This is a genomic window from Polaribacter sp. Hel1_33_78 (assembly GCF_900106075.1).
Taxonomy (GTDB): Bacteria; Bacteroidota; Bacteroidia; order Flavobacteriales; family Flavobacteriaceae; genus Polaribacter.
On sequence record NZ_LT629794.1, the window covers coordinates 2,294,113 to 2,351,783 of the forward strand.

Below are 57,671 nucleotides of genomic sequence, written 5' to 3' on the forward strand. Positions count from 1 at the left end.
TTGCGACTGAATCAAATGGTATAAGAATTACTAAGGTTAACGCTGATTTAAATGGGAAATTAATAAATAAATTCAAAATAAAGGGCTTACCACAATTTATTCTAATGAAAAATGGGGAAGAAATAAAAAGGCATGCAGGAGCAATGACAATTTTTGAATTGACTAAATTTTGTGATGAAAGCAAATAAAAAACTACATATAACGCAGTATATAAAACATAGCTAATAAGAGCTATATCGGAAGGTTTACACGTATTTGAGTAGACCTCCAAATTTTTAAATTTGGCTTATAGAATTCAAAAAATAGAAACAAAACATAAAAATTTGGCCCGTGTATAACCCGAAAGCTTCGTGCTTCTAAATCGCCTACTTTTCATATACTAAACGTTGTATGCCATTTGAGAGCAACCTTATTGGAAATTAAGCAACATAGAATTATAATTATCTTGAACTGTTTGAATAATTAAAGTCTTATCCGAATTCAAGCCTTCGATATCATCTATTTCATTAAATTCTCGCATATTGGAATTTCCCCACAAACTGAATTCAATAATTATTGGAGTTAAACGAATCCCTTTTTCCGTTAGCAAATAAATATTTTCTTTTTTGTTATCTGGCACTTTCGTTTTGAAAATCAGTTTATACGATTCTAACAATTTTAATCGTGCAGATAAAATACTTGGTGCAATCTTTTCATCTGAATCAGAAATTTCCTTGAAAGTCTTTTTGTGCTTAACAAGCATATCTCTAATGATTAACAAAGACCATTTATCACCTATTACATCTAATGCAGATGAAATTGGACAGCCAGAGCGAAATTCTTTTTTCATTTTTTACAAACTATTACTATTAATTCGATAGTAATTATTATTTTTGCTTTCAATTCCATAGCAAAAATACAAAAATTAAATAGAAATTATGTTAGCAGGACATTTTACCACGGCATTAATAGCAAAACAAAAATTCCCAAAAGGAACGTTACTTTATTTTTTAATTATATCCCAATTACAAGATTTTTTATGGTTTACCTTTCACTATTTAGGGCTTGAACTAACCAATCCTAGTGATGCCTTTGATGCTACTTTAAGTAATATGGCAGTAGATATGTTATACAGTCACGATTTGTTACCACAATTATTTTGGTTGGCGATTGTTTTCTTACTTGGAAAATTTCTATTCAAAAGCACCAAAATTGGCTTAATAAGTGTCGCTTTGGTGTCAATCCATTTTGTTTTAGATTTCTTTTCAGGTCATATGCATCATATTTTTGGGGCAAATACCATGGAAGCTGGTCTTGGATTGTATGCATCTAATCCTTATTTAGCCATTTTAATAGAAGCTTTATTTAGTTTTGGTGCTATGTGGTATTTCTTTAGAGAAGAAGCAAAAAAAGGAATTATTAGAACTACAAAAAATAGAATTGCAATTATTTCTGTTTTCGCTTATGGAATTATTTTTATGCTACTAATTGCTACAAAATCTTTTAGAGAGTTATTTGGTATTCCAGAATTTGATTTAGGATTTAATACCAATATGCCTACGCTCATTTTTACATACGGAGCAATGCTTTATTGCTTGAATTATTGTACGCCGAAGTTTACGCTTGACAAAAAACAATAAGGGAATGATTGAAGGAACATTAAATTTTATTAAGGAATTGAAAATTAGGAACGAATCCTTGTTTTATTTTGGTTTGTTCTGCTTATCTCTTTCAATAATATTTATCTTTTTAACCAAACTTACAACTACCCAAGTTCATGGAGTAAACGCTTGGTTTAAGCCGTTAAAATTTGCTATTTCAATAGGTTTATTTGCTTGGACAATGGCTTGGTATTGTCATTATTTGTCAAATTTTAATGTAACACCTTTCAATTGGACAGTAATCATTTTATTTGGTTTTGAACTTACTTATATTGCTTTTCAAGCCTCTAAAGGACAATTATCACACTTCAACTTTGACACACCACTTTATTCTATATTATATTCGTTAATGGGTTTGGCGGCCGTAATCGTTACACTCTATTCGGCTTATATTGGCTTCCTCTTTTTTACACAGTCCTTTCCAAATTTACCAAGTCATTTTATTTGGGCAATTCGTTTAGGAATCTTGATTTTTGTTATTTTTTCATTTGAAGGCGCTTTAATGAGCTCTCAGATGAGTCATAGCGTTGGTGCAATAAATGATAACTCAAATTGGTGGATTATAGGTTGGAGCAAAACTGTAGGTGATTTAAGAGTTTCGCACTTTATTGGAATGCACGCTTTACAGCTACTTCCATTGCTTTCTTTTTATCTCTTTAAAAATACAAAAGCCACTATCATTATTTCATTGCTTTACGCAGTTCTTGCTACCACAACATTAGTTCAAGCTTTAAATGGAAAACCAATTTTTACGCAAAACAAACAAAAGGAATCGAAATAAAAACAGCATGCAACAATGTATATAAAACATAGCTAATAAGAACTAAATCGAAAGGTTTACAACTATTTTAGTAGACCTCCAAATTTTTAAATTTGGCTTATAGAATTGAAAAATAGAAACAAAATATAAAAATTCGGCCCGTGTATAATCTGAATACAAGTACTTTTTTACACGCTTCGTTTCATATACGGAGACGTTGCACACCATTTTGACAGTCCTAATCCTGAATAAGTAATGTTAAACGAGAATAATTATTCAAAACACTTAAAATTAAATAAATTTATCTAATGATTATGAAAAATTCAATAAGCCTTTTAAAAAAAAATATCCAATTTACTTTAGCTATATTGTTACTCTTTTTTAGCTGTTCAGATGATTCGTCAAATGATACAAATACCATAGTTTCTGATACAAATACCATAGTTTCGTTAAAATCTGAATTCGCTTCAAACCTGAACAAAATCATAGAAGGTAAGCAAATAAGTTTTACAGAAAAATCTGAAGGCGAGCCAACGAGTTGGAGTTGGACTTTTGAAGGAGGTACCCCAGCAACATCTAATGAAAAAAATCCTGTAATATCGTATAGTGAACAGGGTACTTTTAAAGTATCTCTTGCTGTCTCTAAAGACGATGCTAGTGAAACTATAGAAAAAGAAAATTTGATCGATGTATTAGCTTTATTTGACGAAAATGAAGTGCCAGAAACGCAATTGTGTAAACTTGATAAAATATTTACAAATGATTATGTAGATATAGGCTTCCCTAATAATGGGCCATCATCATCACTAGGACAAGTTAATATTCAAGTATTATTTGTAGACTTCCCTGACGCTGTCGCTTCTCAAACAACAACTTCTATTTTTAATTTATTAGAAAATATTAATACTGAATTCTACGAAGAGATGTCCTACGGTAAAATGGAAATAAACCTACTGCCATACCGTTCTTGGTTAAGACTTAGTTCGGTTTCGTCACAATATGCTGAAAGTCTAAATTCTTCTTCTGGACATCTTTCATTTATTCAAGAAGCGGTTGATTTGGCAGATGACCAAGTTGATTTTAGCGATACAGATATTGTGTTAGTAATGTCCAATCCTGATGCTTCCGAAATTGAATATGGCCCAACTTTTGGATCCCTAAATGATAGTTTCGCTATAAATGCAGATGGAAATAGTATTCTAACTGGAATTACTTCTGGATTCGATTTTAATTATTGGGGAGGTATTTGGCTTGCACATGAAATGGGACACTCTTTAGGGCTACTTGACTTATACCCTTACAGTAACTCTAATAATCACAGATACGTTGGTGGTTTTGGAGTTATGGGAATACAATCAGGAAAAGCACCAGGCTTTTTTGCATATGAAAGATGGTTACTAGGCTGGATTGATGATTCACAAATTTATTGCCATTCAGAGGGATCGATAACTATAGAAATACAAGAGTTAGCTACTGAAGGAGGAATAAAGGCATTATCAGTGCCTCTAAACTCAAACAGAGCTATTTTAATCGAGAGTAGAAAAAAGAAGGGTTTCGACTCTTCTATGCGAAAAGAAGGAGCGCTAGTTTATGTTATTGATACTTCTGTACCAAGAGGTCAAGGTCCTTTAAGGATTTTACAAAATTCTAATACTGGCAGCATGAAAGAAAATGCACCTATGATAGCTGGAGATATTTACACTTACCAAGGAGTCACAATAGAAGTTATAGAATCTAAATCATCTAGTGACATAATCCAAGTTACAATACAATAATAACGGATATTTACTCTAGAAAAATAGTTGGTTATGATGTTAGTGATAGATTAAAACTTAAAGGAAGTGTTAGAGCACTTAATAAAGCGATTTACCAAGCTAAAAATATTAATGGGCTAACACATCATTCAGACATAGGAATAAAGTATTGTAGCAATGTTTGCACACAAATACTTAAAAGAAAAAAGATAGATATTAGTATAGCGGAAGAAAATCATTGTTACGAAAACGCAATGGCAGAAGGTGTAAATGGCATCTTAAAAGATAAATTTTATCTCGATCAAACTTTTGATAGCGTGGATAACGCTAAAAGAACTGCAAAAAAAGCAATTAATTTATACAACGAAATAAGATTACACTTATATTTAGCCTTTAAAACACCTAATATGGTATATAAATTATCAGCCTAAATTCAATTTTAAACTGTAGCCATATTTCAGGACTAGACATTACTGAAAACTAGACTAATTTTTAAAAAAACTAAAAACTAACCATTTAGAGAGAATTAAAATGAGATTACTAAAAAATATATTTTTTGTATTCATATTTGTTATTGTTGGTTTATATCTTGGAGGCAAGCACGGTATTTACTTAACAGAAAACAATATCGTAGATTTGGGCGCAACGGCAGGAAATCTCTTGTATCCTCTTTTCTGGTTAATAATGGCTGTAGTTGGTGGTATACTATCTGGTCTCACTGGTCTCATAATAGTTATTATTCTTTCAAGATTCCACAAACCAAACAAGGATAAAAGACTCAATAATAATTACAAAAAGGGTGCAGAATTTAAACCATGGGGAATGGAACAGAATCAATTCTGTATGCTACTGCACCTATCGCAATTCGCAAGTCTCTTAATTCCACTAGCTGGTATTGTATTGCCTATTGCAATGTGGGCTTCAAATAAAGGCCAAAGTGAATTAGTTGACAAACAGGGTAAGAATATCTTGAATTGGTTAATTAGTTGCTTGATATACTTAGTAATTAGCTCAATTCTTTCATTTATTCTAATTGGAATACCCTTGCTAATTATTTTAGGAATTTGCTCTTTAATATTTACAATTACTGGAGCCATAAAAGCAAATGACGGCAGTGTTTATACATACCCGTTAACAATGACTTTTATTAGATAGGTTCTGTTTATCAGAAAAACTATATACCTAAAGAAATAAAAAGTAGTGAAACTTATTTGTTGAAATACAGAAAGAATCATTAAAATTTTGTGTATCAATTGAATCAAAAAGTCTCATGAATAACACATACACCCAACAAAGTATAAAATTTATAACATATTTAAAGAAAAATTGTAAAACCAAAACAACCAACTAACATTTGTACTAGGCTGAAAAACCTCCGGGTTTTAAGCCGCACAAATCTTATACAAAACAGGTTATATTTAAGCAACAAATGAAAATAAAATTAATTCTCACCATTTTCTTATCGCTTATTACCATTTTAGGAAAAGCACAATCTAGATATAACATAATCTATGAAAAACAATTAGGACAAAATTTTGCCGGAGAAAATATTAATGCAGGTTTTCATTTACTCGATTATGCAGACTCATTGTTCATGCCGAAAAAAATTATTAAAACTGAAAATAATTTCGCTAAAGTTATCAACCCTCTTTTTCGTTTTAGCAAACTATTTTTTACCAATTATCTAATAACTGATTTTGCGATGACGATGAATCATGAAAGATTTGGTCATGGATACAGAATGCTCGAGGCAGGCGGTTCAATTGATGAAATTGTGTACAATATGCCACCACCTTTCACCAATAAATTCTCTTTTATACGTTTGAAATATCCGTCTAATTTTACAAATCAGCAGGGTTTAATGATAAATTTAGGTGGTTCTGAAACTAATCTTATCCTTTCAGATATAATGAGAAAAAATATTTTATTGGATGAGAAGTTCAATTATAATTTTGGCCTTGCCTATCTTTATGGAAGCAATGATATGCCGGGCTACACAGCCTTTGTTACCAATCCAGGTGCTGACCCTATACAATATAGGCAAAACATAAATCAGCTATATGGTGGTGAACCACTTACCCGTGAAAAGATGCGTGCCTATTCGTTCATTGCACTATTGACCGATCCTATGAATTTTTATGCCCTGAAATCTGTCTTTTATGATTATATCATCAAAGGAAGACATAGCTCTAAAGTAGGTATGATAAAACTAAGCAAAAGACTTAAATATTTGCCTAGGTTTAGATTTGAATACACACCATATGGGCCTGAATTGGTTTATCAGAATTACCTTAAGTTAGATTCTAAATTAATGCTGTTTAGTTTTAGTCATTCAGACGCTGCGTTGCCTAATTCATGGCGATTCACTGCTAATATTTGGAATTTAAAATCGTCCGATTATCTTTCATTTAACCTATCAGGACAAATCTGGAACCAACCTAATATTGAGTTTTATCAGAATGATAAACTTATAGCATCTGAGGGCTTTGGAGGTCAATTTATATCTACTGTTAATTATGATATTAGCAAAGACAAAAACCTCTATGGATTTACATTTCAAGCGGGCTATAAATCAACAGGATACGCTATTGGAGAACAATTAAATAAGGGATGGATAATGAGAGGAGGTTTAACTTTTAAATTAGGAAATTAAAGCCTGTAGATAACAATATGTATAGTGCATAGCACCCCCCGGGATGTAAGGGTAACATACACTAAACCTCCTCTGTAATTTTGACGCAACTTTGGATCTACAAGAAAAGACATTCAATTATGAATACAAAACTTATTTTATTTCTAACATTAATTTTTCTACTTTTTAGTTGTAATACAGACGATGAAAACGCTGTTACTTATCCAGAAACTGTAGAGTTAGCTTATGATTTTCAAAATGACAATCAATCTTGGGAAGGTGACTTCGCGAATTATCCTTTGGGTGAAGAGATTTTTTATGAATTAAGCTACGAACTCTCCAATTCACCAACACCTTTAAACACAAACTCAGGAGCACTAAAACAATCAGGAAATAATCATTCTGACGATTTATTTATGTTTTTTAGAAGACAAATAAATGGACTTAAGCCGAATACCGATTATAGAGTTCCTTATGAAATTGAGTTTGCCAGTGATGTTGCAGGTGGACAAGTTGGGGTTGGAGGAAGTCCAGGAGAAAGTGTTACAATTAAAGCAGGTGCTGTAATAACAAAACCCGAAAAAGTCAATCAATCAGGATTTTATCAAATGAATATGGACAAAAACAATAAAGCAAATAGTGGTTTTGAAACCTATCTAATTTCAGATGCAACTGCTACATTTGACCGAATTGGAATTAACGGAGAAAAGTATAATTCTGAAACTATACATTTGACAACACTTGATAATTTAAATGAGGAATTTACAACTGTTTGGAATTCTGAAAAATTAATGAGTGAAATATAAATAACGACATACAACAATCTTTATAGTTAATGGCTGTTATAGACAATTATAATTACAAATAATTTCAACCCAAAGCCTATTTTCACGCCTAGGCGTGAAGTGATTTTTAAATAACTTCTTTAGTTTGGTTGGCAAAAAAAACCGGATCATAGCAATCTGTTAGCAAACAAAAAATAATATCAGAAAATGAAAATTAATACTTTACTTATCTTAATTGTTTTATCTCCTATTACATCTATTGCTCAATCTATAGATTTTCAAGAAGATACAACCGTAAACAACTTATATGATTCCAGGCAAGGCTCTTGTGCCATGGCTGATATCGACAATGACGGTGACCTTGACTTAATAATCACAGGTGCCGATGCTCAATTGACTAACCGCAAGACCACATTATACAGCAATGACGGTCTTGGGAATTTTACCGAAATAATTGGAACTGGACTTTCTAATTGGTCGGAAGGAGGAAAAATAGCTTTTGCGGATGTTGATGGAGATACTGACCAAGATTTGCTGATTACCGGAAGAGATGGTAGTGCAAATTATTATGTCCATTTTTACTTGAATGACGGAAGCGGTAATTTCACACCAGATACCACCCAACCTTTTGAACCATCTATAGGGGGCAATCTTGAATTTGCGGATATAGATAATGATGGAGACTTGGATTTATTTATGACTGGCCGTGACAACAACAATTTGATATTTTCAAAACTTTACCAAAATGATGGCACAGGAGGGTTCTCTGAAATGACATCCACTCCTTTTCTTTCTGAAGGAGGTTCAGCCTCTGCTTTTTTTGACATGGATAATGATAATGATCTGGATCTTATTCTAGCAGGAAAGAATAACAGCAATCAAAAAAAGACAACGCTGTATGAAAATGATGGGGCAGGCAATTTTAGTTTGGTAAGCAACACACCTTTTGAAAATGTTGATTTTGCTGCCATTGCTATAGATGACTCCGATAACGATAGTGATTTAGATGTACTCATAAACGGAGAGAATGATTCTGGTGTGCCTATTTGTCAACTATATTTAAATGACGGTACCGGTGCATTCAATCTTCTAGTTGGAACACCTTTTATTCAAACAGCTTTAGGTACTGTCGACTTTGCTGATTTTGACAATGATAATGATATGGATGTCTTGGTAACTGGCTCGGTAGGAGGGCAAACATTTGCAGCTCATATTTATGAAAATCAAGGTATGAACAACTTTAGCTTAGTGGATACACTGGAAACACTTTATTTATCCTCAACAGCCCTTGGAGATATTGACAATGACAATGATCTAGATGCAATTATCATTGGAATTGCTCAGTTATCTGCTGATATATACAAGCCAAGAGTTTACGAGAATATGCTCACAACTCTTTCAACTGAAAAATACAACTGATAGTTATAGAGAAAATATATTACTATACCCTAATCCTTCTTCAGGAATCTTAAATATCCAGACCAACCACACATTTACTCCATCGATCAAAATATATAATTTAATTGGTGAGTTGGTCTTTTCTGAGGACAATTTGAGCCCAAATAGCCAAATTTCATTAAATCAACCACCAGGAATATATATGATAGTTGTTAAAACCAACCGTTCAACTTCTGCATCAAAGTTGATTTTAAAATAAAAACGATTTGCTAACAAAACCTAAACTGCATTGAAACGCAGTTTAGCCAAACCTTTCTCTGTAATTTTGACACATCCATTTTAAATATTGTGCATCTACAAGAAAAAACATTCAATTATGAACACAAAACTTATTTTATTTCTAACATTAATTTTTCTACTTTTTAATTGTAATAAAGAAAATGAAAACGTTATTACTTATCCAGAAACTTTAGAGTTAACTTATGATTTTCAAAATGACAACCAATCTTGGGAAGGTGACTTCGCAGATTATCCTGTAGGTGAAGAGAGTTTTTATGAATTAAGCTACGAACTCTCTAATTTACCAACACCTTTAAACACAAACTCAGGAGCACTTAAACAATCAGGAAATAATCATTCTGACGATTTATTTATGTTTATTAGAAGACAAATAAATGGACTTAAGCCGAATACCGATTATAGAGTTTCTTATGAAATTGAGTTTGCCAGTGATGTTGCAGATGAACAAGTTGGGGTTGGAGGATCTCCAGGAGAGGGTGTTACAATTAAAGCAGGTGCTGTAATAACAAAACCCGAAAAAGTCAATCAATCAGGATTTTATCAAATGAATATTGACAAAAACAATCAAGCAAATAGTGGTTCAGATATGGTTATTATCGGAGATTTTTCTAATGATACTAATCAAAATGAATATACTCTGAAAAACTTAGTGGCTAATGATATTCTTACAGTTTCCACAAATGGTTCAGGTGAATTATGTTTAGTGATTGGCACTGATTCTGGTTTTGAAGCTACTACAACCATCTATTATAATTTGATTAAAGTGAAATTAGAAAAACAATAAACTACAGAGAACAATGGCTATAAGTAATTGCTTTTATTCGCATACTTCTGAAAATCCTCGCGAATTTTCTATTCGGTTTATATTTGCTAAATTAGGTGCTTAAACCACGTAAAAAACCATAAACCAATTCATTGTGCATAATTATGACCCGTACTGAAATATGGCTATAGAATTCTAAAAATTAAAATATTAATCAAAAAACATAAATGAACAAGTCAAAAACATTCGATTATTTTAATAAGGTTGCGAATACTTGGTTAGAAGATTTAGAAGAGAAAAATGAAGAAGATATATTAATAAACCCTTTTGAAGGATCTTGGTCTATATCAGAACTATATGATCACATAATAAAAGTTGCTAGAACCTATCAAATACCAAATTTTAAAAAAAGTGTAACAACTGAAGTAGAAAGAAAGAAAAGAAAAAACATAAAAGGACTTGTTATTTTTAATGTAGGAATAAAAAAAATTAATATGAAAATTAAAATGGAGAACTTTCCAAAACCATTAGTAAAAGATTTTACACCTATAAAACAAAACAAGACTGAATTGATTAAAGATTTTAAACAATTTATAAATGAAGTAAATAGCCTAAAGGAGACTTTGTTGAAAAGTAAAAGGAAAAATAAACATTATCATCTAATGTTCGGAGATATTAATACGAAAGACTGGTTTACACTAATTGCATTTCATATGGCTCATCACGAAAAGCAAAAGAAAAAAATAAACGAGTTTTTAAAATCTAGATAAATGAATTATTAATTATGCACAAGCCCGTGTATTAAAAATTACTAAATTAGTGCTTAAACAAAGTTGGTTGCGGTTTTTGTAAACAAACATGTTGTATGCAATGCCGAAAAATAAACCTGTAATAAATGAAAATGAGTCAGTTTTGGATTAGAGTTTTAGGAGTTTTTGGAATATTAGGTGGATTGATTTTATTAGCTGGAGATATGCTTTTGTATTATGACCCAGTCAATATGAGTTTAAAGCAGAATATGGGAAATGCTTCTGACTTTAGAATTATTGCAAGTGGAGTTTGTGCGCTGTTTGCAGCTTGGTTTTATATGCTTGGATTAGGTCAAGTTTATTATGCATTTAAAACAACAAAACCAATTTTCAGAAATGGTACGTTGATTTCTTTCGGAAGTATCTTAATATCATATGGAATCGTTCACGGAGCATTCCTTGCTATTGCGACAACTGCAAAATTAGCGACTGAACATAGTCTTGACATAAATGAGGCTGTTTTACTGTCTGAAAAAACAAACGAAATTTTGAGATTATTCGTATATCCATTGTTCGGAATTTTATCCATTCTATTTATTAGTCAGGTATGGAAAAGAAAAACATTATATCCAAGATGGATTATCCTTTTTTTTCCACTTATTCCATTTTTGATTGAGGATTTAGTTACGAAGTATTTACAAAACGACATTTGGATTATAATAAAAGGAGGTTATTTAAACATCATTTTGGTTATCTTTTTTACAGCATCGACAATTGCATTATGGAATATCAAAAAATCCGAAATAATTAGTGAATAAAGCACAACATACAACACCGTATATAATTTATTTGCTGGCTTCATGCCTACTTTCAAAAGTCCTCGCGGACTTTCTTGGTCGCTAATTATTTACTAAATTAGTTGCTAGAAACACGCAACGAGATCATACACCAATACTTTAGCCATAATTAGAAATGACGAACATTAAACTTAAAATTACAGTAATCGGATTCTTATTTTTATTCCTTAATCTATTTGGACAAAAAACTGAATTAGGATATAAAACAAAGAATTATACAGTCTATTCAGAAGATAAAGACGAATATATTCTAAAAATAACTTTTCCCAGGAATTATAATTCTGACAAAGAATATAAAACGCTTTATTATTTAGATGCTTATTGGCTTGCAGAAATTACTCTTGGTTCTTATACTATATTGGATTTATGTAATTATGTGGAAGATGTTGTTTTTGTTGGTATTTCATTAAACGGCACTCAAAAAGATTGGCATAAGCAAAGAGATATGGATTTTACTCCTTCGCAATTTAGAAATCTTGGACTTTTAGAAGATTTAAAAAAAATCAATCCAGATAATAACATTAAAATTACTGTCAAAACTGGAAGTGGAAATCAACTCGGAAAAGAAAGTACTGGAGGTGCAAATTTATTTTTAGCTTTTTTAGAGAATCAAGTAATTGAATTTGTAGAAAAAGAATATCCTAATCTTAATAAACGAAGAGGTTTACTTGGTCATTCTTTTGGAGGTCTTTTTGGATTTTACACTTTACAAAATCGTCCGGAACTATTCCAGGATTTACTAATAATCTCTGCCTCTTTATCTTGGAATTCATCGGAATTGGTTGGCAAAGGAAAATTTGAAAAATTTAAAGATTCAAAAAACGAAATAAGACTTTATCATAGTTATGGAGAAAAAGAAATCAATGGTATTAAAACTTCAAATAATGATATAAGTTTAATTCTAACTGAATTAAAACTTGAAAACTTGAGTTATAAATTTGACCCAGTTAAAAATACTAACCATCATTCCGTGTTATCAAGAGCAATTTATGATGGATTATTATATTTGTATAAAAAATAACTATTACCAACAATGTGCATAAATAATAGCGGTTTAAGTGATGAAACGAAAGTAAAAATATAAAACAAGGGGCAGTGCAATCCCGTTTGTCTGGAAATGATTTAACTACCTTTTTACAGAGTCTAATGTCTGACACTATAGAATCTATTGAAATCATTTCCAATCCTAGTGCGCAATATGAAGCAGAGGGATCAGGAGGTATCATTAATATCCGACTTAAAAAAGCAGTAGCTAGGAACTCAATGGAACCGCTGCTTCTAGTTTTACTAAAGGCGAAGAATACCGCTACAGCAGCAATGTATCCTTAAATTTCGGTCTTGAAAAACTTCAAACGAGCTTTGACATCACCCAGTCGTATAATAAGAATTTCGTTGGTTTTGACGATCGCAAACAACAAAATAATGTGGCACTGTTGCTCGACTCCAAAGACAACCAGATTAGAGATGGGTATAATGTTGGATTAGCACAAGAATCTCAATTAAACGACAAACACTTTGTGGGCCTTAATGGCCGTGGCATTTTTAATACTGTCGATAACAGATTAAATAGTTTTACTGATATTTTCAAGGTACAACCTCCAGAACTGTCTGAAATCTTACGCTCACAATCCTTTGCAGGTGGAACTTCGACCAATTATTTAGTTAATGGTTTTCATGTATCGAATTGCCAATAGTGAAATGAAAAACATTTTTAAAATAAAGAATTGAGCTAAAAAACAACCTTTTTCTTTATTAAGTTTTGGTAATATTTTTTCTTGCATTGTTGAATTAGAATACATCTCCAATGTCGATTTATTTTCAATACAACAAGCCACACATAGCACTTTATTTTTTTTAGTAGTTATTTAATTCTTAGCACTAAAACATAGCTTGCATGATAAGAATGTACTAATTTTACTATGGCAAAAGTCTGTTTTAGTAGTTTATTAGAAACTACAACTAATGCTAGCTTTTTTGCTCTTTCTTTGTTTAAAAACAAAACTGCTATTTATCATGTTCTACGAGCCTCTTTCTACAAAAAAAGCCTGCTACTAAAAGCTGAACACAAAATTTCTAGCAGAATATATAAAAATACTATAAGAATGATGAAGATCATTAGCTCATAAAGTCTTCAATCATAACTTTAAACAAATTTTAAAAAATTATGCAAAAATTTGTAATCGCTTTATAATTGCCAAATTTTTTATTATATAAGCGACTTATTATATACCAAATAGTTGGGAAAAATAAAAAACTAAATAAAAGTATCCGAAATTAAATACTTTTATTTAGTTTTATATGGTCTAAATTTTTAGACGTTTTTCGCTAACCAATCTCCTACTTCCTTCGTTCCGTAAGCTTTTCCTCCATCTGCTAAATCTTCCGTAACAATGCCTTCGTTTAAAGCATCGTTTACAACAGCTCTAATTGCTTTTCCTTCTTCTTGTAAACCAAAGTTTTCAAACATCATTGCTGCAGACAAGATCGTTGCCATTGGATTTGCAATATTTAATCCAGTTGCTTGTGGATATGAACCATGGATTGGCTCAAATAAACCTATTTTTAAACCAAGAGATGCACTTGGCATTAAGCCCATAGATCCAGAAATTACAGAAGCTTCGTCTGTTAAAATATCTCCGAATAAGTTTTCAGTAATTAAAACATCATAACTATTTGGCCACTGCACTAAACGCATTGCAACTGCATCTACAAACTCATAAGAAACCGTAACCTCTGGATAATCTTTTTCCATTGCTTGCACGGTTTCTCTCCATAAACGAGATGTTTCTAAAACATTTGCTTTATCTACACAACATAATTTTTTAGAACGTGTCATTGCTAATTCAAAACCTTTTTTTGCCAAACGAATTACCTCAGCTCTTGTGTACACACAATTATCAAATGCAGTTTCTCCAGCATCTCTTCTACCCTTTTCACCAAAGTAAATACCTCCAGTTAATTCACGTAAAAAAACCAAATCAGTTCCTTCAATACGTTCTCTTTTTAGAGGAGATTTGTCTAACAAAGAAGGAAATGTAAATGTTGGTCTTACGTTTGCGAATAAGCCCAATTTTTTACGCATTTTCAGTAAACCTTGCTCTGGACGAACTTTTGCTAAAGGGTCGTTATCAAATCTTGGATGACCAATTGCACCAAATAAAACAGCATCTGAAGCTTCACAAATTTCGTGTGTTTCATCTGGATAAGGCTCTCCGACTGCATCAATTGCAGCAGCACCTGTTAGAGCTGGTTTCCAATTGATTTCATGATTGAATTTTTTTGCGATCGCATTAGATACTTTTACGGCTTGGTCTATTACTTCAGGACCAATTCCATCTCCTGCTAATACTGCTATATTTAATTTCATTTTTTTAATTTTTTGACTGGTATTTATAGTCTTTTATTTTTTATTTCAACAAATCACCTACGCTTAAAAAGCAAATGTTATTTAAATGATATTCAACATTTTTTCTGCAGCTTTTATTGCAGATACTGTTTGATCTGAATCTAAACCACGGGTTATAAATTCCTTTTCTTCTCTTTTCCAAGTAATAATAGTTTCACATAGTGCATCGGAATTACTTCCCGGAGGAATTCTTACTCCGTAATCAATTAATGCGGGTAATTCTTTTTTACTGTGAATTTTATACATTTTTTTTAATGCATTCATAAAAGCATCAAACTGACCATCGCCTTGAGCGTGTGCTTCATATAAAACACCTTCAACTCTTAATTGTAAAGTAGTAGATGGTTTCATTCCTTTTGCATGCCCTAAAACATAATTTTCTACAACTACACGTTTTTCAATTGTGTCGCTATCTAAAACATCAGAAATTATATAAGGTAAATCTTCTTGAGAAACAACTTCTTTTTTGTCTCCTAATTCAATAATTCTTTGAGTAACTTTCTTTAATTCTTCATCATTTAAGCTGATACCTAAATCTTGTAAGTTCTTTTGAATATTGGCTTTTCCGGATGTTTTCCCTAATGCATATTTCCGTTTTCTACCAAACCGTTCTGGCATTAAATCATTAAAATATAAATTATTTTTATTATCACCGTCTGCGTGAATCCCTGCCGTTTGCGTAAAGACATTTGCTCCAACTACAGGCTTATTTACCGGAATTCTAAAACCTGAAAATGTTTCTACTAACTTACTTACCTTGTGAAGTGCTTTTTCGTTTGTTGTAATTTTTACATCCGTTAAGAAATCTTTAATCACCGCCAAAACACTTGCCATTGGAGCATTTCCTGCACGTTCTCCCATTCCATTAATGGTTAAATGCAATCCATTTACACCTGCTTTTACAGCTTCCATTACATTAGCAACTCCTAAATCATAATCATTATGACCATGAAAATCGATATGAATTTTTGGGTATTTTGTACGAACCTCATCAATATATAAAAAAGTTTCTTTAGGCGTTAATACCCCTAAGGTATCTGGTAATAAAACACGTTCTATATTTTGAGCCACTAAAAAATCTAAATATTCAAATACGTAAGTTTTAGAGTTGCGCATTCCGTTAGACCAATCCTCTAAGTATATATTCGTTTTTATATGATTTGCCGCTGCTAGGTCAATAGCCACTTTAATATCTGAAAAATGTTGCTCAGGTGTTTTTTTTAGTTGATGCGTTAAATGATTTAAAGAACCTTTGGTTAATAAATTCTGTACTTTTGCGCCAGCATCGATCATCCATTCAATTGATTTTCCACCATCAACAAAAGTCAGGACCTCTATTTTATCCAAACAACTATTTTCATGAGCCCAAGAAGTAATCTTTTTAACAGCCTGCAATTCCCCTTCAGAAACACGAGCAGATGCAATTTCTAAACGGTCTACTTTTAATTCTTCCAGTAATAATTTTGCGATTGTTAACTTTTCAGAAACTGAAAACGACACCCCTGATGTTTGTTCTCCATCACGCAGTGTCGTGTCCATTATTTCAATCTTTCTACTTCCCATACTTTAACCTAAAAAAAACTTTTTAAAATGGTCTTGTCTCAGCAAAAGCTGTAATCTCGTTTTCAATATTTTTTAAGTAATCTATATCGTCAAAACCATTTAACATATTGTCTTTTTTGTAAGCATTAATTACAAAAGATTCAGATTCACCTGTGGCTACTAAAGTTACCGTTTGATTTGGTAAATCAACTTTAATGGCTGTTTTTGGATCTGCCATAATTGCTGCAAACAAAGTATCTGCAAATTCAGCTGAAACTTGCACTGGTAAAACACCTACATTTAAACAGTTATTTTTAAAAATGTCTGCAAATGCTGATGAAATAACACAGCGCAATCCAAAATCATATACAGACCAAGCTGCATGTTCTCTTGATGAGCCAGAACCAAAGTTTCTACCTCCAACTAAAATTTTAGAACCTGCATAAATCTCTTTATTTAATGGAAACTCTGCTTTTGGTGTTCCGTCTTGATTGTATCTCCAATCACGAAAAAAATTGACATCAAAATCTACACGTTCTGTTGCTTTTAAAAAACGAGCAGGAATTATTTGATCTGTGTCAACATTCTCTGTTGGTAGCGGATATGCTGTACTTGTTAATAATTGAAATTTATCGTAAGCCATATTTTTAAGTATTCATTACCCATTTTCAATTGGCAATGTTTATTCGTTTATTTATTTTTTTTAGATATCATTTTTCACTAAAAGCGATTACTAGACTGTTATCCAACAAGTAATGTTCTTGGGTCAGTTACAACTCCTTCCACCGCAGATGCTGCCGCAACAAGAGGTGATGCTAATAATGTTCTAGATCCTGGTCCTTGTCTTCCTTCGAAGTTTCTATTAGATGTCGATACTGATAATTTTCCTGCTGGAATTTTATCATCATTCATTGCTAAACATGCTGAGCAACCTGGTTCTCTCAAAACAAAACCTGCCTCTGTAATAATTTTATCTAAGCCCTCTTTATTTATTTGATCTACTACTTTATGAGATCCTGGAACTAACCAAGCAGTAACATTGTCTGCTTTTTGACGCCCTTCAACAATAGAACAAAATGCTCTAAAGTCTTCAATTCGTCCATTAGTACAGGAACCTAAGAATACAAAATCAATTTCTTTACCAATCATAGAATCGCCTTCATTAAAAGACATATATCCTAAAGATTTTCGATAAGTTTCTACACCACCTTCTAAGCTTTCTGCCGTTGGAATCGATTTTGTTACCCCCATTCCCATTCCTGGGTTTGTACCGTAGGTAATCATTGGTTCAATATCTGACGCTTGATAATTAAATTCTACATCAAACGCTGCCCCTTCTTCAGTATATAAAGTTTCCCAATATTTCATGGCTTTGTCCCAATCTGCTCCTTTCGGAGTTTGAGCACGTCCCTTTATATATTCGAAAGTTTTAGCGTCTGGAGCAATCATACCTCCACGAGCACCCATCTCAATAGATAGATTACAAACAGTCATACGGCCCTCCATAGACATATCTTCAAAAACATCTCCTGCATATTCTACAAAATAACCTGTAGCTCCGGAAGTTGTTTGTTTTGCAATGATGTATAAAGCGACATCTTTAGGTGTGACTCCCAAACCTAATTTACCATTTACGTTGATACGCATTTTCTTAGGTTTTGGTTGCATAATGCATTGAGTAGATAAAACCATTTCTACTTCCGATGTACCGATACCAAAAGCGATCGCTCCAAACGCTCCGTGCGTAGATGTATGAGAATCTCCACAAACTATCGTGGCACCAGGCAAAGTAATTCCGTTTTCTGGACCTACAACATGCACAATTCCGTTATTTTCATCTCCTAAACCCCAGTGAGAAATACCATGTTTTGCAGCATTGATTTCTAAAGCGTCTAATTGATTTGCTGACAAGGCATCTTCTACCGGTAAATGTTGATTTATAGTAGGTGTATTATGATCTGCAGTTGCGAATGTACGCTTTGGATAAACTACGGTGTTACCTCTACTCTCTAATCCTAAAAATGCTACGGGACTTGTAACTTCATGGATAAAATGACGGTCTATAAAAAACACATCTGGTCCGTCTTTAACTTGACGAACAACGTGTGAATCCCATACTTTGTCAAATAATGTATTTGCCATTTGTTTCTTCTTTAACTATTCAAATTATAATCAATTTTCAAAAATAACGTTTTTATTGTGTTTTGCTGTAGTTCGTAATAATTCAAGCATTATATTCAACCGTTGAGGAAAGTTTTATCTAACTGATTAACAATAAATTAAATTGTTAAAAAATACGATGTCTATTTATTTTGAAGGACTGTGATTTTTTATACTTAAGAGTATTTTCTTTTCAATGATGAAAGAGAAGTCTTGAATATTGGACTTTCCATAAAAATTTAATCTCTAGGAGAAATAAAAGTATGAAAATTAAATATTACAACTAGTTTTATCGCATTTGATTTTTTTATATTTCTGTAAATCGCTAACTCCTACTTCTTGTTTGACCAAGTTTGATCTTAACATAACTTATACCAATTTCAAAATTTTCTCAATATTTTCTTTGTGCGCTAAATCTGAACCTTCACTTAGGGTTGCTGATACCCCGCAAGCAACTCCCCAACGTAACATGTTTTTTGGAGTTTCGTTTTGAGTAATACCATAAATTAAACCTGCTACCATGCTATCTCCTGCTCCGATTGTACTTTTTACAGAAATTACAGGTGCTGTTATGTATTCAATGCCGTTTTTATGCGCCATAAATGCACCATCTTTCCCTAAAGAAACCACTACATATTTTGCAATGTTGGACGTTACCAATTGCATTGCAAATTCTTCTCGTTCTTTTGCAGACAATGACTCTTTTCCTGCCAAACGTGCCAATTCTTTTTGATTGGGTTTTATTAAAAATAACTCATTTTTTAAAACCTCACTAAATACAGGCCCCGACGTATCAACAATTACCTTTACGCCTTTTGATGTTAAATTTTGAATGATTTTTGAATAGTACTCCGTTGGCAATCCTTTAGGTAAACTGCCACTAATTACAAAAATATCTCCGTCTGCCACTTGCTCCTTTATTAATTGCTCTATATTTTTCATTTCAGCCTCTGAAAAAGAAGCTGTTGGCATTCCAAATCTGAATTGCAAACCTGTTTTCATATCAAAAACGGCAAAATTTTCTCGAGTCCAAATTGAAATTGGTGTTGAAAATACAGATACATGCTCTTCTTGTAATAATTCGATTAAATGCTCGCCAGTTTTACCACCATAAGGAAATAAGCAATGACTTTCTATCCCTAATCTATGCAAAACTCTAGAGATATTTATACCTCCACCTCCTGGATGATATGTAATATCATGGCATTCTAATTTATCAAAAGGTATCATTTCTGTTACTTTTGCACTTTTATCTAAAGCTGGGTTGATGGTCAACGTAACTACTTTCATTTTTTCATATATTAAAAAGAATGATAAAGGTACTTTTTTTGATGATTTAAAAGCTTTTTTTATGTTGAAAAAATGCCTAATTAATATTTTAAAATGAAAGAATTTGACTAAGCTTTAAGTTCTTTTATTAGAGCAGGTGACTTTAAGCTTTTGAGTACACTTTTATTAAAAAAAATAATTTTAATACTGCTTTAGAGGTTTTTAAAATAAATACAAACTTACACCCTAAAAGTTCAAATATTTTTAATAGTTTCGGAGAGGTTTATCTTTTGAAGAAAGATACAGCGAGTGCAATTGTGATCTTTAAAAAATCCTTATCGATTATTGTGGAAAATAGAAGTTCTCAGCGAGTTTTAACGAAAATAAGTGAATAATAAATGAACCTACACACTATTAAATATCCCATAGGAATGGCAAATATTCCAAAGCAAATCACCAAAAAAAACATTGAGGATTGGATTTTTGTATTGGAAACTTTCCCTCAAAATTTAGAGTACTTAACACGATCGTTATCCGATAATCAATTAGATACCCCTTATAGAGCGAAAGGCTGGTCGATTAGGCAAGTTGTGCATCATTGTTATGATAGTCATCACAATTCTTATATACGCTTTAAATGGGCTTTAACAGAAGATACACCAATTATTAAAGCCTATTTTGAAGAACGTTGGGCAGAACTGCATGATTCTAAATCTGCCCCTATTTCCCTATCTTTTGATTCCTTAAAAGCTTTGCATGCTACATGGGTGTATTTGTTAAGAGGATTAACTGATCAGGAGTTAGAAAAAAAATTTATACATCCTTCAGAAAATAAAGAAGTTAGTTTAAAAAAAAATATAGGCATATATGCTTGGCATTGCAATCATCATTTTGCACATATAGATCAGTTGCTAATTCATAAAGGTTGGAAATAAGAGACCTTACCAATTTTGTTTTTTTGTTATAAAAATACTTATCTTTAATTTTTAATTTTACTATATGAGAACTGCTAAAGAATATTTTGATGAATACGCTTTAAGTCATCAAAATAAAACAAATCAAACCATACATTACATTTGTGTCCCATTAATTTTTTTTAGTATTATCGGCCTACTAATGAGCATACCAAATGTAATTTTAGAAAACATATTAAACTTATCTAATCCCCTACTCGAAAACTGGGCCGTAGTTATTGGCCTTATTATTTCTATCTTTTATATACGTTTAGAGTTTTGGTATGCTATGGAAATGTTGTTTGTAATTCTAGTATGTATTGTTGGGAATTTTTGGTTGAGTAATCAGGTAAACTTGCTATATACATCAATCATTATTTTTGTGGTGGCTTGGATTGGCCAATTTTATGGACATAAAATAGAAGGGGCAAAACCATCTTTTTTAAAAGATTTAGAATTTTTATTGATTGGTCCTCTATGGGTAATTCAAAAATTAGGAAAAAAAAAGTAAACGATGAAAGACGAAATTACATTTGAAGACTTTTTAAAAATTGATATTAGAATAGGAACTATTGTTGATGTCAATGATTTTCCTGAAGCAAGAAAACCTGCTTATCAACTTAAAATTGATTTTGGTGCTTTAGGGATAAAAAAATCAAGTGCTCAAATAACAGATCTGTATACAAAAGAGGATTTACTAAATGCACAAGTTTCTGCAATCGTTAATTTTAAATCGAGACAAATTGCTAATTTCATGAGCGAATGTTTAGTCTTGGGTGTTCATAATACCGAAGGAAATGTTGTCTTATTAAAAGCTTCAAAAGGAATTAAAAACGGAGAGCAGATTTGTTAAATTTCAACTTTTTCACGGCTTAACAAGTGATACTACTTCGATAAAAAATAATATGATTTGTTATTAATATTTTTTCAAAAAACTCATCAACCTAATTTAAGAATAATCATGCACAAGTTAGAATTAAAACTAAATAAGTAATTAATTTTTAGGATTATTCAAAATTACCAAAGCACCAATCACGCCAGGAATCCAGCCACAAAGGGTTAATAATAGAATAATGAAGAAAGAACCACAACCTTTTCCTAATACTGATAAAGGCGGAAAAACAATGGCTAGTAAAACTCTAAAAAAACTCATTTATATATTTATTTGTTTATATCAATAAGACGTTTAACTATTGACTTTGTTACATAATTACGTTTCGATACCTTCAAATATTTGAGGGTATTATAATAATAATAATAGCTCAAAAGTTGCAAATTTAAAATTTGCAACTTTTGAGCTATTAAAAACTTCTTAATGCAATTTTCTTCATTCTTTACAAAATAAATCGAATTGACAATTTAAGAGACAAAGCTATTACACTTTGTTTCTTTGTAAGGAAAACTTACATTTTATCACCAAAGAAAATAGCATTCATTAATAACTTATTTGTTCCATACCAAAAAGCTCTAAAATTTGTATTATCCGTAAAAACGATGACGCTACCCTTACCTAACCTTTGCACCTTAAAGGGAACTGTATTTTTAATAACTTTTGCATTTTCTTTGGAAATATAACCACTCAATAATGGGCTTGATGTATACTGAATTGGGTTGTTATAACTCTTTTTATCAGCTTTAATAAACAATGTTGAGTTTCTAAACAACGCTATTTTATCGTTCTTATATCCAAAATTAATAGGATGCGATCTATCTAAATTTGCTTCAAAAATTGCTCCACCAATATATTGTGCGCCAGACTGTAAAGATTTATTTTCAAATGAAACATTCTTAATGGTATCCATTTTTTGTTTATCAAATTGTAAGCTAATCATTTTGTTGCTCGACAACCATTTTGCAGTATTTTTATAGCCAACTAAAACTCCACCATTTTTAACCCAAGTTTTTAATTTATCAATAGCTACTTTATCAATCTTACTACTAGGTATCACTATATGTGTGTATTTACTGATATCTATATTTGTAAAATAACTCATATCTAAACGAGTTAAATGCATATCAAAACGCTGATCTAACAAATGCCAGATTTCCCCAGAATCATTTCCTGCAATTCCGTTTCCGACTAACATTGCCACTTTTGGTTTTTTAATGGCGCTAAAATTGTTACTTCCTAAGTCAATACCTTCATTTAAACCTGTGGCTACTCCTTTTATCTGCACATGGCTTGCAATTGCTGCATTCTTTAAAAATTGATATAAATCGGTAGCATTTAATTTTTGGTTTTGAACTGGAATAAAAATGGTTCCATATTCATAAGAATTACCCTCATTTTTAAAATTCTTCATAGATACTTTTGCACGCAAACCTTCTTGCAAAATAGCATTTAAAGCTTTTGGAGTGTAATATTCATTCCAAGGCATTAAATAACCATAATCGCTTTTAAAAGAAACAGTTCCATTCTTTATTTTTAAATTTGTGATTTCACTACCTGCTTTTGCAAGCGATATATTTTCTGCATAATCAACACCAAAAGCATGATTAAAAGTCCATGCAGAAACATCGTAAAATAGACTGTCTTTAAATGTTTTTCGCACATTAAACATAGCTTTTACCAAACGTTGATTTTTCTGATTCATAGGCACTACATAACTGTATCCTTTTTTAAATTTTTTACCTTTAACCGAAAAATCAGATTTTATTTCATGAATATCTACTTGATGACGCTTTAAGACTTCTGCCAAATGAAAGCTTTTTGCCCCATCTTTTTCGTCACCAAAAACAATTGCTTTTTTCTCTCCAGAATTTCTAGATTCTTTGTAAAAATCTTGCTGATATTGTAAAATTTTAACACGCATATTTTTTGCAGCTTCTAAAGTTGATAATGCTGCTGTAAATTGATTTCTTATTGTAAACGGAAAGGTTAAAACTCCGTTTACTGTTTCCTGAGCATGTCCTCTTGAACTGGCTTGCTCAAACAAAATCCCTATACTTCCATTGATATCTGGAAACGTTGAACCTTTGCCGTAGTAAAAATCATCAAAACTTTCTTCTGAATAATATAACGAACCAATTTTATCTAAAGCTTTTGCATGATATGTTGCAATTTCTTTGGTTAAATCTTGATTCATTTGTGGTGTTAACGGATTTGTTCTGGAAGGAATTCCTGGTTGAAAAAAGAAACTAGCATTGCTACCCATTTCATGATGATCTGTTAATATATTGGGCAACCACTTATGAAAACTAGCAATTCTTGCTTTACTTTCTGGCAGTTGAACTGGCAACCAATCTCTATTCATATCAAACTGATAATGATTGGTTCTACCTCTTGGCCAAATCTCATTATACTCTCTATCATTTGGATCTGGGTTTATATTTTTACTTTTATTTATATTCGCCCAATACGCAAAACGTTGCAAACCATCTGGATTAAAAGATGGATCAAATAAAATAACAGTATTCCTTAATAAATCATCGATATTTTCTGCAGCAGCCAAATAATAAGCAACAGCTAAAGCTGCATTAGAGCCACTTGGTTCATTTCCATGAATAGAAAATCCTTGATACACAACAATTGGATTTTTTGAAATATCTACAGAACTATTATTGGTTGCATTAATATGTGCTTGTCTAATTTCTTCTATGTTTTTATGATTTTCAGGTGCAGTAATTGTTAATAATAACAATGGTCTTCCTTCATAGGTTGTACCTCTGGTCTCTATCGAAATTCGATCAGAAGAGGATGCTAAAACCTTCATATATTCTGTTAATTTGTCATGGGTAACATGCCATTCACCTACTTCATGCCCAATAATTTCTATAGGGGTTGGAACACTTTTATTATACGTTACGTTATTTGGTAAATAGTAAGACAAATCAACTTTTTGAGCTGATATTGAAATGGATAGAAATAGAAAGAATACGATTAGTTTTTTCATCTTAATAAAAGTTTGATTACCTCCCAAATATAAGAATTCAAAAAGGTTATATTTGGTTCTTTAACAATAATATAAAAAATTATGTATATCAAACGTATTTTCCCAATAAAAGGGATGCTGAAATGGACTAAAAGAGAAATCTTCTTATTCATATTAATTGGCACAATTCCGGTTATTTTATTTGATATCGTTGGGCTAAAATGGCTGAATGTACCTTGGTTACCATTAGGCGTTTTTGGAACTGCAATTTCTTTTTTAATCAGTTTTAAAAATAATGCGTCCTATGACCGCTTGTGGGAAGCTCGTAAAATTTGGGGAGGCATTGTAAATACATCTAGATCTTGGACTATTATGGTCAAAGATTTCATTGACAATACACATGCAAAAACACTTCTTTCTGCAGATGAATTACAAGCTGTAAAAAAAGAGTTAGTTCACAGACATATTGCCTGGCTAACAGCTTTACGTTATCAAATGAGAGGAGACAAGCCTTGGGAAACTCATTTAAAAAAGGATAAACAAAATGCAGCTTTTAGAGAAAACCATTATTTAGTTTTTGAAGATAGAATCCCCATTAGGGAGGCTATAAAATCATACATTTCTGAAGAAGAATTTGAAGAAATTTTTAGCAAAGGGAACAAACCATCTCAACTTTTAGGAATACAATCTAAACGTTTAAAAGAGTTAATGAACAAGGGTTTTATTGAAGATTTCAGGCACATGGAAATGATGAATATCTTAGTTGAGTTTTACACATTACAAGGAAAATCTGAACGTATTAAGAACTTTCCGTATCCGAGACAGTATGCAACATTAAACTATATTTTTGTTTGGATTTTTATCTTTCTTTTACCCTTTGGAATTATGCAAAGTTTTGAAGCTATTGGAAGTCATATTATGGAAGAATTATTGGAGCATTCATCTAGTACAAATTTGAGACATATTATTCAAGAATTTATAGCTAATCATTTTGTTTGGTTTTCAATACCCTTCAGTGCTTTATTATCTTGGGTTTTTCATACTATGGAAAAAATTGGAGAAAATACAGAGAATCCTTTTGAAGGCGGCGTCAATGACATACCAATAACAGATTTAAGTAGAGGTATAGAAATAGATATTCGTCAGTTGATAAACGACAAAGATATACCGGAACCTTATATTTGGAAGAATGATATTGTTATGTAAAACAAAAAAAACGGAAATTAAAACATCCGTCTTTTTTTGTTTTCATGAAATTAAGATTTACACTTCTTGTAATTTCATATCTGTACTTTCAAAAATCTTATCTGCAGAACCTGCTATGAAACCAGAATATAATTCGCCATTATACATTGCATGACGAAATGCAAATTCATAATAGCAAGACGTAATTTCTTTGGTAGTTTCTTTAAATACTATGGGTATTTTATCCGCTAAAACACTAGACTGTTCTAATAACTCAGAAGGAGTTCCTTTAATTTCTCCTCCCGATGTATTTATTTTAAAATGATTGTCTTTTAAGAACTGATTCACTTCTTGTAAAGTATCAAAAGAACTTAATCTATTCACATCAACTGTAAAATGATTCGAGCAAAACCCATTCACATAGAGCCATGCTGCATATTCAGTTTCTGTTTGTAGTTTTTGGTAAATTTCAAAAGAAGGTTGGTCCCATAAACGTCCCTTAAACACCAAATCTGACGGATGTAATTCTTCTAAAGCGATACTCTCAATCATGTTCTTTACTATTTCTTGTAATTCTGAAGAAAACTCTTTAGTTAATAATTGACTTATAAAAACTCTAGGTAAGTTTTTATTAGTCGCATGCTCATAATGTTTAGCATATAATTTTTTCTTTTCAAAATGATAATCCCCACATTCTATATAACCTGCCTCTATAAATGGAGCCGCTAACACTTTAATATTTACACGATCGTCATCAAAAGTTCTAAAGGCAACATGATCATTATAAACCACATCTCCTCTGCTTTCAAATAAGTCTTTAATTCTTTTTGCGGAAGGTGTTCTTTCTGTATATTCCTTCCACAATTTCTCAAAAATTTGGATAGTATCCATGTATATAAAATTTTTGAACAAAAATAAATAGATTACTTTATTTATAGACAAATTTTAAGTAATTTTATTTTTTTATTTATCATAATAAGTTAAATTAATTTTAATAGATTAAAATAAAATTAATTTAACTTTAAATAATCCACAATATTTATCATGGAAAATCAATTTGATTATATCGATAAACAAATTTTACAAAAACTACAATTAGACGCTCGAAAAGCCTACTCCCAAATTGCAAGTGAATTAAAAGTATCAAATTCTTTAGTGCATCAACGAATTAAAAAATTGACTGAACTAGGTGTGGTAACAAATGCTGAATTTATTCTTAATGAAAAAAAACTAGGGTATAAAACGAAATCATATACCGGAATCCGACTAAGGGAAGCACGTTTTGCAAAAAGTGTAATGGAAGCATTAGAAAAAATTAAAGAAGTCACAGAATGTAATTATGTTTCTGGAAATTATGCCATTTTCGCGCTTATATTTGCTCGCGATAATGAACACTTAAAAAATATTTTATATGAACAAGTACATCTAATCAATGGGGTTGCTGGTACTGATACATTTATCTGTTTTGACACTGGTTTTAAAAGAAATATTTCAATTGAATAAGCAAAGCCTTACATTTCAGCCTTCTCAAATTATGAACTTTGCGAAAAAAAAGCAAAAACCATGCATTAATAGAAAAAAAAATGCTTTGTAAAGATTTAAATAATAAAATCCATAAAATTTTAGATTAGCCCCTAGTTTTTACATATTTAAAAATTATTATTGTCATATTTGTATTTATAAATAGCACTCATTTTTATAGGTAACTAATGATTGATAATTCTAACTTAGACACTTTACATAACTCACTTTCTGGTGATGTTCTTTTCGATAATTTACAAAAATCAATCTATGCCACAGATGCATCTGTGTATCGCAAGATTCCTTTGGCTGTTGCGTTTCCAAAGGATGAAAAAGACATCAAGACTTTAATTGATTTTGCTATAAAAAACAGCATTACTTTAATTCCTAGAACAGCAGGAACTTCTTTGGCAGGACAATGTGTTGGAGACGGAATTGTAGTGGATGTTTCTAAACATTTTACAGATATTATTTCATTTGATGAACAAGCAAAAAAAATCACTTTACAACCAGGAATTGTTCGAGATTCATTAAATCTTTTTCTAAAACCATTTGGTTTATTTTTTGGTCCAAACACATCCACCTCGAACAGATGTATGATTGGTGGTATGGTTGGTAATAATTCCTCGGGAAGTACATCTATAAAATACGGTGTTACACGCGATAAAGTTTTAGAAATTGATGCTATTTTAAGTGACGGAAGCTCTGCAAATTTTAAAGAAATTACTTCTGAAGAATTTATAAAAAAAACAAAAGAAAACACTTTAGAAGGCAAGATTTATAAGAGTATTTATGCGGAACTTTCTTCTAAAGAAAACCAACATGAAATCAAAAATGAATTTCCTAAAGAGATTATTCATAGAAGAAATACCGGCTATGCTGTTGATGAATTTTTGATATCTGATTTATTTGGAGGAAAATCACCAACGATTAACGTCGCAAAATTTCTTTCCGGAAGTGAAGGAACCTTGGCTTTTTCGACTGCAATCACTTTACAACTAGATGATGTTGCTCCTAAAGAAAGTATTATGGTTTGTAGCCACTTTACAACTATTAAAGAGAGTTTAAAAGCCACTGTTACGGCAATGAATCACAATTTATATAATTGTGAGTTAATGGATAAAACTATTTTAGATTGTACAAAAAGTAACCGAGAACAAGCAAAAAATAGGTTCTTTTTACAAGGAGATCCTGAAGCAGTATTAATGTTAGAAGTGTCTGCAAATACTATTGAAGAAGCAGAAGTTTTAGCAAGTAATTTAATCACAGATTTAGAAAAAAATAACTTTGGGTACCATCATCCAAAAGTATTTGGAAAAGACATTGCTAAAGTACATCATTTACGAAAAGCAGGTTTAGGATTACTAGGAAATATGATAGGCGATAAAAAAGCTGTTGCATGTATTGAAGATACTGCTGTGGCTTTAGAAGATTTGCCAAATTATATTGAAGAATTCAGTAAAATTATGGATAAATATCAGCAAAATGCCGTTTATTATGCTCATGCCGGAGCTGGTGAATTGCATTTACGTCCGATTTTGAATTTAAAGAAAAAGGAAGATGTTGTTTTATTTAGAAAAATTACTACTGAAACCGCTGAATTAGTAAAAAAATACAAAGGCTCTTTTAGTGGAGAACATGGAGATGGTATTGTGCGCGCAGAATTTATTCCGTTAATGATAGGCGAACAAAATTATCAGTTATTAAGACGCATTAAAAAAGCTTTCGATCCAAACAATATTTTTAATCAAGGAAAAATTACAGATGCTTTTTCGATGGACAAAAACCTCCGTTATGAAATTGATAGAACAGAGCCACAAATAGATACGATTCAAGATTTTTCTGATAGCGAGGGAATTTTAAAATTAGCTGAAAAATGCAATGGCTCTGGAGATTGCAGAAAACCTGCAGAAGCAGGTGGAACGATGTGCCCAAGTTATAGAGCTACCAAAAATGAGAAAGACACCACACGGGCAAGAGCAAATATGTTACGGGAAGTTTTAACAAATAATGAGGCTAAAAACAAATTCGATTCTAAAGAACTGAAAGAAGTTTTAGATCTCTGTTTAAGCTGCAAAGCATGTGCCTCTGAATGCCCAAGTAATGTAGATATTGCGACCATGAAAGCTGAGTTTTTATTTCAATATCAAGAAACAAATGGGTATCCATTAAGAAGTAAATTGTTTGCCAATAATGCAAAACTCAATAAACTAGGAAGTATAGTACCTGCTTTATCAAACTTAGTTTTAAATACATCGATCGCAAAATCTTTTATGGGAGTTGCTTTAGAACGAACTGTTCCAAAATTAGCTCCTAAAACATTAAAAAAATGGTTTTTAAAACAACCAAAATCAAAAAACACTAAAACCATATATTTATTTTGTGATGAGTTTACTAATTTTTACGATGTCGAAATTGGTAAAGATGCTTTTCACTTGTTAGCAAAATTAGGTTATAATTTAGAAATTATAAATCACGAAGAAAGCGGAAGAAGTTATATTTCTAAAGGTTTTTTAAAAGAAGCCAAAAAAGTTTGTGATCAAAACATTAGCATTTTTAAAGATCTTATTACTGAAAAAACTCCATTGATAGGAATTGAACCTTCAGCAATTTTAACTTTTAAAGATGAATATATTCGATTGGCAGACGATACGCTTTCAGCGAAAAAAATAGCTAAAAACACTTTTACTTTTGAAGAGTTTTTAGCCAAAGAGTTCAAAAATAAAAATATAGATACTAGTTTATTTACAACAAAGCCTAGAACATTGAAGGTTCACGGTCACTGCCACCAAAAGGCATTATCTGGAACGCATGCCAGTTTTCAGATGTTGAATATTCCTAAAAATTATTCTGTAACTATACTAAACACTGGATGCTGCGGCATGGCCGGGTCTTTTGGATACGAGAAAGAACATTATGCTATTTCCATGCAAGTTGGTGAAGATACTTTGTTTCCGAAGATTAGAAATTGTAGTTCGGAAACAGAAATTGCAGCGGCTGGAACAAGTTGCAGACATCAAATTTTTGATGGCACAAAACGCATTGCAAAACATCCTATAACATTGTTGAAAGAAGCCTTAAATTAAAAGAATACTAAACTAAGAAAAATTCATTTTCTTAGTTTATTTTTAGCTTAAGACTCACTATTTTATTCTCTTTTATTTTATAAAACCTCTTTTTAAGGGCAAAACCTATAAGGTGTTTAGAATCAATAATTTTATGAACACTATTTTTTTCTACTTTTTGTCATGTATGATGTCTTCCAAAAGAGGGAGAAAAGAATCAACATGAATCTCAAATATTAAACCTTTTCTACTCTCAATAAAGTCTTTACGACTTCAATAAAATATTTCAATTTCATTTAAAAATTAATCTTTTGAAAAAAATATTGTGACTGATCTGGGTCATTTTATACTTGAAACTTCCTATTTATTTTTGTTAAAGAAATATAAGATTGTTAAATCAAAAAAATTAATATTTAAATTAAAAATCATGAAAAAACTTACACTATTAGTATTCGTATTGCTTTTATGTTGTTTTAGCCCAAAAAGCTTTGGGCAAATAACCGAATTTCCTTACGAACAAGGATTTGAAGACCCAGTCTTCACTGAAGGGGACAGCATCTATTTTATACCTAATTGGTTTGGAAATTATGTTGATAATTATAGAATATTCCAAGACAACACAACTTTCAGAGATGGTGGAAAATCATTAGGGCTTTGGCCTGTTGCTGCCGAAGGTGAGGAAGAAGAAGAAGTAGAAGTATTTGTCCAAGTTAATCTTAACCTTACAGGTCTTGAGAATGTTGTAGCTGATTTTTGGGCTTCAACGATAGCCACAGGTGATCAGAAACACTTGAAACTTTATTTAAAAGTATCCACAGATGGTGGGGAAACCTTTGGCCCTAAAATTCTTATGGGTGGAGGCGAGCTTGGTTTTTCAAACGAGGATACGCCATTTCAGAAATACACCTATGCGCTGCATTCTGATGCTTTTGATGAGCCAAATGTTGTATTGCATTTCTTAGCGAAGTCAGGTGCTAAAAAAGGAGTACCACCCAAAGTTCTTATTGATGATATAACTATTTTTGCCGCAGACGAAGACATTTATCCTCCTCTAGTGCTAGATCCATCAGTTATAAGTACCACTGAAATAGAGGTACAGTTTAGTGAAGCCGTGAGTACTACCGCCAATCTATTCTCGGCTGATAACTATACTTTTTTAGAAGGCGCTTTTGATATGCCAATTGTAAGTAACGTAACTCTTAAAGCCTCAGACATTATAACCCTTACCCTAGATCCCGGCATTAGTATTGGAAAATATTACGAACTCGAAATCGCAAATATTGAAGATCTTGCAGGAAATGTTATGGAGACTAGTATTGCTGAATTAATCCATAACCCGCTAGCAGAAGGATTGGTTATAACAGAAATCATGTATGATGAACCACCTGCCGAACAGGAAGATAAACTTGAATTTATAGAGTTGTTTAATATTACGGAGACACCTATAGAATTAGGAGGTCTTAGAATAAAAGGAGGTATCGCTAGTGGTAAATTACCAGAATACACCTTGGAACCTGGTGCTTATTGGGTTACAGCTAAAGATGCAGCGGCATTCAGTGCTTTTTTTGGAGTACCTGCTTTTGAATGGAAAGGTGCAAATTTAAGTAATGATGAAGCTGAATTACTTTATATTGAAAACACACAGCATCATTCAGGAATCGTGATAGATTCATTAACCTATAACATAGGTGGTGAATGGCCACAAGGTGCTATAGGACTTGGATATTCTATGGAACTTATAGACCCTTTATCTGATAATAGTGATCCTGCAAATTGGAGAGATGCTACAGATTTCGTTGGAATCTATGAAGGAGTTAATATCTATGCAAGTCCTGGATCTGCCGGAACAGGTATCCTTAAAGTTGCAGAGGAGTCTCTTGAAAAAGGTATCGCTATGTATCCTAACCCTGTTCATAATGTTTTGTATATTAATTCTAAATCGCCATTAACAAAAGTAGAAATATATTCTTTGCTTGGTAATAAAATAAAAGAGGTTAGAACAAATTTAAACTCTATAGAAACAAAATATTTAAGCCAAGGAGTTTACATTGTTAAGGTATACTCCGAAAACGGTAGTAAAACAATGAAAATTGTAAAAAATTAAATGAATAAAATGTACAATTGACAATCTTATTATGTTATTCTTATTTAATTTTTTAAAAAATTAATTTAAAGTCTCCGAGAGTTTTAACTCTCGGAGATTTTATTTACTCAGGTATTTATAAGTCTTATCTAAAAGAAAATGAGCTTCTTTTTAAAACAAACTCACTAAAACACTGAGTTTAAAACAATAAATTATTTGGAAAAAGTGCTTTTAATTTTCTAATTTATGTTCAGAAAATTATCTTTGGCATATAAAACAACTTAATATCTAAACATAATTTATTTTATTTTTAGATATCGAAGTATCTAAAACATAGTCGGTTTTTGTTTTTACAATTACCTTTTAATAATTAAGATCTTTAAGAACATAATCTTTAAGAAGTTTGTATTTTGCTGCTCTTTAAAAGAAAATTAATTCAACTTGCAGGTACTTTGTTAGAACTAAAGTAGATGTTAATTTCGCATCAGCTATTTTGTATTAATTTTCGTAGAATCTATTTTAAAAGAAAATACTGAAAGTATAGCGCATTAGTATTTGTTTATAGATATTCCTAAAATTAATTTTTTTGTGTTATCGTAATTTAGAAAACATATAATAATATGAGTAAAAAGAGCAAATATATAGCTGATGAAAATCGCTATAAAAAAATGAAATATAGAAGAACCGGAAACAGCGGTCTATTATTACCTGAACTTTCTTTTGGTTTATGGCATAATTTCGGAGATAACGACAATTTAAATACCGCAAGAAATCTTTTAAAATGTGCTTTTGATAATGGAATTACACATTTTGATTTAGCTAATAATTATGGTCCTCCACCTGGATCTGCTGAAATAAATTTTGGAAAAATATTAAAAAAAGATTTTAAAAATTACCGAGATGAATTGATTATATCATCAAAAGCTGGTTATGGAATGTGGCCTGGTCCTTATGGAGATTTCGGATCTAAAAAATTTTTAGTGGCTAGTTTAGATCAAAGTTTACAAAGAATGGGATTGGATTATGTTGACATTTTTTATCATCACAGACCCGATTACGATACGCCTCTAGAAGAAACTATGGGTGCCTTAGATTTAATGGTTAGACAAGGAAAAGCCTTGTACGTAGGTATTTCTAATTATCAACCAAAAGAAGCTGAAAAGGCTTTTAAAATCTTGAAAAATTTAGGAACTCCATGTTTAATTCATCAGCCAAATTACAACCTATTTAATCGTTGGATTGAAGACGGGTTATTAGATGTATTAGAAAGCTCAAGAGTTGGTGCTATTTGCTTTTCCCCTTTAGCACAGGGAATGTTAACTGATAAATATATTAATGGATTGCCAAAAGATTCAAGAGCGGTGAAGGATAGCCCTTTTTTAAATACGAATCAAGTTTTAGAAATGCTTCCAAAAATTAAGGCATTAGATGAAGTTGCCAAAAATAGAAATCAGACTTTAGCACAAATGGCAATTTCTTGGATTTTAAAGGATGATAGAATTACCTCTGTTTTAATTGGCGCTAGTAAAACTGAACAAATTTTAGACAGTTTAAAAGCCATTGAAACTACTTCTTTTTTTGATGACGAGCTGACTAAAATTAATGAAATTCTTAGTTCCTAAATATGAAAACATTTTTGTTACTTAATTTATAAATTAGTGCGCTAAAATGTATAAAAAAAGCACTCGAAATGAGTGCTTTATAAATTTAATCTATTTTTTATTTTATTATTTTGTATCAGGGTCTGAAGATAACATTGCAAAAAACTTATCTAAATTAGGTAAAATAACAATTCGTGTTCTACGATTTCTTGCTCTGTTTTCTTTAGAGTTATTTTTAACTAAGGGCATAGAACTTCCTCTACCTGCAGCAATTAATCTATTGGACTTTATAAAATATTTTTTTTCTAAAAGTCTAACAATAGCCGTGGCTCTTTTTACACTTAAATCCCAATTATCTTTCAGAGCATTTGTAGGGTTATTTAATGTTTTAGAGTCTGTATGACCTTCAATCATTACATCCATACTAGGTTCTGAATTAATAACATCTGCTATTTTCTGCAATAAAGGATTCGCCTTTTTATTTACGTCAAAACTACCCGATGCAAACAATAATTTGTTCGAAACTGAGATCATAACAACTGTATTTTCTATGTTGATATTAATATCTTCTTCTGAGTACATTCCTGCAGAACGCATCGATTTTTTCACCTTATAGTCTACAGCCAAATTTATAGAATCCTTCAATGTTTTAGCTTGAGCAACTTTTTTCGCATCAATCTTAGATAACGTTTTTCCTAATTCAACTTTCTGCTTTTCAGACAAAACGGTTATATCATCATCTGTAAAGCCTAAATTACTTCTTTCTAAAGTTACGTTTTCATCTCTTAAAGAATTAATTTTATTATTGTAATTCTCTACGCGTTTTTCAATACTTCTAAACTTAGCTTCTAGTCTTTCTTTTTCAATTGTTGTTTTCTGAAGACTAGCTTTGGTATTTATTAATTTTTCATCTAATTCTAAGTATTTCTTTTTAGAAACGCATGACGCTACTAATAAAAACATTACGGTAATAGGGATAATTATTTTCTTCATTAGTTTTAATTTAATTTTTAGCAAATATAAACTCTTGTTTGTAAATCTATCAATTTATTTAAGTGATTTTAAACTACTTTTAATAGTTTCAATTTTTGCCTTTGTATCCGCTTCTTTTTTACGCTCTAAAGTAATTACTTGTTCTGGCGCATTTGCTACAAAACGCTCATTAGATAACTTTTTTGTGATTCCGAATAAAAAACCTTCTGCTCTTTTTAATTCCCCTTCTAATTTATTTATTTCTGCTTCTATATCAATATTTTCAATAGAAATTGGTACAAAATATTCATTTGATTTCACTCTAAATGAGGCTCCATCTACTTTTTCCGAAACAGGTTTTATTGTTGACGTGTTTGTTAGTTTCTGAATAACAGTATCAAATTTATTTGAATTCTTTTCTACATCAATTACAAACAAGTCAATAGTGTCTTTAAAAGCAATGTTTTTATTTTTTCGAATTGTCCTAATTCCTGAAACAACCTCAGTTGCAAATTCAAAATCACTAATAATATTAGCATTGAAATCTTTAACTACTGGATATTTCGCAATAATTAATGCCTCTTCTGGAGTTCTATCTGCTATATATTGCCAAATTTCTTCCGATAAAAATGGCATAAATGGATGCAATACTTTTAGATTATTTTCTAATACAATAATAATTGCATCAAATGTTTTCTTATCTATTGGCTGTTGATATGCTGGTTTAACAATTTCTAATAACCACGAAGAAAAATCATCATTAATTAGTTTATAAATTGCCATTAAAGCATCTGACAAGCGATATTTAGAAAAATGATCTTCTATTTCTGCTAATGTTTTTTGAAACTTTGCTTCATACCATTCTAAACCAATTTTTGCAGTTTCTGGCTGCGCTAAACTTCCATCAATTTCCCAACCTTTTATCAAGCGGAAAGCATTCCAAATTTTATTTGCAAATCCTTTTCCTTGCTGACATAAATCTTCGTCAAACATTAAATCATTTCCAGCAGCAGAGCTCAACAGTAGTCCAACTCTTACACCATCTGCACCATAATCGTCAATCAATTTTAAAGCATCAGGCGAGTTACCTAAAGATTTAGACATTTTTCGCCTTTGCTTATCTCTTACCAATCCTGTTAAATAAACATTCTGAAAAGGTTTTTCATCTTTATATTCGTATCCCGCCACAATCATTCTGGCTACCCAGAAAAACAAAATATCTGGCCCAGTAACTAAATCATTTGTGGGATAGTAATATTTAATTTCTTCGTTTTCTGGATTTCTGATTCCGTCAAAAACTGACATTGGCCATAACCAAGAAGAAAACCAAGTATCAAGCGCATCACTATCCTGACGTAGATTGTTCGCTGTTAGTTCATCGTTTTTAGTCTTTTCCTGTGCTAAAATTAATGCTTCTTCCATACTTTCCGCAACAACAAAATCTTCTTTTCCATCACCATAGAAATAAGCAGGAATTTGTTGTCCCCACCAAAGTTGACGAGATATATTCCAATCACGAACGTTTTCCATCCAATGACGATATGTGTTTTCGAATTTTTTTGGATATAAATTAATCTCAGCATCTTCTCCTAAAACAGCATCAATAGCAGGCTTTGCTAAATCCTTCATCTTTAAAAACCATTGATCTGATAATCTTGGTTCTATTACAGCTTTTGTTCTTTCTGAGGTTCCTACTTTATTTGTATGAACTTCAGTTTTGACTAAAAACCCTTTTTCTTCTAATTCTTTTGAAATTTCTTTACGAACTACAAATCTATCTTTTCCTTGATAATGCAATCCAAAGGAATTTAAAGAAGCATCATCATTAAAAATATCTATCACTTCTAACTTGTGCTTATCTCCTAAATTCTTATCGTTTTCATCATGCGCAGGCGTCACTTTCAAACAACCGGTACCAAATTCAACATCAACATATTCATCTTCAATAATAGGAATAACTCTATTGCATAAAGGAACAATTGCTTTTTTCCCTTTTAAATGCCTAAAGCGCACATCGTTTGGGTTGATACAAATTGCAGTATCGCCAAAAATAGTTTCTGGTCTTGTAGTAGCAATCGTTAAGGTATCTTCTGAACCTTCAATTTTATATTCTAAATAGTATAAATTTCCTTGTCTTTCTTCATGAATTACCTCTTCATCAGAAAGTGTAGTTTTAGCTTCAGGATCCCAGTTTACCATTCTATAACCGCGGTAAATTAAACCTTTATTATATAAATCAACAAAAACCTTAATGACAGATTCAGACATTTCTGGATCCATTGTAAAAGCAGTTCTTTCCCAATCACAAGAAGCACCTAACTTTTTTAATTGTTCTAAAATAATACCTCCATATTCATCTTTCCAATCAAAAGCATGTTGTAAAAATTCTTCTCGCGTTAAATCGCTTTTATTAATTCCTTCCTCTTTTAACTTCGCAACAACTTTTGCTTCTGTAGCAATTGATGCATGATCTGTACCCGGAACCCAACAAGCATTTTTACCCAACAAACGAGCACGTCTAATTAATACATCTTGAATTGTATTATTCAACATATGTCCCATATGTAAGACACCTGTTACGTTTGGTGGCGGAATTACGATCGTATAAGGCTCTCTCTCATCTGGTGTTGAATGAAAATAATTATTTTTCATCCAGTAGTCATACCATTTATCTTCTACCTGGCTTGCATCATATTTAGATGGAATTGTCATACTTTGGAATGGTTTTTTAAATATCGTTGGCAAAAATACAATTATCTATTTTGTCGAGAAAATTAGTGATTGATTTTTTAAAACAAATTATTAACGTTAATTTTACCATGTAAAAAAGTAATTATGAAAACTTTCGGAACTTTATTAGTAGTATTTTTTATCTCTTTTTCCACAAGCGCTCAAGAGTTTAAATTTGAAAAAGAAACTATTGATTATGGAAAAATTAGCAAAGGATCTAATGGCGAAAGAGTTTTTATTTTTACAAATACAGGTACTCAACCTTTAATTATAAAAAACATTCAATCTTCTTGTGGCTGCACAGTGCCTAAAAAACCTGAAAAGCCAATTATGCCAGGCGAAAAAGGAGAAATTAAAGTTTCTTATGATACGAAAAGAGTTGGCGGTTTTTCTAAAGCAATCACAATTTTTTCGAATGCAAAAAATGCACGAAAAGTGATTAAAATTAAAGGTATTGTAAATAAAGGAGTTTCTTTACAAAAGGAGAAAAGTATGCTCTCTAATTTTAGAGATTAGGTTAAACTTTTTTTTCTAAACGAAATTCATATTGTAATTTTTTACCATTTCTACTCACAATAATTTTTATTTTCTTTTGGTCTCTTTCTTGAAACTTTAAGATAATATCATTCATCGTTAACTCATGAGCTGGTTTGTCATTAATTTTTAAAATAATGTCATCTTTTTTTAACCCTACTTTATCTCCAGGAGAATTTTTAATAACATTTTTTATTCTGTAGGAAGATTTAAACTTATAAGCAAAGCTAGTAATAAAACTAATTGCATTCTTTTTTTCTGATTGCCTTTGATATCCGTCAAAATTAGATACCGCCACTTGCTCTTTTACCAATTGTTTTCCATTGTAAACAACATCTAATCCTGTCATATTATAATTAAACCCCTTAGAAAACCAACTATTCTTTTTTAGCATTATTTTTTTATTAGGGTAATCAAACCAAACTTTAAATCTTCTTAATATACCCGCACCAATACTGCCATTTCTTTCTTGAAAACTTCTTGCATTTTTAGTAGATACTGAATCTAAAAAAGACACTGTTGGATTTTGAATTTCAAATGCACCTAGTTTAATTTTCGGGATTCTACTTCTATTTCCATAAATGGCACCACTTAAACCTTCCCCTAAAATATCGTTAAAAAAACGCTTTGGTGTTTTAATTTCTTTTTTTGTATTCTCAAATAGCCAAATAGCATCACTTCCGCCTGAATCTACTAATAACTTAACAAACGTCAACTCACTGCCAATTGTATCTAACTGAACCTCGGCTTGTATATACGGTTTTCTTCTATACATTTGAATTGGAAAAACTTCACATTTTCTACATTTCTTGTAAGTATAAGTATCCGGGTTATAAAAATCAATTTTTTTAAATTTATAATTTACCTTTACTATAAAATGGCTTAAAATATTGTAGCCAATTATTCCGTGAATTGTCTTTCCCATTTTGCCAGACAAATCAAAATGATCTTGTAAGATTACATATATAGTCTCATTACTATTCACTATGTTTTTAAGGGAAATACTATTTTTATATGACAATAACGCATCTACAGACTCCCCTTTTCCTAAACCCTGCAGCTGCACTTTTTTAACGTTTTTAAGTCCAATACTATCATTTTTTGTGATGTTAAATAAAATAGTTTTACTTACTCCTGAATCTAAAATAAAAGATAATTTTTTGCCATTTATCTTTAAAGGAATCACTATTAAATTATTAATCAACTCAAAATTTACACGTTGATGATTTTTACTTTTATCCAGAAAATGAAAACCTTTTTGTGCTTTTGTTGACAAAGAAAAGTTGAAAAATAAAATAAGAAAAAGTATCAGAGTTTTTTTCAAAAAAAATAAATATTAAAGATTTAACCTTAAGATACAATTATATGCTATGGTTTTTATGCTTTTAGCAAATATTTAACCTTTAAAGATTCTGAAATTAAAATGCAGATATAAAATATATTTCGCAAATTTGCATCTAAATCATCCAATCAATTATTATGCCTTCTATATCTAAAAAAGGATTACAAATGCCAGAATCACCAATTAGAAAATTGGTGCCATATGCAGAAGATGCTAAAAAAAGAGGAACAAAAGTTTTTCATTTAAATATTGGCCAACCAGATATAAAAACACCACAAGTTGCCTTAGATGCGGTTAAAAATAACGAGCTACAAACATTAGCGTATGCAAGATCTGAAGGTTCTGAAGAATACCGGAATAAACTTGCCAATTATTATATAAATAATAATATCAATGTTGCTGCAGATAATATTGTTGTGACCACTGGTGGCTCTGAAGCATTACTTTTTACGATAGGAAGTATCACGGATCCTGGTGATGAAATTATTATTCCAGAACCTTTTTATGCAAATTATAATGGTTTTTCTACTGCTTCTGGAGTGACCGTAGTGCCTGTAATTTCTAAAATTGAAGATAATTTTGCTTTACCGAAAATTGAAGACTTTGAGAAACTCATCACAAAAAGGACAAAAGCAATTTTAATCTGTAATCCTGGGAATCCAACAGGTTACTTATACTCAAAAGAAGAAATTGAAAAACTGAAAAAAATTGTTTTAAATCACGATTTATATTTAATTGCTGATGAAGTTTATAGAGAGTTTACCTATGATGGCTTGCATCATACCTCTGTATTGTCTTTAGAGGGTATAGAACAGAATGCTATTGTCATAGATTCGGTTTCTAAACGTTACAGCATGTGTGGAGCGAGAATTGGTTGTATAGTTTCAAAAAATGATAACTTTATAAAAACTGCCATTAAATTCGCACAAGCACGTTTAAGTCCGCCAACGTATGCATTAATTGCAAGTGAAGCTGCGTTAGACACCCCACAAAGTTATTTTGATGATGTAAAAGAAGAGTATGTTGAAAGAAGAAATACTTTAATTACAGAATTAAACAAGATAGAAGGTGTAAAAGTTGCCAATCCAAAAGGAGCTTTTTATTGTGTTGCAGAATTGCCTGTTAAAGATTCTGATCATTTTGCACAATGGATGTTGGAAGAATTCAATTATAATAATGAAACTGTGATGGTTGCTCCGGCTAGTGGATTTTACTCCACAGAAGGTGAAGGTAAAAACCAAGTAAGAATTGCCTATGTTTTAAATAAAAAAGACTTAATTAGGTCTGTTGAAATTATTGCTGAAGCTTTAAAACAATATAATAGTTAATTGATTATTCAAAAAAACATATCATTAAAAAAATACAACACCTTTGGAATTGATGTAAATGCCAAACGTTTTATTTCTGTTGGTTCAGTCTATCAACTTCAGCAATTACTAATTGCTGAAAAAAATATTTTTTTAATTTCTGGAGGAAGTAATATGTTACTCACAAAAGATATTGAAAAATTAGTTGTACATATTGATATTAAAGGGATTTCTATTGATCGAGAAGATAATAATGATGTTTATCTAACGGTTAATGCTGGTGAAGATTGGCATCAATTTGTTGTATGGTGCGTTTCAAATAATTTTGGAGGAATAGAAAATTTATCTCTAATACCTGGAAACGTTGGTACGTGTCCTATCCAAAACATTGGTGCTTATGGTGTAGAAGTAAAAGACAGCATTACTAAAGTTGAAGCCATAGAAATTGAAACAAGAAAATTGATTCAGTTTTCTAATGAAGCGTGTAATTTCGGATATCGAAATTCGATTTTTAAAAATGAAGCAAAAGGAAAATATATTTTGACTTCAGTAAGTTTTAAACTGACTAAAAAAAATCACCAATTAAATACTTCTTACGGAGCAATTGAGGATAAGTTGGCATTCAATAAAATTATAAATCCTACTTTAAAAAATATTTCTGATGCCGTTATTGCTATCAGAAATTCGAAATTACCAGATCCTAAGAAATTAGGAAATAGCGGTAGTTTTTTTAAAAATCCTATAATATCCAAACAGCACTTTTCAGCACTTCAGAAAGAACATCAAAATATACCGAGTTATGTAATTTCCGACACTGAAGTTAAAGTACCAGCCGGTTGGTTAGTGGAACAAGTTGGATTTAAAGGAAAACGTTTTGGAGACGCCGGAGTCCACAAAAATCAAGCTTTAGTGCTTGTAAATTATGGAAATGCTTCTGGCACAGAGATTTATCAGCTTTCTGAAAAAATTCAAGAAATGGTGTATAACAAATTTAAAATTTCTTTGGAGATTGAAGTAAATATTATCAATTAAAGAATTTTATATTTCTTTTTTTAATATTTCTATATGGCGTTTTAATCTCCGTATATCTAAAGCGAGTGTCCCATTATATACACCTCTAATTCTTCCTTTTTTATCAACTAGCACAAAATTTTCTGTATGAATAAACTCACTTTCATCTTTAGTCTTCTTAAAATCTTCATCTGCAAAATAAGATGTTCTTGCTATTTTATAAATAGCCTTCCTATCACCAGTAACCAAATGCCATTTCGTATCGATTACTTTTTTATCCAAAGCATATTTTTTAATTTTTTCTACAGTATCTACCCAAGGCATCACAGAATGTGACAGCAATAGAATGTCTTTATCTTCCTTGTAATTTTCTTGAATTGACCTCATGTTTTTGGCTAATATCGGACAAATACTAGGACAAGTTGTAAAGAAAAAATCTGCAATATAAATTTTACCTCTAAAATCTTTATTAGTTATATTTTGTGAGTTTTGATTTGTAAATTGAAAAGGAGCAATTGTATGAATCGTTGCATATGAATCATCACTTTCAGCAATCCATTCAGGAGTAAACGCTGCTGAATTATAAAAAGGAAGTGTTTTTGTTTTATCTATAGTAGTCTCTTTTTTACAAGAAACAAAAAAGATAAAAATAAAAAATATTGAATTAAATTTCATACTATTTAATTTCAGTTTTTAAAACACTTACACATTTTTTCAATCCAATTAAACCATGCCTTTCTCCATTTATAGTATAAAAATTGGCTCTTAACTTACCTTTTAAATCCCACATTTTTTGGCTACCAGATTCTTTACCTTGCACAAAATTAAAATACTTTGTGAGCATTCCGTTAGTATACCAATCTTTAACTACCCCATGATAAACGCCTTTATTGTTAAAATGATACTCAAACATTTGTACTCCGTTCTTATACCAACCTTTATGAACACCTGACTTTAAACCTTTTATATAAAAACGTTCAAACCATTGCTCCCCATTTCTATACCAACCCAAAAAAAAGCCCTGTCTTTTTCCTTGATAATATTCTGATTTTGATTTGATATTTTCATCCTCATAAAACTCATTTACGATACCAGAATACTGTTTTCCCTCAAAATATAAAATGCCATTTTTTAGTTTTAAATGATTGTTAACTTTATTAATTTCTATCGATGGAATCTTCATTTTATAGACTGAAGAAATGTTTTCGTTTTCTTGAACTGTATCATCACAAGAAAAGAAAAAAAGAAAAATTAATATGTTAATTTTTACAAACTTCAAAAACTATCTTGTTATAGTACCTGCTGTTCCAAAAAAACCATTACCATTTAAATATGGATCTTCGTTTGTAATGTGATAGTGGTAAATTCCATCAGGAAAATCGGCCGTTACAGATGTATGACCATGATAATCGTCTAAATCTGCGTTCGTAACTGTTGTTCCATTTTCCTCTGGCCCATATACAGGGAATCCATCAGAAAGTAATCCCAAAAACGCATCTTTACCAAACTGATCTGTTAAGTAACTCGGCTCTATATGATAATGATATTGTGTCCCCGCCGGGTGCCCTAGCCATTGATCAAAAGAATTTATTTCATTTGTTAAAGCCTGATTGTTTGGTCCTGCATATTGATTAAAAAAAACAATTCCGTTTCTAGAGATTCCTATTGGTCCTAAAGGAGTGGCACTTTTAGTAGTTGCCTCTTCTGGATTTAAAGTCATTGTAAACGTAATATTTTGCTCGCCAATAGAATTCGGGTTCTGATTCCAATTAGAATTTGTTCCATTATAAGCTTCATATAAAGGATGAGAAGCATCCCAATAAGGACTTGTATGATTTGGCAAATCTGTTGTTGTAAAACTAATCGTATTCCCTGAAACCGAATAAGAAACTGCATCAATATTATCGAACTTAGGCAGGATTGATGAAATATCATAATTAGTTGTTGTGGTTGTATCTGTGGTATCCTCTTGTCCTTCAGAAGAACTACAAGAAAAAATAATTAGCGTTATGATAGCTAAAAAAAGGTCTTTGGTAAATTGATTTTTTTTCATTTTTTGTATGATTAACTTTATGTTAGAACTGTAAAAATTAAAATAGTTTTAAAAAAAATCCTGAAAGATCGTTTATGACACTTTTAAAGAGCTCATTTCCTTCAATTTCTTATAGCTTTATTTATAAATTTATCTTGCTCCTCTTTACTATATATTTTTATGTTTCTTTCTATCTTTTTTTGAAATACCTTAATATCATAACATTTTTTAACAGCTCATATATGTAAAGGTACTGTATCTATTTTTATCAAGAGACATGGGTGCTTTTTGAATGTATTATTATATCTTTGTAGGCGTTTAAACGCATTTATTTTAATTGAAAATTTAGATTTATTTATTACTTATAAATTTTATTAATTATGAAATTATTACTATTAACTTTAGGTTTATTAGCACTTGGTGTTGCAGGAATTGCTATTAAAATTTGGGCAAAAAAAGATGGAGAGTTTGCAGGCACTTGTGCTAGTCAAAATCCAATGCTAAACAAAAATGGAGAGGCTTGTGGTTTTTGTGGAAAAACATCAGAAAAGTTTGATACATGCACAGAACCTCAACATAATTAATATTCTTTTAAATCAATGATTTTATCTGTAGTCTTCAGCGTTTTTGTTGCCTGTGCAGTAATCCAAACCACATACTATATTCTTTTTTCTACCTTTCTTTTTGGGTTAAAAAAAAATAAAAATAACATTACCGAAGTCCCAGTTTCAGTAATTATTTACACCAAAAATCAAGCAAAAATCATACAACAGTTTCTTCCATCAATATTAGAACAAAAACATTCGAAATTTGAGATTGTATTAATCAATAACGCTTCTTCAGATAACACAAAAGATGTTGTAGAATTATTCACAAAAAAAAATGCCAACCTAAAAATTTTAAATGTAGAAAATAATGAAGCTTTTTGGGGAAGTAAAAAATATGCATTAACGTTAGGTATAAAAGCATCAAAATACAACAATTTATTATTTACTGATGCCAAATGCAAACCTGTTTCTAAATATTGGATTTCTGAAATGAGTAAAAAATTCACTTCGAAAAAGACCATTATTTTAGGGTATAAAAAATATCAAAAGAAAAATTCAATCCTAAATATTTTTACTCGTTTTGAAAACTTGTTAACAGCCATTAAGTGCTTTGGATTTACAAAATTAGGCTCCTCCTATATGGCTTTTGGCTCCAATTTAGCCTATCAAAAATCAGAATTTTTCAAAGTAAACGGGTTTATAAATCATATGAAAATAAATACTGGTGAAGATTATTTATTTATAAAGGATGCCGCGAACAATAAAAATACAACTTTTTGTATATCCGAGGACAGTTTTATTGAAACTGATACCCCAAAATCATTTTCAAAATGGTTTACAGAAAAAAAAGAAGAAACACGAATCATCAAAAAAATTCAATTTAAGCATCGTTTTTTCTTAGGATTCTTTAATTTTTCTAAACTACTTTTTTATGTTTTGGCAGTAACCTTATTCTTTTTTTACCCCTGGAAAATTATACTCGCGATTATACTCTCTTATTTTTTAGTTCAGTATATTGTCGTGGGCATTTCTGCAAAGAAATTAAAAGAACCACAAATCATCTTTTTATTACCTTTTTTAGAAATTGGTTTATTATTGATTCAAATTAGTATATTTAGTGCAAATTTGATTTCAAAACCAGATCATTGGAAATAAACCAAAAAAAACTTCAAATAAACATTTCAAAAGCCAAAGAAGGAAATCAGGCTGCATTTAGGTTTTTGTTAGATAGTTTTTGGACTAGCGTTTTTAACTATCAATTAAAACGTACTAAGAATGAAAATAATGCTGAAGACATTACGATTCAAACTTTTTCTAAAGCCTTTGATAAAATTCATACTTTTAATGATCAATATGTTTTTAAAACTTGGTTAATCTCTATTTCTAAAAATGTGCACATAGATTTATTGCGTAAAAAAAACGCTTCTATTTCTATAGAAACCACCATTGAACAGGAAGAAAAAGTTTATTTAGTTGTTGATGAGAACCCTACACCTGAAGACAATATTATAAGAGAACAGAATTTAGCAAAATTATTAAGAGACATTAAGCAATTAAAACCTAAATACCAAGAGGTTATTCAGTTACGTTATTTTCAAGAACTAAGTTATAAAGAAATTTCTGAACAAATTAATGAGCCAATAAATAACGTAAAAGTAAAATTATTACGTGCAAAAAAGTTATTAGCTGCCATTATTAAGAGGTCATAAAACAAGAATGGTAAAATGTTTATAGGCAGTACATCAAAGTAATTTTCGTAATTAAACGTTAATTTTTACAGTAATTGTAAGCAAAATCACCTTTTAAAAAGCAAGAAAATTTTCTTAATAATACTTACCTCAATTGTGTTCATATAAAAAAATGTTTAGAAATTTTTAATAGTCCATTTAAAAAATTATATTTTAACAGGTTTAAGGAAAATAAAAATTAAAAACACCTTTACTGTATTTCATAGATATCCAAAATATACACTATTAAAAAAAATATAGTTAATACTTGAAAAGCGATTAAAAAGTTAGAAATTAAATGAAAAAATCATTCTTAAATTCTCTAGGTCCAGGTTTATTATTTGCAGGCGCAGCCATAGGTGTATCTCATTTAGTGCAATCTACAAAAGCTGGAGCAGAATTTGGGTTTGGTTTATTTTGGGCTTTGTTATTGGTGCATATTTTTAAATATCCTTTCTTTCAATTTGGTCCACGTTATGCGGCTGCTACTGGAGAAACACTGCTCGATGGCTATAAAAAATTAGGAAAAAGTGTTTTAGCAATTTATTATGTGCTAAATTTTGCCACAATGTTTACTATACAGGCGGCAGTTACTATTGTTACCGCTGGTTTAGCTTCACAACTTTTTGGATTTACAAATAATCTAGTCGTTTGGTCAACTTTTTTAATGACCATAAGTCTCCTGTTCCTATTAGTTGGTAAATATAAATTGCTAGATAATCTAATGAAATACATTATAATTATCTTAACAGTGAGCACCATAATTGCAGTTTCAGTTGCTTTATTTAGCTCTAAAGAAGCTTTTGATGTACGCCAAATTTTACCATCCGGAACAGTAGAAATAACTTTTTTAATTGCATTTCTAGGCTGGATGCCTGCTCCTTTAGATGTTTCTATTTGGCATTCTATTTGGTCTGTGGAGAAAAGCAAAAATACTTTTATTAAGATAAAACCAAAAGATGCAATTTTTGATTTTAATGTAGGCTATATTAGTACACTAATTTTAGGAATTTGTTTTGTACTTTTAGGTGCTTTAGTCATGTATAATTCGGGAGAAACCTTTTCTAACCAAGGAGGGAAATTTGCATCACAATTAGTTACTTTATACACAAAAAACTTAGGCGAATTTTCTTATATATTTATAGCTATTGCTGCATTCACAACAATGTTTAGTACTACGATTACTACTTTAGATGCGTCACCAAGAGCAATGAATAGAAGCTCAAAATTGTTGTTTGATAAAGAATTTAAATTTGGTTATTGGTTTTGGATTATTTTACTATTCATAGGTACATTTATCATATTACAATTCTTTCTTAAAAATATGGGAAGTTTAGTGAAGATCGCTACCATTTTATCATTTTTAACAGCTCCTATTTATGCAGTTTTAAACTATCTTTTAATTACTGGAAAACATACTCCAAAAGAACATCGGCCAAGTATTTACTTAAAAACGCTTAGTATTCTGGGGATTGTATTTTTAATAGGATTTAGTGTTTGGTTTTTAACAAGCATTTAAAAGTTTTCTTTGTAAATTTGCATTTCAATTATGTTATAACATGGCAATAGATTCTGCAGTCCTTCCTGAAAGGCTAAAAAAACCGAAATGGTTACGTGTAAAATTACCTGTTGGTAAAAAATATACTGAATTAAGGGGTTTAGTTGACAAGTATAAATTAAATACTATTTGTACCAGCGGAAGCTGCCCAAATATGGGTGAATGTTGGGGAGAAGGTACCGCAACTTTTATGATTTTGGGAAATATCTGCACACGTTCTTGTGGCTTTTGCGGGGTAAAAACTGGAAGACCAGAAACTGTCGAATGGGATGAACCTGAAAAGGTGGCGCGCTCCATAAAAATCATGGGCATTAAACATGCCGTAATTACTTCTGTTGATAGAGATGATTTAAAAGATGGTGGTTCTATTATCTGGGCAGAAACTGTCGATGCAATTAGAAGAGCAAATCCAAATACAACCTTAGAAACATTAATTCCTGATTTTCAAGGTAACACAAAACAAATAGATAGAATTATTGAAGTGCATCCCGAAGTAGTTTCTCATAACATGGAAACAGTGAGAAGATTAACCCGAGAAGTAAGAATTCAAGCAAAATACGATAGAAGTTTAGCTGTTTTAAAATACCTAAAAGAAAACGGAATGCGCTCTAAAACAGGATTGATGCTAGGTTTAGGTGAAACTGAAGAGGAAGTTTTACAAACGATGAAAGACCTACAAGGTGTAGGTTTAGACGTACTAACTATTGGGCAATATTTACAACCAACAAAAAAACATTTACCTGTTAAAGAATTTATTACTCCGGAACAATTTAAGAAGTACGAAACAATAGGATTAGAAATGGGCTTTATGTTTGTAGAAAGTGGAGCTTTAGTTCGTTCATCATACAAAGCACATAAGCACGCAAAGTAATTGTTAAAATATTCTAAAAATAAATTTAAATATTTTTTGGCATGAAGCTTGCTGTTTAATAAATGAGAACAACCTCGTAAACTGTTTTCATTGTGTAAATTATTTGAATTAGTTGATTTAAAAAAACCATCTCTAAAGAGATGGTTTTAATTATTTAAGGCTAAAAAAATTATACTCCCAATACAAAGTGTTTAAATTTGTTCTTTTGTATATATTTTTCTTACTAATTCTATCTTTATCTTCACTATTTTAAGAGCTTCATTCTAGTATTATGCTTTTCCTAATGCTGGGAAACCGAACTTATTAATAAATAATTAACTCTCTTTATCTACAAATAAATAATATATATGATTTACAAAACAAACAATATTTGAGGAATTAACAACAGATAACTAAATTTAACCTTTTGTTTCATTCGACAGCTTCATTTAAATTGTAATAGTCTTTTCTGGTCATTTTTTAAAACTTTATAATTTATTTTCGAAGAGCTAAATTTAAATTTTTCTATTTTGCTATACCTGAATCATGTTAAGTAATTTATACAAGAACTAGAAGCAACTATTTATATGATTCCATCATTTTTTTCAATCTCAATAATTGTCAATCATCTGAATTTCTAGTATCATTATAACAAGTTCCTATGAATAATGTGAAGCCTTAATTAGTGTTTTTGAAAGTTCAGTCATAACTTAAATATAGCTAAAAAAAAATCATCTAAGAAAAAAATTTCCTAGACGATTTTAAACTATATTTATAAATCCCCCAACTTATAAAATAAAATAACTATTTTCTAGTTATGAACCCAAGAAACAATTATTATTGATTTAAAAATTAACTTTTCGTTAAATTACCTTTTTAATTCGATGAAATACATAATACTACGGTTAAACGAAAAATCAAATAGCACTAATAATATCGTATTTTGTAATAATATGATGATTGCCATTTTCTAAATCAACTAAAACAGCATCATTTTCTTTAGTAATCAATTTAGAGATATCTTCTAATTTTGCAGTCTTGTTTACAATTGGGTAGGGTTTCCCCATAATATCTTTAATTGGTTTATCTGCTATATTTTTATCCGCAATAAAATAATGTAACAAAACAGATTCGTCTATAGAGCCTACAAAACCATTACTATCTTTTACCGGAATTTGAGATATTTTAAACGCTTTCATTCGCTCTATTGCATGAGAAACTAATTCTTCCGTTTGTGCAACAATCATTGGTTCTTCTGAATGAGTTTTAATTAAATCTGCAGCAGTTTTAAATTCTTCTTCTATAAAACCTCTTTCACGCATCCAATTATCATTAAACATTTTACCCACATATCTACTTCCGTGATCATGAAATAAAACTACCACAACATCATCTTTTGTAAAGTGTTCTTTTAATTGTAATAATCCTTTTACGGCTGCTCCAGCAGAATTCCCTAAAAACATTCCTTCTTCTTTTGCTAAACGTTGCGTATAAATTGCAGCATCTTTATCGGTTACTTTTGTAAAACCATCAATAACACCAAAATTTACATTTTTAGGTAAAATATCTTCACCAATTCCTTCTGTGATGTAAGGATAAATCTCATTCTCGTCAAAAATACCCGTTTCATGATATTTTTTAAAAACAGAGCCGTAGGTATCTATTCCCCAAATTTTTACAGTTGAACCCGCTTCCCTTGCTTTCATCTTTAAATAACTTCCAACACCAGAAATGGTTCCTCCTGTTCCTACACCAACAACAAAATGAGTTACCTTCCCCTCGGTTTGCTCCCAAATTTCCGGACCTGTACTTAGAAAATGCGCTTTACAATTACTAGGATTATCATATTGATTTACATACCACGAATTCGGAGTTTCTTCTCCTAAACGCTTAGAAACCGAATAATAAGAACGTGCATCATCTGGCTCAACATTTGTGGGACAAACAACAACTTCAGCTCCAACAGCTCTTAAAATATCTATCTTTTCTTTAGACTGTTTGTCTGCCATTACAAATATACATTTGTAGCCTTTTACAATTGCAGCTAAAGCCAATCCCATTCCTGTATTTCCAGAGGTTCCTTCTATAATTGTGCCTCCTGGCTTTAAACGACCATCTGCTTCTGCGTCTTTTATCATTTGCAATGCCATTCTATCTTTTACCGAGTTTCCTGGGTTAAAAGTTTCGTATTTAGAAAGCACCAAACAAGGTAATTCTTTTGTTAAAACATTCAATTTTACTAAGGGAGTGTTCCCAATAGTTTCTAATATATTTTCTGCGTAGTTCATCTCTATAATTTCTGGTGCAAATATAAATTATTTTTAGGGCGTTCCCTAAAGGTCGCGCCCAATTATATCTTTTTCTCATTCCTCGAAAAAGGATGCCATTTTAATCGCTAACGCAGAGTAGCTATAAATCAGCAAATTAAAAATTTAAAAATGTATTATCTCTTTTTTTGATATTTCATGAAGCAATCTTGCAATAAATTTAGAACTAAGCAAACTTAATAGACTTTGAAGGACTTATTTTTGTGATGATAAAAGAAGGAATTATCAACATTAAAAAGCATAAAATTAAAGTACCGATGTTTAATAATAGAATAGCTGTAAATGAAATATAAACCGGCATTGTAGCCACATAGTAGGTCTCTGGATTTAACGTTATTATTTTAAAAAAATGTTGAATACCAATAATTGTTAAACCTATAATGTTACCCCAAAAAAGTCCCTTTAGAATAAGGTAAGTAGCGTTATACAAAAAGATTTTTCTAATACTGGTATTATTGCTTCCCAAAGCTTTTAAAACGCCAATCATTTGCACCCGTTCTAATATTAAAACTAACAAAGCAGTAATCATATTAATACCTGCGATTAGAATCATAATAGCAATAATAAACCAAACATTATTGTCAAAAAGTTGAATCCAATCGAACACGTTTGGATAGGCATCAACAATTGTTTTGCTATTTAAAGTAGCACTAATATTATTGTAAACCTCTTCTCCTTTTTCATCAATTTCATCAAAATCATTTAATAAAACCTCAAAGCCTCCAACTTCATTTTCTGTCCATTTATTTAAATTTTGAACCTCTCTAATGTCGCCAATCATCATGCTTTTATCAAACTGCAAAAAACCTGTATTATAAATTCCAGTAATAATGTATTTTTTATTGGAAGGTAATTTACTGTTTACCGTTTTTATAAACGTGGCTATAATTGTATCGTTTAATTTTAATTGCAAACGATTTATAATTGTTTGTGAAAGCAAAACTTCTCTTGTTCTTGGCTGATTAAAATCTGGAACTCTTCCTTCCACCATGTATTCAGTAAAGAAAGACCAATCATAATCTGTAGAAACCCCTTTAAAAATAATACCTTCAAAATCGGTTTTAGTTCTTAAAATACCCGCTTTATTGGCGAAAATTTGCACATTTTTTATTCCTTTTACATGCTTAAAAGTAGGATAAAAGTCTTGCTCTTTTTTTATAGCTGTTGTAGAAACATCAGAATTATTGGCGTCATAATTTACAATCTGAATATGACCTTTAAATCCAGCCATTTTATCCCGAATTTTATACTGCAGACCTGCACCTGTTGCCACAGCAATTAGCATAATAATAATTCCTAACGCAATTGCTGTGATGGCAATTTTTATTATTGGCGATGAAATGCTATTTTTATACTTTTTGCCAGCAATAATGCGTTTTGCAATGAATAACTCGTAATTCAAATTGATGATTCTTTTTAAACCTTTCAAAAGTACATATTTATTCTTGTTTCTGTTCCTGAATTTTCAGCTGATTTCTTGTGCACAAAAACCTCCAGAAAATAATAAAAACGACCCAAAAAAATCAGCAATTATAAAAACTGGTGCAGAAAGAACTCGTTTATATCTAAACCTTTTAAGAGGTAAGAATGTTGCTATTGTTGCAAACCAAACCTCTATTATAGAAAAAACTAAAAAGAAAAAAACGTTTGTTAGCTTAATCGACAGTTTACTTTCTCTTGGAATAAAAATTAAAAAAGTGTTTGCTCCAGAACACGGCTTTCGTGGAAAAGCAGATGCCGGTGAAACCATTAAAGACGGATTTGATACTAAAACAGGCTTACCAATTATATCCTTATATGGAAAAAACAAAAAACCTTCTGCTGAACAATTGAAAAATATTGATGTGGTAGTTTTTGACATTCAAGATGTAGGAGCGCGTTTTTATACCTATATTTCTTCCTTACATTATGTAATGGAAGCTTGTGCAGAAGTTGGAATTCCGGTTATAATTTTAGACAGACCAAACCCGAATGGGCATTACATTGATGGCCCCGTTTTAGAATTACAACATAAAAGTTTTGTGGGTATGCATAAAGTACCTGTAGTTTATGGAATGACCATTGGTGAATATGGAAAAATGATAAATGGGGAAAAGTGGTTGAAAAAGGGAATTCATTGTAATTTAACTGTCATTCCTTTAGAAAATTACAATCACAAAACAGACTATAGTTTGCCAGTAAAACCATCTCCAAATTTACCGAATGACAAAAGCATCAACTTATACCCTAGTCTATGTTTTTTTGAAGGAACTAATGTTTCTGCAGGAAGAGGAACCGAAATGCAATTCCAAATTTATGGATCACCTTTCTTAGCAAAAAGTGAATTTACATTTATACCCAAACAAAATGAAGGCTCAAAATATCCAAAGTATAAAAACAACCTATGTTTTGGTGAGAATTTGCAAAGCACTAAAAACTTAAATCGACTTAATTTAAATTGGTTACTTAAAGCTTACGAACAAAATTCTTCTGACGAATTTTTTAATAGCTTCTTTACTAAATTAGCAGGAACTACAAAACTGCAAGAACAAATAGAAGGAGGTTTATCTGAAGAACAAATTACAAAAACTTGGAAAGAAGACTTGAAAGCATTTGAAAAAACTAGAAATAAATATTTAATTTATAAATAATACTATTTTCTGATTTTTTTTAGATTATACTCATAAGGTAATCGCTTTTTTAAAGCTTCCACAATATTATAAGTTGCAGGACAAATTGCCGTATTGGCAATTGTTAAGTCTGTAATTTGTATGAATTTACGTCTGTTTGTATGAGGATATTCTGCACACGCTTTTGGGCGAACATGATAGATTGTACAAGAATTATCAGCTTCATCGAAAAAAGAACAAGGTGCCGTTTTTAGCACCATAAAATCATCCTCATCCCTTTCTAAGAACGTGTTAGTGAAATTAGCAACTTTCATTTTTAAATGCTTAGAAATGCGCTCAATATCTTTATCTATAAATATCGGACTTGAAGTTTTACAACAATTTCCACAGTCTAAACAATCCGTTTTTGCGAACTCAGCATCGTGCAAATCTTGCATAACATAATCTAAATTTTTAGGTGTCCTTTTTTTAGATGTGTAAAATATTTTTTATTTTCTTTTCTTGCTTCTTCTGCTAATTTCGGGAGTTGTTGTAACCGTTTTTCCATAGTGCAAAACTACAATTATTCTTGACCAAAAATCATTGAAAAAAACAAATAAAAATATGTAATTTTGCATTTCAATTTTCAAGATTAAATGAACATTCAAAACATCATAGAAACCAAAGTAAAAGAGGGGTTTTTAGCTTTATACAATATAGAAATTCCTTCAGTAGAATTTCAAGCTACCAGAAAAGAATTTGAAGGGGATATTACTGTTGTTGTATTCCCTTTATTGCGCTACAAAAAAGGGAATCCTGTTCAAATTGGTGAAGATTTAGGGAAATATGTTGATGAAAATGTTGATGAAATCACAAACTACAACGTAGTTAAAGGTTTTTTAAACTTAGTTGTTGATGATAGTTTCTACACAAATTTTTTTAATTCAATTTACTCAAATTCTTCGTTTGGTTTGGTTTCGTCTAAACCGAATGATAAAGCCATAATGGTGGAGTATTCATCACCAAACACAAACAAACCTTTACATCTAGGACATGTTCGTAATAATTTACTAGGCTATTCTGTTGCAGAAATCATAAAAGCTGCAGGAAAAAAAGTTTATAAAACTCAAATTATAAACGATAGAGGAATTCATATTTGTAAATCTATGTTGGCTTGGGAAAAATTTGGTAACGGTGAAACTCCAGCATCATCAGGTTTAAAAGGTGATAAATTGGTTGGAAATTACTACGTGAAATTTGACCAAGAATACAAAAAAGAAATCGCGCAGTTAATTACCCAGGGGAAAACTGAGGAAGAAGCTAAAAAAGAAGCGCCACTTTTATTAGAAGCACAGCAAATGTTGCAGCAATGGGAAGCTGGAAACGAACAGGTTGTTTCGCTTTGGAAAACTATGAACTCTTGGGTTTACGAGGGTTTTGAGGTTACTTATAAAAATATGGGTGTAAATTTCGATACTTTATATTATGAAAGTAACACGTATTTATTAGGAAAAGATGTGGTTTCTCAAGGCATCCAAAAAGGTGTTTTCTATAAAAAAGAAGATGGTTCTGTTTGGTGTGATTTAACAGATGATGGTTTAGATGAAAAAATTGTTTTACGTTCAGACGGAACGGCTGTTTACATGACACAAGATATTGGAACTGCAATTCAGCGTGTAAAAGATTTTCCCGATGTTGGAGGAATGGTTTATACTGTGGGTAACGAACAAGATTATCATTTTCAAGTATTATTTTTAATTTTAAAAAAACTAGGTTTTGATTGGTCTAAACAATTGCATCATTTAAGTTATGGCATGGTAGATTTACCTTCTGGAAAAATGAAGTCTAGAGAAGGTACCGTTGTTGATGCTGATGAATTAATGTCTGAAATGACCGAAACAGCCAAAATAATTTCTGAAGAACTAGGTAAATTGGAAGGTTATTCCCAGCAAGAAAAAAACGAACTATATAAAACGATTGGTTTAGGTGCTTTAAAATATTTTATTCTAAAAGTAGACCCTAAAAAAAGAATCTTATTCGACCCGAAATCTTCTGTAGATTTCCAAGGAAACACAGGTCCTTTTATACAATACACCTATGCAAGAATTCAATCTATTATTAGAAAAGCAGCTTTTGATTATTCAAAATCTGTAACTATTGAATTACATGAAAAAGAAAAAGAGTTACTAAAACAATTAGCGTTATATCCTGAAACTATACAACAAGCAGCTACAAATTATTCTCCAGCGATTGTTGCGAATTACACCTATGATTTGGTAAAAGAATTCAATTCTTTTTATCAAAATGTATCCATATTAGGAGAAGAAAATGAAGCTAAAAAAATATTTAGAGTTCAGTTAGCAAAGAAAGTCGCAGATACCATAAAATCAGCATTTTATTTATTAGGAATTGATGTTCCTGAGAGAATGTAAAATAGTTGGAAGTAAAAACAAAAGTTAGTAAATTGCACGAGAAATTGAAAGGACATCCTTTTTAATTATCAGTTTTAGTAAAATTAGAGTAAGAACGAAACTAAAATAATTCTAGAACGCATAAAGTAAAGAAATAAAAGATAAAAAAATATAAGTATGAAATACGACATCATTATCATTGGAAGTGGACCTGGAGGATACGTAACAGGAATTAGAGCTTCTCAACTAGGCTTTAAAGTTGCCATTGTAGAAAAAGAAAATTTAGGTGGAATTTGCTTAAACTGGGGATGTATTCCTACAAAAGCATTGTTAAAATCTGCACAAGTTTATGATTATTTAAAACATGTTGATGATTATGGTTTAAAAGCAGAAGCTATTGATAAAGATTTTGATGCTGTGATTAAAAGAAGTCGTGGTGTTGCAGATGGCATGAGCAAAGGGGTTGCTTTTTTAATGAAGAAAAATAAAATCGATATAATTAACGGTTTTGGAAAAATTAAAACGGGTAAAAAAGTAGATGTTACGTCAGAAAATGGAAAAGTAACTGAATATGCTGCAGACAATATTATTATTGCAACGGGTTCTCGTTCAAGAGAGTTACCAAACTTGCCACAAGATGGTGTAAAAGTAATTGAATATAGGAAAGCAATGACATTACCAAGTCAACCAAAATCTATGATTGTTGTAGGTTCTGGAGCAATTGGAGTTGAATTCGCACATTTCTATAACACTATGGGAACAGAGGTAACTATCGTAGAGTATATGCCCAATTTAGTTCCTGTCGAAGATATTGATATTTCGAAACAATTTGAACGTTCTATAAAAAAAGCTGGAATTAAAGTAATGACAAATTCTTCTGTAGAGTCTGTTGATACTTCTGGCGAAGGTGTTGTGGCCACTGTAAAAACGAAGAAAGGAGAAATAACTTTAAAAGCTGATATTTTATTATCAGCTGTGGGAATTAAATCTAATATTGAAAACCTTGGTTTAGAAGATGTTGGAATTATTGTTGATAGAGATAAAATCTTAGTAAACGATTTTTACCAAACTAATATTCCTGGGTATTATGCTATTGGAGATGTGGTTCCCGGACAAGCTTTAGCGCATGTTGCTTCGGCCGAAGGAATTACTTGTGTAGAAAAATTAGCGGGTTTACATACAGAATCTATTGATTATGGCAATGTACCTGGCTGTACTTATGCAACTCCAGAAATTGCCTCTGTTGGCATGACAGAAGCAAAAGCAAAGGAAGCTGGATATGAATTAAAAGTTGGTAAATTCCCCTTTTCTGCATCAGGAAAAGCAAAAGCAGCAGGAACTCCTGATGGTTTTGTAAAGGTGATTTTTGATGCAAAATACGGAGAATGGTTAGGTTGCCATATGATTGGTGCTGGCGTTACAGATATGATTGCAGAAGC

51 protein-coding genes and 1 pseudogene (2 of these 52 only partly in view) are annotated in these 57,671 nt (G+C 31.0%); 34 read left to right on the forward strand and 18 right to left on the reverse strand.

Annotated features, from left to right (window positions below):
• Positions 1-188, forward strand: the 3' end of a protein-coding gene (locus BLT88_RS09900; RefSeq protein ID WP_091954524.1) for a co-chaperone YbbN. 310 nt of this gene lie to the left of the window's left edge; only the last 188 of its 498 coding nucleotides appear in the window; the start codon falls outside the window, past its left edge; it ends in the stop codon at positions 186-188.
• A gap of 221 nt (positions 189-409) precedes the next feature.
• Here the strand turns inward: BLT88_RS09900 and BLT88_RS09905 are convergent, their stop codons facing one another.
• Positions 410-829, reverse strand: coding sequence for a helix-turn-helix domain-containing protein (locus tag BLT88_RS09905; RefSeq protein WP_091954525.1), 420 nt, complete (start codon positions 827-829; stop codon positions 410-412).
• An 88-nt stretch (positions 830-917) separates the two neighbouring features.
• Between BLT88_RS09905 and BLT88_RS09910 the strand changes: the two genes are divergently transcribed.
• The 14 genes from BLT88_RS09910 (at position 918) to BLT88_RS09975 (ending at position 12,967) form a co-directional block, all read left to right on the forward strand.
• Positions 918-1,619, forward strand: a complete 702-nt coding sequence (locus BLT88_RS09910) for a hypothetical protein (RefSeq protein WP_091954527.1) — start codon at positions 918-920, stop codon at positions 1,617-1,619.
• A gap of 4 nt (positions 1,620-1,623) precedes the next feature.
• On the forward strand, positions 1,624-2,421 hold the full coding sequence (locus BLT88_RS09915) for a hypothetical protein (protein ID WP_091955756.1): 798 nt from the start codon (positions 1,624-1,626) through the stop codon (positions 2,419-2,421).
• A gap of 293 nt (positions 2,422-2,714) precedes the next feature.
• Entirely contained in the window at positions 2,715-4,175 is a 1,461-nt protein-coding gene (locus BLT88_RS09920; protein ID WP_157691197.1) for a PKD domain-containing protein, read from the forward strand.
• Between the two features lie 23 nt (positions 4,176-4,198).
• A complete protein-coding gene (locus tag BLT88_RS14530) occupies positions 4,199-4,585 on the forward strand; it encodes a transposase (protein WP_368086557.1) in 387 nt (128 codons plus the stop codon).
• Positions 4,586-4,685: 100 nt separating this feature from the next.
• Entirely contained in the window at positions 4,686-5,309 is a 624-nt protein-coding gene (locus tag BLT88_RS09930; protein WP_231959972.1) for a DUF4870 domain-containing protein, read from the forward strand.
• 274 nt (positions 5,310-5,583) lie between these two features.
• Entirely contained in the window at positions 5,584-6,807 is a 1,224-nt protein-coding gene (locus tag BLT88_RS09935; protein ID WP_091954532.1) for a hypothetical protein, read from the forward strand.
• 119 nt (positions 6,808-6,926) lie between these two features.
• Positions 6,927-7,592: a hypothetical protein gene (locus BLT88_RS14400; protein ID WP_231959973.1), complete on the forward strand. Its 666-nt coding sequence runs from the start codon at positions 6,927-6,929 to the stop codon at positions 7,590-7,592.
• A 186-nt stretch (positions 7,593-7,778) separates the two neighbouring features.
• Positions 7,779-8,990 carry a VCBS repeat-containing protein gene (locus BLT88_RS09945; RefSeq protein ID WP_091954533.1) on the forward strand — a complete coding sequence of 404 codons (1,212 nt, stop codon included), beginning with the start codon at positions 7,779-7,781 and terminating at the stop codon, positions 8,988-8,990.
• The gene (locus tag BLT88_RS14535; RefSeq protein WP_091954535.1) at positions 8,890-9,228 is read left to right on the forward strand and encodes a T9SS type A sorting domain-containing protein; all 339 of its coding nucleotides are present in this window, start codon (positions 8,890-8,892) and stop codon (positions 9,226-9,228) included. Before BLT88_RS09945 ends, BLT88_RS14535 begins: the two co-directional genes overlap by 101 nt.
• Positions 9,229-9,345: 117 nt before the next feature.
• Complete coding sequence (locus BLT88_RS09955; RefSeq protein ID WP_091954536.1) at positions 9,346-10,053, forward strand: hypothetical protein; 708 nt, start codon at positions 9,346-9,348, stop codon at positions 10,051-10,053.
• A gap of 206 nt (positions 10,054-10,259) precedes the next feature.
• Positions 10,260-10,802: a DinB family protein gene (locus BLT88_RS09960; protein WP_091954538.1), complete on the forward strand. Its 543-nt coding sequence runs from the start codon at positions 10,260-10,262 to the stop codon at positions 10,800-10,802.
• Positions 10,803-10,927: 125 nt separating this feature from the next.
• Complete coding sequence (locus BLT88_RS09965; RefSeq protein WP_091954539.1) at positions 10,928-11,599, forward strand: DUF6796 family protein; 672 nt, start codon at positions 10,928-10,930, stop codon at positions 11,597-11,599.
• Between the two features lie 154 nt (positions 11,600-11,753).
• Entirely contained in the window at positions 11,754-12,659 is a 906-nt protein-coding gene (locus tag BLT88_RS09970) for an alpha/beta hydrolase (RefSeq protein WP_091954541.1), read from the forward strand.
• A 74-nt stretch (positions 12,660-12,733) separates the two neighbouring features.
• Positions 12,734-12,967 carry a hypothetical protein gene (locus tag BLT88_RS09975; RefSeq protein ID WP_157691199.1) on the forward strand — a complete coding sequence of 78 codons (234 nt, stop codon included), beginning with the start codon at positions 12,734-12,736 and terminating at the stop codon, positions 12,965-12,967.
• Between the two features lie 982 nt (positions 12,968-13,949).
• On the opposite strand, the gene leuB is transcribed toward BLT88_RS09975, so the two are convergent.
• The 5 genes from leuB to BLT88_RS10005 all read right to left on the reverse strand — a co-directional run bounded on the left by leuB (position 13,950) and on the right by BLT88_RS10005 (position 20,036).
• Positions 13,950-15,005 (reverse strand): 3-isopropylmalate dehydrogenase, encoded by a 1,056-nt coding sequence (gene leuB / locus BLT88_RS09985; RefSeq protein WP_091954557.1) that lies wholly within the window; start codon positions 15,003-15,005, stop codon positions 13,950-13,952.
• An 81-nt stretch (positions 15,006-15,086) separates the two neighbouring features.
• Positions 15,087-16,607: an alpha-isopropylmalate synthase regulatory domain-containing protein gene (locus tag BLT88_RS09990; protein WP_091954558.1), complete on the reverse strand. Its 1,521-nt coding sequence runs from the start codon at positions 16,605-16,607 to the stop codon at positions 15,087-15,089.
• Positions 16,608-16,629: 22 nt separating this feature from the next.
• Positions 16,630-17,229 carry a 3-isopropylmalate dehydratase small subunit gene (leuD, locus tag BLT88_RS09995; protein WP_091954560.1) on the reverse strand — a complete coding sequence of 200 codons (600 nt, stop codon included), beginning with the start codon at positions 17,227-17,229 and terminating at the stop codon, positions 16,630-16,632.
• Between the two features lie 98 nt (positions 17,230-17,327).
• Positions 17,328-18,728 carry a 3-isopropylmalate dehydratase large subunit gene (gene leuC, locus BLT88_RS10000; RefSeq protein ID WP_091954561.1) on the reverse strand — a complete coding sequence of 467 codons (1,401 nt, stop codon included), beginning with the start codon at positions 18,726-18,728 and terminating at the stop codon, positions 17,328-17,330.
• A 387-nt stretch (positions 18,729-19,115) separates the two neighbouring features.
• A complete protein-coding gene (locus BLT88_RS10005; protein ID WP_036786975.1) occupies positions 19,116-20,036 on the reverse strand; it encodes a 1-phosphofructokinase family hexose kinase in 921 nt (306 codons plus the stop codon).
• Between the two features lie 377 nt (positions 20,037-20,413).
• Here BLT88_RS10005 and BLT88_RS10010 point away from each other — a divergent pair, with 377 nt between their 5' ends.
• From BLT88_RS10010 to BLT88_RS10020, 3 genes are all read left to right on the forward strand, one after another.
• Entirely contained in the window at positions 20,414-20,950 is a 537-nt protein-coding gene (locus BLT88_RS10010) for a YfiT family bacillithiol transferase (protein WP_091954563.1), read from the forward strand.
• A 64-nt stretch (positions 20,951-21,014) separates the two neighbouring features.
• Entirely contained in the window at positions 21,015-21,479 is a 465-nt protein-coding gene (locus tag BLT88_RS10015) for a DUF962 domain-containing protein (protein ID WP_091954564.1), read from the forward strand.
• 3 nt (positions 21,480-21,482) lie between these two features.
• Positions 21,483-21,821, forward strand: a complete 339-nt coding sequence (locus BLT88_RS10020) for a tRNA-binding protein (protein ID WP_091954566.1) — start codon at positions 21,483-21,485, stop codon at positions 21,819-21,821.
• A 141-nt stretch (positions 21,822-21,962) separates the two neighbouring features.
• Here the strand turns inward: BLT88_RS10020 and BLT88_RS10025 are convergent, their stop codons facing one another.
• Both BLT88_RS10025 and BLT88_RS10030 read right to left on the reverse strand, forming a co-directional pair.
• On the reverse strand, positions 21,963-22,121 hold the full coding sequence (locus BLT88_RS10025) for a YqaE/Pmp3 family membrane protein (RefSeq protein WP_081958178.1): 159 nt from the start codon (positions 22,119-22,121) through the stop codon (positions 21,963-21,965).
• Between the two features lie 250 nt (positions 22,122-22,371).
• Complete coding sequence (locus tag BLT88_RS10030) at positions 22,372-24,861, reverse strand: M14 family zinc carboxypeptidase (protein ID WP_172824303.1); 2,490 nt, start codon at positions 24,859-24,861, stop codon at positions 22,372-22,374.
• Between the two features lie 81 nt (positions 24,862-24,942).
• Here BLT88_RS10030 and BLT88_RS10035 point away from each other — a divergent pair, with 81 nt between their 5' ends.
• Positions 24,943-26,046, forward strand: a complete 1,104-nt coding sequence (locus BLT88_RS10035; RefSeq protein ID WP_091954567.1) for a bestrophin family protein — start codon at positions 24,943-24,945, stop codon at positions 26,044-26,046.
• 57 nt (positions 26,047-26,103) lie between these two features.
• Here the strand turns inward: BLT88_RS10035 and BLT88_RS10040 are convergent, their stop codons facing one another.
• Positions 26,104-26,916 (reverse strand): DUF1338 domain-containing protein, encoded by an 813-nt coding sequence (locus BLT88_RS10040; protein WP_091954568.1) that lies wholly within the window; start codon positions 26,914-26,916, stop codon positions 26,104-26,106.
• Between the two features lie 153 nt (positions 26,917-27,069).
• Between BLT88_RS10040 and BLT88_RS10045 the strand changes: the two genes are divergently transcribed.
• The 4 genes from BLT88_RS10045 (at position 27,070) to BLT88_RS10060 (ending at position 34,316) form a co-directional block, all read left to right on the forward strand.
• Positions 27,070-27,528 carry an Lrp/AsnC family transcriptional regulator gene (locus BLT88_RS10045; protein WP_091954570.1) on the forward strand — a complete coding sequence of 153 codons (459 nt, stop codon included), beginning with the start codon at positions 27,070-27,072 and terminating at the stop codon, positions 27,526-27,528.
• A gap of 206 nt (positions 27,529-27,734) precedes the next feature.
• Positions 27,735-30,632, forward strand: coding sequence for an FAD-binding and (Fe-S)-binding domain-containing protein (locus BLT88_RS10050; protein WP_091954571.1), 2,898 nt, complete (start codon positions 27,735-27,737; stop codon positions 30,630-30,632).
• 436 nt (positions 30,633-31,068) lie between these two features.
• Positions 31,069-32,715 carry a T9SS type A sorting domain-containing protein gene (locus BLT88_RS10055; RefSeq protein ID WP_172824305.1) on the forward strand — a complete coding sequence of 549 codons (1,647 nt, stop codon included), beginning with the start codon at positions 31,069-31,071 and terminating at the stop codon, positions 32,713-32,715.
• A 599-nt stretch (positions 32,716-33,314) separates the two neighbouring features.
• A complete protein-coding gene (locus BLT88_RS10060) occupies positions 33,315-34,316 on the forward strand; it encodes an aldo/keto reductase (protein ID WP_091954574.1) in 1,002 nt (333 codons plus the stop codon).
• A 105-nt stretch (positions 34,317-34,421) separates the two neighbouring features.
• Here BLT88_RS10060 and BLT88_RS10065 read toward each other — a convergent pair whose 3' ends face one another.
• Positions 34,422-35,288: an OmpA family protein gene (locus BLT88_RS10065; protein WP_091954576.1), complete on the reverse strand. Its 867-nt coding sequence runs from the start codon at positions 35,286-35,288 to the stop codon at positions 34,422-34,424.
• 54 nt (positions 35,289-35,342) lie between these two features.
• On the reverse strand, positions 35,343-37,979 hold the full coding sequence (locus tag BLT88_RS10070) for a valine--tRNA ligase (RefSeq protein WP_091954577.1): 2,637 nt from the start codon (positions 37,977-37,979) through the stop codon (positions 35,343-35,345).
• Positions 37,980-38,102: 123 nt separating this feature from the next.
• On the opposite strand from BLT88_RS10070, the gene BLT88_RS10075 reads away from it, so the two are divergent.
• Positions 38,103-38,513, forward strand: a complete 411-nt coding sequence (locus tag BLT88_RS10075) for a DUF1573 domain-containing protein (RefSeq protein WP_091954579.1) — start codon at positions 38,103-38,105, stop codon at positions 38,511-38,513.
• A gap of 1 nt (position 38,514) precedes the next feature.
• Here BLT88_RS10075 and BLT88_RS10080 read toward each other — a convergent pair whose 3' ends face one another.
• Positions 38,515-39,807 (reverse strand): aspartyl protease family protein, encoded by a 1,293-nt coding sequence (locus BLT88_RS10080; RefSeq protein WP_231959974.1) that lies wholly within the window; start codon positions 39,805-39,807, stop codon positions 38,515-38,517.
• Positions 39,808-40,010: 203 nt separating this feature from the next.
• On the opposite strand from BLT88_RS10080, the gene BLT88_RS10085 reads away from it, so the two are divergent.
• The gene (locus BLT88_RS10085; protein ID WP_091954580.1) at positions 40,011-41,201 is read left to right on the forward strand and encodes a pyridoxal phosphate-dependent aminotransferase; all 1,191 of its coding nucleotides are present in this window, start codon (positions 40,011-40,013) and stop codon (positions 41,199-41,201) included.
• Positions 41,202-42,212 (forward strand): UDP-N-acetylmuramate dehydrogenase, encoded by a 1,011-nt coding sequence (murB, locus tag BLT88_RS10090; RefSeq protein WP_091954581.1) that lies wholly within the window; start codon positions 41,202-41,204, stop codon positions 42,210-42,212.
• 6 nt (positions 42,213-42,218) lie between these two features.
• Here the strand turns inward: murB and BLT88_RS10095 are convergent, their stop codons facing one another.
• The 3 genes from BLT88_RS10095 to BLT88_RS10105 form a co-directional block, all read right to left on the reverse strand.
• On the reverse strand, positions 42,219-42,866 hold the full coding sequence (locus BLT88_RS10095) for an SCO family protein (RefSeq protein ID WP_091954583.1): 648 nt from the start codon (positions 42,864-42,866) through the stop codon (positions 42,219-42,221).
• Position 42,867: 1 nt separating this feature from the next.
• Positions 42,868-43,374: a toxin-antitoxin system YwqK family antitoxin gene (locus tag BLT88_RS10100; protein ID WP_157691203.1), complete on the reverse strand. Its 507-nt coding sequence runs from the start codon at positions 43,372-43,374 to the stop codon at positions 42,868-42,870.
• Positions 43,375-43,473: 99 nt separating this feature from the next.
• Complete coding sequence (locus BLT88_RS10105; RefSeq protein ID WP_091954586.1) at positions 43,474-44,244, reverse strand: YHYH protein; 771 nt, start codon at positions 44,242-44,244, stop codon at positions 43,474-43,476.
• 359 nt (positions 44,245-44,603) lie between these two features.
• Here BLT88_RS10105 and BLT88_RS10110 point away from each other — a divergent pair, with 359 nt between their 5' ends.
• From BLT88_RS10110 to lipA, 5 genes are all read left to right on the forward strand, one after another.
• Entirely contained in the window at positions 44,604-44,807 is a 204-nt protein-coding gene (locus BLT88_RS10110) for a membrane or secreted protein (RefSeq protein WP_091954587.1), read from the forward strand.
• Positions 44,808-44,822: 15 nt separating this feature from the next.
• Positions 44,823-45,926: a glycosyltransferase gene (locus BLT88_RS10115; protein WP_091954589.1), complete on the forward strand. Its 1,104-nt coding sequence runs from the start codon at positions 44,823-44,825 to the stop codon at positions 45,924-45,926.
• Complete coding sequence (locus BLT88_RS10120; protein ID WP_091954590.1) at positions 45,917-46,480, forward strand: RNA polymerase sigma factor; 564 nt, start codon at positions 45,917-45,919, stop codon at positions 46,478-46,480. The genes BLT88_RS10115 and BLT88_RS10120 overlap by 10 nt, the downstream gene beginning before the upstream one ends.
• A 316-nt stretch (positions 46,481-46,796) precedes the next feature.
• Entirely contained in the window at positions 46,797-48,017 is a 1,221-nt protein-coding gene (locus BLT88_RS10125) for an NRAMP family divalent metal transporter (RefSeq protein WP_091954592.1), read from the forward strand.
• Positions 48,018-48,057: 40 nt separating this feature from the next.
• Positions 48,058-48,927 carry a lipoyl synthase gene (lipA, locus tag BLT88_RS10130; protein WP_036787039.1) on the forward strand — a complete coding sequence of 290 codons (870 nt, stop codon included), beginning with the start codon at positions 48,058-48,060 and terminating at the stop codon, positions 48,925-48,927.
• A gap of 896 nt (positions 48,928-49,823) precedes the next feature.
• On the opposite strand, the gene BLT88_RS10135 is transcribed toward lipA, so the two are convergent.
• Entirely contained in the window at positions 49,824-51,194 is a 1,371-nt protein-coding gene (locus BLT88_RS10135; protein ID WP_091954594.1) for a pyridoxal-phosphate dependent enzyme, read from the reverse strand.
• 205 nt (positions 51,195-51,399) lie between these two features.
• Complete coding sequence (locus BLT88_RS10140; protein WP_091955761.1) at positions 51,400-52,635, reverse strand: ABC transporter permease; 1,236 nt, start codon at positions 52,633-52,635, stop codon at positions 51,400-51,402.
• Positions 52,636-52,639: 4 nt separating this feature from the next.
• On the opposite strand from BLT88_RS10140, the gene BLT88_RS10145 reads away from it, so the two are divergent.
• On the forward strand, positions 52,640-53,863 hold the full coding sequence (locus tag BLT88_RS10145) for an exo-beta-N-acetylmuramidase NamZ domain-containing protein (RefSeq protein ID WP_091954595.1): 1,224 nt from the start codon (positions 52,640-52,642) through the stop codon (positions 53,861-53,863).
• A gap of 2 nt (positions 53,864-53,865) precedes the next feature.
• On the opposite strand, the pseudogene BLT88_RS10150 reads toward BLT88_RS10145, so the two are convergent.
• Positions 53,866-54,389, reverse strand: a pseudogene (locus BLT88_RS10150) (YkgJ family cysteine cluster protein).
• An 88-nt stretch (positions 54,390-54,477) separates the two neighbouring features.
• On the opposite strand from BLT88_RS10150, the gene argS reads away from it, so the two are divergent.
• Positions 54,478-56,253 (forward strand): arginine--tRNA ligase, encoded by a 1,776-nt coding sequence (gene argS / locus BLT88_RS10155; RefSeq protein ID WP_091954597.1) that lies wholly within the window; start codon positions 54,478-54,480, stop codon positions 56,251-56,253.
• A gap of 156 nt (positions 56,254-56,409) precedes the next feature.
• Positions 56,410-57,671 carry the 5' portion of a dihydrolipoyl dehydrogenase gene (gene lpdA, locus BLT88_RS10160; protein ID WP_091954598.1) on the forward strand. The gene runs 127 nt beyond the window's last position, so the window shows 1,262 of its 1,389 coding nt (coding positions 1-1,262); it begins with the start codon at positions 56,410-56,412; its stop codon lies beyond the right edge, outside the window.

Excerpts from the sequence above, each read along its gene's own strand:
- BLT88_RS10115 (WP_091954589.1), top strand. The coding sequence starts at position 44,823 with ATGATTTTATCTGTAGTCTTCAGCGTTTTTGTTGCCTGTGCAGTAATC.
- BLT88_RS09920 (WP_157691197.1), top strand. The coding sequence starts at position 2,715 with ATGAAAAATTCAATAAGCCTTTTAAAAAAAAATATCCAATTTACTTTA.
- BLT88_RS09960 (WP_091954538.1), top strand. The coding sequence starts at position 10,260 with ATGAACAAGTCAAAAACATTCGATTATTTTAATAAGGTTGCGAATACT.
- argS (WP_091954597.1), top strand. The coding sequence starts at position 54,478 with ATGAACATTCAAAACATCATAGAAACCAAAGTAAAAGAGGGGTTTTTA.
- BLT88_RS10030 (WP_172824303.1), bottom strand. The coding sequence starts at position 24,861 with ATGAAAAAACTAATCGTATTCTTTCTATTTCTATCCATTTCAATATCA.
- leuB (WP_091954557.1), bottom strand. The coding sequence starts at position 15,005 with ATGAAATTAAATATAGCAGTATTAGCAGGAGATGGAATTGGTCCTGAA.
- lipA (WP_036787039.1), top strand. The coding sequence starts at position 48,058 with ATGGCAATAGATTCTGCAGTCCTTCCTGAAAGGCTAAAAAAACCGAAA.
- BLT88_RS10035 (WP_091954567.1), top strand. The coding sequence starts at position 24,943 with ATGTATATCAAACGTATTTTCCCAATAAAAGGGATGCTGAAATGGACT.
- BLT88_RS10110 (WP_091954587.1), top strand. The coding sequence starts at position 44,604 with ATGAAATTATTACTATTAACTTTAGGTTTATTAGCACTTGGTGTTGCA.
- BLT88_RS10010 (WP_091954563.1), top strand. The coding sequence starts at position 20,414 with ATGAACCTACACACTATTAAATATCCCATAGGAATGGCAAATATTCCA.
- BLT88_RS09945 (WP_091954533.1), top strand. The coding sequence starts at position 7,779 with ATGAAAATTAATACTTTACTTATCTTAATTGTTTTATCTCCTATTACA.
- BLT88_RS10100 (WP_157691203.1), bottom strand. The coding sequence starts at position 43,374 with ATGAAGATTCCATCGATAGAAATTAATAAAGTTAACAATCATTTAAAA.
- BLT88_RS09970 (WP_091954541.1), top strand. The coding sequence starts at position 11,754 with ATGACGAACATTAAACTTAAAATTACAGTAATCGGATTCTTATTTTTA.
- BLT88_RS10045 (WP_091954570.1), top strand. The coding sequence starts at position 27,070 with ATGGAAAATCAATTTGATTATATCGATAAACAAATTTTACAAAAACTA.
- BLT88_RS10145 (WP_091954595.1), top strand. The coding sequence starts at position 52,640 with ATGATTCTTTTTAAACCTTTCAAAAGTACATATTTATTCTTGTTTCTG.
- BLT88_RS10040 (WP_091954568.1), bottom strand. The coding sequence starts at position 26,916 with ATGGATACTATCCAAATTTTTGAGAAATTGTGGAAGGAATATACAGAA.
- BLT88_RS09930 (WP_231959972.1), top strand. The coding sequence starts at position 4,686 with ATGAGATTACTAAAAAATATATTTTTTGTATTCATATTTGTTATTGTT.
- leuD (WP_091954560.1), bottom strand. The coding sequence starts at position 17,229 with ATGGCTTACGATAAATTTCAATTATTAACAAGTACAGCATATCCGCTA.
- leuC (WP_091954561.1), bottom strand. The coding sequence starts at position 18,728 with ATGGCAAATACATTATTTGACAAAGTATGGGATTCACACGTTGTTCGT.
- BLT88_RS09965 (WP_091954539.1), top strand. The coding sequence starts at position 10,928 with ATGAAAATGAGTCAGTTTTGGATTAGAGTTTTAGGAGTTTTTGGAATA.
- BLT88_RS09915 (WP_091955756.1), top strand. The coding sequence starts at position 1,624 with ATGATTGAAGGAACATTAAATTTTATTAAGGAATTGAAAATTAGGAAC.
- BLT88_RS10060 (WP_091954574.1), top strand. The coding sequence starts at position 33,315 with ATGAGTAAAAAGAGCAAATATATAGCTGATGAAAATCGCTATAAAAAA.
- BLT88_RS10025 (WP_081958178.1), bottom strand. The coding sequence starts at position 22,121 with ATGAGTTTTTTTAGAGTTTTACTAGCCATTGTTTTTCCGCCTTTATCA.
- BLT88_RS10125 (WP_091954592.1), top strand. The coding sequence starts at position 46,797 with ATGAAAAAATCATTCTTAAATTCTCTAGGTCCAGGTTTATTATTTGCA.
- BLT88_RS10085 (WP_091954580.1), top strand. The coding sequence starts at position 40,011 with ATGCCTTCTATATCTAAAAAAGGATTACAAATGCCAGAATCACCAATT.
- BLT88_RS09910 (WP_091954527.1), top strand. The coding sequence starts at position 918 with ATGTTAGCAGGACATTTTACCACGGCATTAATAGCAAAACAAAAATTC.
- BLT88_RS10070 (WP_091954577.1), bottom strand. The coding sequence starts at position 37,979 with ATGACAATTCCATCTAAATATGATGCAAGCCAGGTAGAAGATAAATGG.
- BLT88_RS09935 (WP_091954532.1), top strand. The coding sequence starts at position 5,584 with ATGAAAATAAAATTAATTCTCACCATTTTCTTATCGCTTATTACCATT.
- BLT88_RS10005 (WP_036786975.1), bottom strand. The coding sequence starts at position 20,036 with ATGAAAGTAGTTACGTTGACCATCAACCCAGCTTTAGATAAAAGTGCA.
- BLT88_RS10065 (WP_091954576.1), bottom strand. The coding sequence starts at position 35,288 with ATGAAGAAAATAATTATCCCTATTACCGTAATGTTTTTATTAGTAGCG.
- BLT88_RS14400 (WP_231959973.1), top strand. The coding sequence starts at position 6,927 with ATGAATACAAAACTTATTTTATTTCTAACATTAATTTTTCTACTTTTT.
- BLT88_RS10095 (WP_091954583.1), bottom strand. The coding sequence starts at position 42,866 with ATGAAATTTAATTCAATATTTTTTATTTTTATCTTTTTTGTTTCTTGT.
- BLT88_RS10075 (WP_091954579.1), top strand. The coding sequence starts at position 38,103 with ATGAAAACTTTCGGAACTTTATTAGTAGTATTTTTTATCTCTTTTTCC.
- BLT88_RS14535 (WP_091954535.1), top strand. The coding sequence starts at position 8,890 with ATGCAATTATCATTGGAATTGCTCAGTTATCTGCTGATATATACAAGC.
- BLT88_RS09955 (WP_091954536.1), top strand. The coding sequence starts at position 9,346 with ATGAACACAAAACTTATTTTATTTCTAACATTAATTTTTCTACTTTTT.
- BLT88_RS09990 (WP_091954558.1), bottom strand. The coding sequence starts at position 16,607 with ATGGGAAGTAGAAAGATTGAAATAATGGACACGACACTGCGTGATGGA.
- BLT88_RS09905 (WP_091954525.1), bottom strand. The coding sequence starts at position 829 with ATGAAAAAAGAATTTCGCTCTGGCTGTCCAATTTCATCTGCATTAGAT.
- BLT88_RS10020 (WP_091954566.1), top strand. The coding sequence starts at position 21,483 with ATGAAAGACGAAATTACATTTGAAGACTTTTTAAAAATTGATATTAGA.
- BLT88_RS10015 (WP_091954564.1), top strand. The coding sequence starts at position 21,015 with ATGAGAACTGCTAAAGAATATTTTGATGAATACGCTTTAAGTCATCAA.
- BLT88_RS10050 (WP_091954571.1), top strand. The coding sequence starts at position 27,735 with ATGATTGATAATTCTAACTTAGACACTTTACATAACTCACTTTCTGGT.
- BLT88_RS10105 (WP_091954586.1), bottom strand. The coding sequence starts at position 44,244 with ATGAAAAAAAATCAATTTACCAAAGACCTTTTTTTAGCTATCATAACG.
- BLT88_RS10135 (WP_091954594.1), bottom strand. The coding sequence starts at position 51,194 with ATGAACTACGCAGAAAATATATTAGAAACTATTGGGAACACTCCCTTA.